This is a genomic window from Pseudodesulfovibrio sp. JC047, assembly GCF_010468615.1.
Lineage (GTDB): Bacteria > Desulfobacterota > Desulfovibrionia > Desulfovibrionales > Desulfovibrionaceae > Pseudodesulfovibrio.
In genome coordinates this window covers 1-57,671 of sequence record NZ_WUEH01000023.1, presented here as the reverse complement: position 1 = coordinate 57,671, position 57,671 = coordinate 1, and the positions used below count along the sequence as shown (strand labels likewise).

Here is a 57,671-nt window from a genome sequence, read left to right as displayed (position 1 = left end):
GATGGCAACGGCCTTCTGTTCATACCAGGACAGGACCAGGGACAGCGGCAGGTCATTGACGTCGCAGTCAAAGGCCTCGGCCAGGGCCATGGCGATTTTTACGGCGGAATAGGCGTCGTTGCACTGCCCCACATCGAGGAGACGGGGGATGCCACCGATATCGCCAAGCTGTTTGTCGAAGAAACGGAACTTGCCACACGCCAGGGTCAGGATAATGGTATCCTCAGGTGCTTTTTCAACAAACTCGGTGTAATAATTACGACCGGGCTTGGCTCCGTCACATCCACCGACCAGGAAGAAATGACGAATGTCACCAGCCTTGACCGCATCGATCACGGTTCCGGCCACAGACATCACTGCATTGCGGGCAAATCCGACCATGACGGTGCCCTTGTCCGTATCTTCCGGGAAACCGGGCATTGCCAAAGCTTTTTCAATCACTGGAGTGAAGTCGTCATTGGAAACATGCACGGCACCAGGCCATCCGACCAGGCCGGTGGTGAAAATGGCGTCAATGTAATTCTTGGGGTCCTGAATGCAGTTGGTGGTCATCAGGATGGACCCGGGGAAGGCCGCGAATTCTTTTTTCTGATTCTGCCAGGCAGTACCGTAGTGGCCTGCGAAATGGGGATACTTTTTCAATCCCGGGTACCCGTGACAGGGCAACATTTCACCGTGGGTGTATATATTGATGCCCATGCCTTCGGTTTGTTTGAGCAGGGTATCCAGATCTTTCAAATCATGACCAGAAACCAGAATAGCCTTGCCGGCGGTGGCTCCGAGTTTGACTTCGGTGGGTTCGGGATGCCCATAGGTCGAAGTATTGGCAGCGTCCAAAATTTCCATGGCGCGAATGTTGATTCGACCACAATCAAGAGCGGCTTCAACACATTCTTCCAGAGTCAGGTCCGTGGACAGGGTGACGACCAGCAGTTCCTGAATTCTTGCGTACAAGGCATTGTCTTCATGACCAAGGATAGCCGCGTGATCCGCATAGGCCGCGACACCTTTCAAACCATAGATCAAGGTTTGTTTGAGGGACTTGAGGTCCGCATTGGGTTCAGGGTCTTTTTCCACCCCATGTTCCTTGCCCTGCGCAACCATGCCGGCAATATCAACGGCAGGAGTGAACACCGCAGGACCGTCAAAAACAACGCCCGGAACCTTGGTTTTCAATGCTTCACGGAGGGAAACACACTGATTGATAAGTTTCACAAACCGTTCGTCGTCAAAGTTGACATTGGTCAGGGTGGAAAAAACAGCTTCCACCGTAAAGCGGTTCACAGCCGCGTCTTCAATACCGGCTTCGCGAGCAGCGACAGCGACCTGCGAAAGGCCTTTGGTCAGATACATCAAGAGGTCCTGAAGGGATGCCGTATTGTCGGTCTTGCCACACACGCCGATTCTGGTACATCCACCCTTGGCAGTTTGTTCGCACTGATAACAAAACATGATTTCACTCCTTGTTGTGATGAATTTCCGTTTGGAGATTCTAGATGTATGCGAAACCTGATGACAAAAGTATGACTTGAGTCAAAAACGGGACAAAAAAACGACATATGACACCAAAATGGACGGTCCTGTCTTCAGATTGGACACGACATATATAAAGAAGGCTTCGCCAACCATCATCCTCCATACCATGTCCTGCATTCTGTTGCGTATTATTTTGTCAGAAAAAGATATGCCCTTTTCGGTTCGATTTATCCTGAAAAAAAGGAGCAACACCGGCCCAGCACATGGAGACTTCCTCCAAAATTTGTGTTTCACTTTATTAATTCTCACCCTTTTGGTATTCAGTGAGTCCGAAAAGCCAACCCCGGGAAGATCATGTCACGTCGTCTCCATTTTCATTCAACTCGCCTTGTGCTGCTCGCAGCCCTTGTCACGCTGTGCGTGGTGCTTTCTTCTCCGGCATGGTCCGGCAGTAAAAAGCAAATTCTTTTGCTCAACTCGTATCATCATAATTTCCAGTGGAGTGAAGATATCCTGCGTGGACTGACCGATGTGCTTCGCCCTCGTGAAACCGGGATGCTACTGCATATTGAAAATATGGACACCAAACGGGTGGAATTCAATACTCATTATGCACAGCAACTCCTGGAAGTTTTCAGGCACAAATATCAGGATATTGATCTGGATCTCATTTTTGCGACAGATGATAACGCCTTTCTTTTTCTAAAAAAATATCATGAAATTTTATTCCCTGATATCCCAGTGGTTTTTTGTGGAGTCAATTCGTTTTCTGCTGAATCCATGCTTGATTTTCCCTCCTTCACAGGCGTTTCGGAATCCATCAACGCCAAAGACACCCTCTGGTGGGCGCTCAAGCTGCACCCACACACCAAGTCCATTTACATCATCAACGACGATACCCCTTCGGGTCGATCCATCACCCAGGCCATCAAAAGCCAACTGAAAACATTTTCGCCACATATCAAAATAACCTACGCCGAAAATCAAAATTTTTCTGAAATTCTGGCCAACGTCCAATCCATGCCCCGAAATGGGCTTATCCTTCAGGGGATTTTTAACCGAGATCGGGACGGACAATTTTATGATCTGTCCGAGACCACTGAAATCCTGTCAGAAAAATCTAATGTTCCCGTCTATGGCCTGTTTGATTTTGACCTTGGACACGGCATTGTCGGTGGCCTGCTCACCAGAGGCTATGACCAAGGACAGGCCATGGCGCAGATGGCCCTGCATGTCCTCGCCGGACGCAATCCACAAAACATTCCCGTGCTCCATCATACGGCGTACAATCCCATGTTCGACTACACGCAGATGAAACGATTCGGGGTGAATCTGGAAGAATTGCCTGATGGAAGTGATGTCATCAACCGACCGTCTTCTTTTTACTCGGCCCACGCCGACTTCATTTGGCTCGGCAGCGGACTGGCGATTGCCCAGAGCGTCATCATCCTTCTCCTCATCGTAAATATCAGCAGGCGCAGACGAGCAGAAAAGGATTTGCGCCAGATTCAGCGTTCACTCGAAGAACGTGTCCGGCAAAGGACCACCACCATGATGAATTCGGAAAAGGCTCTACGAACGGTCTTCGATTCCGCTCAGGATGCCATTTTTATCCATGACAAGGGCGGACGAATCATCGAGGCCAATAACCGGACACTGGAAATGTACGGATTCAAGGGCCAAGACCCTCAAAATATCTCCATTGCCAGGGACATGTCGAGCCGAGACAATCCTATTTATCGACTCTCTTCCATCTGGAAAAATGCCCTGAGTGGTCAGCCGCAAAACTTCGAATGGCGGGCAAAACGGATCAGTGATGAGCACGAATTTGATGTGGAAGTCTCACTCAATCATATCCTTTTCCGGGATCAAGATGCCATTTTGGCCAATGTTCGGGATATTTCAATCCGCAAAGAATCGGAAAATAGCATCCGGCAGTCTCTGTTCAAATTCGAAGCGATTTTTGAGAATTCTCTTGTCGGCATATCCATGTCCAGCAAAGAGGCTCTTGCGGCCATCAACCAACGGGGAGCGGAAATATTCGGGTACACTCAGGGTGAAATCCTGACGATGGATCTCGTTTGTCTGTTCGAAAATCAGGAAGAAAAGGACGCATTTTTGGTTCAGGCAAAGGAGGCCCTGCACCACAACGGCGTTTTCAATACCGAACGGGCCTTTATCAACAAGTCGGGAGTGCCGGTATGGTGCCGCATGTATGCCAAGGCCGTTGATCCGCACCAATTGGACAAGGGGATCATCTGGGCATGGGATGACATCACCCTGAATAGAAGCACACGAGAAGATCTCATGCGCGCCCGTGAAGATGCTGAGGCCGCAAACCGGGCCAAATCGGAATTCCTTGCGGCCATGAGCCATGAGATACGAACGCCCATGAATGCCATCGTGGGCATGACAGACATTACACTCCAGACCGACCTGAACGAGGAACAACGAGATTATCTCAAAACGGTTCAGGATTCGGCTCAGCATCTGCTGTCCATCATCAACGATATTCTGGATCTGTCGAAAATTGAAGCGCAGAAACTGGAACTTGATCATGTGGATTTTGATCTCATTTTCCACGTGCGCACCACCATCAAGGGGCTGGAAATTCAGGCCCGGCAAAAAGGGCTGGACCTCATTCTTCAAGTGGACGAATCCGTTCGTACCTGCGTCAAAGGCGATCCGTTGTCGCTCAGGCAGGTGCTGGTTAACCTGGTCGGCAACGCCATCAAGTTTACCCATCGAGGCGCTATCACCATTCGGGTACTGCCTGCCAAAACGCCCCCGGCACAAGACAGCCCGGACCTGACGGAAGGTATCGCCTTTGAAGTGGAAGACACCGGCATCGGCATTCCCCAGGAATTCATGGATTCGGTTTTTCAGAGTTTTTCACAGACCACCAGAGCCTTTGGCGGCACCGGGCTGGGGTTGGCCATCTGCAACCGGCTCATTTCGCTCATGGGCGGAGAAATTCACGTTCAATCGACTGTGGGGCAAGGCAGTATCTTTTCTTTCACGGTCTGGTTCGAACAAGGCGAGTCCTGTTCAATTCCCCCAGTCAACAAGCGTTCAGTGCCAGAAGCACCACAACGCCCCATTCGAATACTGGTGGCAGAAGACAATGACGTCAACGTCATGGTCACCACGCTCAAATTGGAAGATCTCGGGTATTCATATCAAGTCGCCGGGACCGGACTGGCGGTTCTCGATCTGCTCAAACGGGAGCCGTTCGACCTGATTCTGATGGACATCGAAATGCCCGTACTCGATGGTATTTCAACGACAAAGACCATTCGGTCCGCTGTGCCCGGTGGTCCCATTCCAAATCCCGACATCCCCATCATCGGCGTCACGGCACACGCTCTCAAGGAATTCAGAGACAAGAGCCTGGACGCGGGCATGAACGATTACATTTCAAAACCCGTTGATTTTCTTGAACTTGCAACCATCATTAATAGACTGATCGGAACGGCTCCGCCTGTTCCGCCCCAAAAAACCGAAAAAATTGAAAAAACGATCAGTCCCCGGCCAAATACTCCGGGCGAAACGTGGACGCCAGACGCAGCAATGGACTATCTCGGTGTGGACAAGGCCACATTTGAGGATTTCCTGTTTGCCGCGCGGACCGAATTGAACACCAGAACGGAAGAATTGAAGCAGACATTGGATGCACAGGACCCGAGCAATGCCCACGCCCTGGCGCACACCATCAAGTCAATATGCATGTCCATCGGTGCGGACGCAGCGGCACAGGCTGCGGCCAGCCTTGAGACGGCCTGTCGGGAAAAAACGAACACGCCGGAGCAACTGATCGCCTTCCAGAAAGAGATGACCTTGCTCGTTCAGATCATGGACACCCATTTGTAGTTCGTTGTTAGACCGATACATTTAAAATCGGAAAAGATACCGTTTGGCAATCGCGTTATAGGTTCCATCTTCCCGCATCTGCGCCAAAACGTGTTCAAAGGTATTGATAAGAGCGTCCTTGTCTTCAAGCTCCGAAGCCCGGGAAAGGACCAGATACGACGGTTTGTCCTCGATAATCTTTTTGGGCAGATACACGATGGAACTGGTCATCCCCATGGGTTTCAACAGTGCGTAGGTGACATCCATATTCCCGATGAACCCATCGATTTCTCCTTCGAGAAGCCCTCGCACGGACGCGACGATATCGGGATATTCCCTGACTTCAACACGACCATCAGCCCGAGCCGCAGCAAATTCCTCTCCCAAGGAAACTCCGGCGACCTTGCCGAGAATCTTGCCGCGCAGGTCGTCATAGGTCCGAAAGGAGAATTTGGTCCCCACCTTGGTGAAGATGACATAATCACTCACATGAACAGGTGCCGCATCCATGAAAATGGCAAACTGCTCGCGTTCAGGATTTTTGAACAAGGAGGTCGCACCAACACACTCGCCGCTTTTGATCATGGACACGACCGTTTCCCACGGTTTGCATTCTATCTTGATCGGGACGTCCGCCCGACGGGCGATTTCTGTCAACACATCCACATCAATACCGGCGGGATGGCCTTCGACCATCATCGAATAGGGGGCAAAATCCCGGTCAGCCACAAACAATACACTCTCCGAAGCCCTGACCGGAACAACCAGCAGGGTTACAAGACAAACGATCATCATGAAAATACGGTGCATCAATTTTCTCCTGAAACTTTTGGATTTTCATATGGTAGCGTGTTCCCGGCTTCGGCACAAGGGACCATGGACAGAGCGACGAGAGGCGTGGTACCTCTTTTGGCCTTTCCATACTCAGCCAAAGGACCGCCGTGTGAACTTGCCCAGCATACTCATCATCGACGCCTTCCCTGCCGATAGGGCGTCACTGGTCAATCGTCTCGACGCATCTGGCTACACGCTCGCGACAACGTCAAACATCTGTTTCGCGCAAAAAATTCTTGCCGATACCCACCCGGATATTGTGCTTCTCGACGCGGATCTGCCGGGCATGTCCGCGCTGGAAGCCCTTGATTTTCTGGCCTGCTCCGCACCATTGCCGCCGGTTATCGTGTTGTCCCAAAGCAGCACGCCTCGGGACATCGTCGCCGCCATTCGGCACGGGGCATACGACTATGTGGTCAAGGACCACACCATGCCGGACGAACTCGACCGAATCCTTTCGCTATTTTTCACTGTCCCGGTCTCTTCGACACCATCAGAAGTGGACACGGCCTTTTCTCCTGGGCAACCATCCTTGCAAGCCATTATTGACGCTGTGCCGAATCAGATTTTCTACAAAGATCTTCAAGGTCGGTATATCGGCTGTAATCAGGCGTTCATCGACTATATAGGACTGCCAAGAGAGACCCTTATCGGCAAACGGATCGAAGACATTCAGCCTGAAAACGAAGCCGCATTTTTTACAGAAAGAGATCAAAAGGTTTTTACCCATGGGCCGTTTCAGGAATACGAAAAAACCCTGCTCATCAAAGGAGAAAAGCGGCATATTCTGATGCGCAAGGCCCTGTTTCATGATCAGAATGATACCCCCGCTGGGTTGGTCGGAGTGACCACAGACATTACTCGCCAGTTACAGACAAAAAAAGCCAAGGAAAAAAGCGACCAACGATATCGACAGGTCTTCGAGGCCACCGGAACCGCCACAGTCATCGTGGAGGAAAATACGATTATCTCCAAGGCAAACAAGCAGTTTGCTACACTTTCTGGCAGGAAACTTGATGAAATTGAAGGAAAAATGTCGCTCATCGATTTTGTGGCCCCGGAAGATCAGGTATTGGTTCTGACACACCATGCCACACGCCGAGTCGCCACCCATACGACTCCCACGTCTTATGAATTCCGATTCGTCAACACGGCAGGAGCCATTCGCTACATCCATATTCAGATCGACATGTTGGGTGAAGGTTCCCAATCCATTGCCTCCATGATTGATATCACCGATTTGAAACAATCGGAAAACAGACTCAAACTTGCCTTGGGAGAAATGCAGGTCATCCAGCAAAACTCCTTGGTCGGCATGGGCATGTTTCGCCACGGAACCATCCAACGAATCAATGAACGGGCGGAAGATATCTTTGGCGTTCAACGAAACGACCTGTTGCACACGGACGGCTCACACCTCTTTCGATCCAGGCGACATTACGAAAGTTTCCGACGACGCGTGCAAATAGCCTTGATCGAAGAGGGGGAGTACCTGGCCGAACATCAATTCGTTCGCCCGGACGACATCATGTTGCGGGCCACAATATTCTTCAAGGCAGTAGACAGGGACAACCTCGACCAGGGAATCAGTTGGACCGTGGTGGACATCACCAAACGACGCTATACCGAAGCCGTGACACACCTTCTCTATCGCATTTCCAACACGGTGAGCACCACCTCTGATCTCGACGAACTGTATCACCGCATCCACGCCATTCTCAGCGGGCACATCGCGGCCAGAAATTTTTTCATCGGCTTGCTGGATGCGCAACGCAAGCACCTGAAATTCACGTACTATGCCGATGAAAAAGACGATTTCATGGGTAAAGTATTCAACATCCACACGCACCACAAAACCAGCCTGAGTGTCGAAATCATCAAAAGCGGCAAGCCCATGCTCATCAGCACCAAAGGCCCGTCCGAACACAACAGAACGACCTGTGACGCGTTTCATGTGGCCCGTTCAGACTATTTTCGCGAAAAAGGCATCAACGAAGAGGCCATGATTGGCAGCCAGGCTCAGGCATGGCTCGGTGCTCCCCTTAAAATCAAAGGGGAGGTTGTCGGTGTGATGGCTGTCCAATCATACACGAATCCGTACCAGTTCTCTCGCCGCGATGTGGACATGCTGACCTCGGTTTCCGAACAGATCGCCCTAGCCATTGAACGCAAGGGATTTGAACAGGATCTTCGGCTGACCAAAGAACAGGCAGAAGCGGCAAACCAGTCCAAAAGTGAATTTCTGGCCAATATGAGTCATGAAATCAGAACGCCTCTGAATGGGGTACTCGGCATGTTGCAACTGGCCCAGCGGACCAGCCTTACCGACGAGCAGACCGATTACATCGAAACGGCAATTGCTTCAGGGAAAAGTCTGCTTTCCATCATCAACGATATTTTGGATTTTTCAAAAATCGAAGCCGGAAAACTGGAAATACTCACTGAACCCTTTTCTCTCAAGGGACTGATTCAGGATGTTGTGTCGCCATTCAAACCGCAGGCCTCTGACAAGGGACTGGACCTGACAGTTCACATCAACAAAAATGTCCCGCCTTTGGTCATCGGAGGGAAAACCAGACTCAAACAGATTCTTTTCAATCTCATCGGAAACGGGATTAAATTTACCCCTAAGGGAAAAGTCGCTATCACCGTTCGCTGTCTTGAAAAAGACACGCAAGCCGGCACGGTTCGTCTGCTCTTCTCCGTCAAGGATACCGGCATCGGCATTCCGAACAACATGCTCGACAGCATATTTGAACCGTTCACCCAGGTCGATGGCTCATATATCCGTCAACATCAAGGAACAGGTCTCGGTCTCGGCATCGTCAAACGGCTTGTCCATCTCCTCCACGGCCAATTGGCCATCGACAGTACGCACACCAAGGGAACAACCATTCACCTGACCCTCGACATGCTTTTCGAACCATTTGCCCTCACTTCCAAAACCCCACACCGCCAGGCAACCAAATCCCTCAAGGAAGGGCTTTCCTTTCTTGTGGTGGAAGACAACCGGATCAATCGGCACATGGCAACGCAGATGCTCGGCAAGCTTGGCCACATGTCAGAGACGGCCTCCAATGGACAAGAGGCCCTGGACAAACTCAGAGAGCGTTCATTTGACGCCGTGTTCATGGACATCCAAATGCCCGATATGGATGGTGTGCAGGCCACGGAAATTATCCGAAATGCCTCCCCCGATTCCGCCCTGAACCCCTATATCCCCATCATTGCCATGACCGCCCACGCCATGCTTGGAGACCGCGAAATGTTTCTCAACAGCGGCATGACAGATTACATCGCCAAACCCATCGACTTCATCGAAATAGAATCGGTCCTCAAGCGTCTTTTTCAGGATTGAAAATTGGCACCTTGACCATGCTTCAACGCATTGTTCTATATGTTAATTGTTTAGACATTTTCTCGATTTTCACTAGCATTTCAAAGCTGCTTATTATATGAAATTCGAACATGGGTACAAAATTAAGAGCCGCTCGGCCGGTATCCTACTTTCCCGTACCTCCGGTCATGATGTTTCCGGAAGCGTTGGGGGAATTTTCTATCTACCTTTGGCGGGGTGGAGACTTTGTCCTTTACACCGCCTCCGGCCAGAAATTCACCATTCGCCATAGTCAGGTTCTTCACAAGAACGGTATCAAGGAAATCTACATTCAGGGGACTGACAAACCGCTGTATGAAAAGTATATTGAGCAAAACCTGGGTACAATCATTCAGGACGAGACGCTCTCTATTTCTGTCCGTACCAAAATTCTTTACGAAGCCGCCAACGTGGTCATGCAGAACGTTTTTGAACGCAAGCTGCCAAGTGCACTTCGCGCCAGGCACTTCGACCGCATTTCCGCCGTGGTCAAAAATTCCATCAAGTTCCTCGCTGCCGACAACTCACTTTCATCTGTCGCCCCGTTCATCTCACACGACTACAAGACATACACCCATTGTATGCAGGTGTTCATCTATTCGGTCGCCCTTTTTCAAACCTACGAAATGAGCGACCACGAAGTTTTCGAATTCGGATTGGGAGCACTTCTACACGATGTTGGCAAAGCCAAAATTCCCAAACGAATTCTCAACAAACGCGGTCCTCTGACTCAGGCAGAACGCGAAATCATCAAGGAACATCCCGTTCATGGTGTTTCCATGTGCGCACATCTGCCCATGACGCAAAATACCATCAACTGCATTCTTTTTCATCACGAAACTCTCGATGGCAAAGGATACCCCGCCGGAATCAGAGGCGACAACGTTCCCATGCCCGTCCGCATTATCACGCTTACCGATATTTACGACGCCCTCACGACAAACAGACCCTACGCCGAAGCCATGCAACCCTACGAAGCACTCTCTCTCATTCGAAATGAAATGAGGGCAAGTGTCGATATGCAAATCTTCAAACGATTCGTCGCCATACTCAGCGGCGCCGAAATTATCTAATAGTCCAAGGGGACGCCTTTGTATGCCTCCGGCGGCCAGAGGGGAACCTCTTGGAAGAGGTTCCCCTCTGGACTCCCTTCCAGAACTTTTTATCGCGCCTTCGGCGGGTTCTCACGACATTCGTTGAGTGGGATTGAAGAAACAAGAGAGATGAAAGAGGGGATGGGTAAAGAAAAGACATGTTTTAAGCCTTTTCAATAGAGTTTGTAAAAAATACCATTGTTTACAACGCTCTTTCAAGAGCCGCACGAAAAAATGCTGCCGACAGCCTCGAGCGAAGCGAGCGACAAAAAGTTTCGGAGAGTCCAGAGAACCCTTTTCAAAGGGTTCTCTGGTCCCGCTGAAAGCGACTGCCGGTAGGCTCCCGCTGAAAGCGATTATGCGCCGACGTGCATTTTGAAGGCTTCGAGTGTGTTGACCATCAGTTGTGCGATGGTCATTGGTCCCACGCCGCCGGGGACCGGTGTCATGGCGTGAACCTTGTCTTTGAGTCCTTCGAAATCGCAATCTCCGGCGAGTCCTTCGTCAGTTCGGTTGATGCCGACATCCACCACGACAGCGCCTTCCTTGACCATATCGGCGGTCACGAAATTGGGCCGTCCGATGGCTGCGAAGATGAAGTCCGCTTCCAGGCATTCTTCTTTGAGATTTTGTGTCCGGGAATGGCAGAGGGTCACGGTGGCGTTGGCGCAGGGACCGCTTTGGGACAGCATCATGGCAAGGGGTTTGCCCACGATGTTGGAGCGTCCGATAACCACGGCTTTTTTGCAGGCCGGGTCCAGATCGTAGCGTTTCAGCAGGTTGATGACACCGGCGGGAGTGCAGGGCTTGAAGCCCGGCAGGCCGAGGGACATCTTGCCCACGTTCACGGGATGGAATCCATCCACGTCCTTGTTCGGATCAATGAGATCCAGGATTTTTTGGGAATCCAATCCCTCGGGCAGGGGGAGCTGAACGAGAATGCCGTCGACGTTGACGTCGCGGTTCAGTTTCTGGATCAGTCCTTCGAGTTCGAGTTGTGTGGTTGTTTCAAGGCGGTGCGGCATGGATTCGATGCCACAATCGGTGCAGGCTCGTTCCTTGTTCCGCACATAGACCTGGCTGGCCGGGTCTTCACCTACCAACACTACTGCCAGACCGGGTTTGCGACCATATTTGGCTGCCAATCCGACAGTTTCCTCTTGTATTTCGGCTCGAATTTTCGCCGCTGTTCCCTTTCCGTCCAGAAGAATCATGTTGTGCCTCCACGGCTTTCAGGATCACGTAAATTTGCTGTGCAACAGAGCCAACCACCCCTGGCGACTTGTCACAGGCCTTGGCCGGTACCTAAAGAAAAAGACGCAACTATGCAACTCGCATATTTCTATCGGGTTCAAGGTACATGGGGGCCGAACGCGGTATACTTTGGGAATCCGCTATGGTAAATTACTGAAATTAAGCGGTTAATTTTGACAGCATGTCATCTTAGAACACAGCGTTGAACTGAGGGAATTCGTCTGTGGCAAACAGTGGCTGCTTTTTGGGAATTTTGGGTTCAGGAAAAGAGTATGGAACATTTTTATAGTAGAAAGTGGTCGTTTTTCGACTACCTCCGATTTGTCATGCCGTCTGTCTTCAGCATGTTTCTGATTTCGCTGTATCAGATTGTGGACGCCTTTTTCATTGCGCGATATGCCGGGCCGCTGGCCATGGCTGCGGTCAATATCATTTTGCCATTTTTCTGTTTCACCTTTGGCATGGGGGTGATGCTGGCAGCTGGATCGAGTGCGATCATCGGTATCGAACTGGGCAAGGGACAGCCCCGAAAGGCGCTGGCTCATTTTTCCCTGATGAGCGGAGTGCTGTGCCTGCTCATGGTTATGATCATTGGACTGACCGTGTGGTGGGGGACGGATACTCTTGCACGCCTGCTCGGTGCGACAGATGCCTTGCTGCCGTATTGTGTGGGGTATCTGAATACGTTTATCGTGGGCTTGGGCGGGTTGGTCCTGCAAGTGGCTGTGGAATATTTTATGCGGCTCGATGGGCGTCCCGGCGGGGCATTCCTGACCTCCTGCGGCGCGGGTCTGACCAATATCGTGCTCGATTATGTCTTCATCGTCCGGATGGGCATGGGGATTGAAGGTGCGGGGATTGCTTCTACCGCTGGCGTGCTCGTGGCCATTGGCATGGGCGTGGTGTATTTTCTGTTCAAGTCCAAACGACTTCGATTCGTCAAACCCCGTCTGGATGTTCGTTTTTTGCTGGGGGCCATGGTCAACGGGTCTTCGGAGATGGTGTCGGAGATGTCGGCCGGAGTGAAAACCCTGGTCTTCAATTACATGGTCCTGCGCTATGCCGGGGAATTTGGGGTGGCCGCGCTTTCGATCATGATGTTTATCTATTACTTGTTGTCTTCGGTGCATATCGGACTGAGCGTTGGCGTGGCTCCGGCCATCAGCTTCAATTACGGGAAACGGAATTTTCAGAAAATCCGGCAGTTGGTGCGAACATCCGGGATGACCATGGCGTTTGCCTCCATCGTGACCTTTGGTGTGGCTATCGTGTACGGTGGGGATATCATCGCGATTTTTGCCAAGGGCGAACAGGACGTGATCACCATTGGCGAAGGGGGGATGAACATCTTTGCCTTCAGCTTTCTGCTGGAAGGCGTGAGTATTCTTGCTTCCGGTTTTTTCACAGCGGTGAATAATGGCAAGATTTCCGCGCTGATTTCGTTTTTGAAGTCGTTTGTTTTCACTTTGGGATTCGTCATGCTTTTGCCGCCGTTTTTGGGATTGCAGGGAATCTGGCTGTCTGTGCCCATGTCGGAAGTCGCGGCTGTGGGCATGTCGGTTTTTTTCTACCTGCGCTATCGGCGACAGTATGTCTGCCCGGACAGCTCGAAAAACGGATAGGTACTTGCTTTCCAGTCAGTCCGATCTGTCGGAGGTTGTCCCTGTCTGCTCTGGATTTCCGCGAGTATTGTGGTGTGAGAAGCACCTTGTTTTTTGTGTGAAAAGAAGCGAAAGTTCTCTGCAAGGAGAATCGTATGGGCAAGATAGTGCTTTTTGATGCCGGAAATACCAACACCAAATTGTGTCTGGCCGATGACCAGGGACTGGGCGAAAGCTATACGCTGCCGACCCGTCCGGCCAATACTGACGATGATTGGGGACTCAAAGTGGAATCCATTCTGTCGCGGGAAGGCGTGGATTCAGCCGATATTGAGGCGTGTATCATTTCCAGCGTGGTCCCGCCCCTTGATCCGTTGATTTCCCGGATGGCCCGGCGATTTCTTGGATGTGAGGCCCTGTTTGCCGCCAGGGATTTGCCGATCGACATGGATAATGAATACGCCCGGCCCGAGCAGGTTGGAGCGGATATCCTGGTCGGCTGTTATTCGGCGCGTATGACCTATGACACCGGAAATCTCATTGTCATTGACTTCGGGACTGCCACCACGTTGGCGTGTGTGCAGGAAACCGCATTCAAGGGCGGGTTGATTTGTCCCGGGATTCTGTCCTCTGCCGGAGCCTTGGCTGGCGGCACGGCAAAACTGCCCAAGGTGGATTTGACCGTGACTGATGAAGCCCTGAAATGGGGGACCAGCACGGAAGAGTGTTTGAATCAGGGGCTTGTTTTCGGATTTGCGTCCATGGTGGACGGACTGGTCCAGAAATTGTCGGTTCAGCTGGATGATCCGTTTGTGGTTGCCACTGGCGGATTGGCCCGGACCATTGCCCAGGTTTCCGAAACCATTGACGAACTCCGCCCGGAACTGGTGCTGGAGGGATTGTGGATGGCGTATTATAATCGATAAGTCTGTGTCAGAGCGGTTTCAGGGATGGTGGTGCAAGATAATAACTGCGATCCCTGAACGGTGCATATATAGAATTGAGCATTGCGGGGAATTCATCTAGAATCCCGCACATCAAGACGTTTATTTTTTTCATCAATCATAGAAGGAGACTCCCATGAGTACCATCGTCGGCGTTTGGGCGCGTGAAATTCTTGATTCTCGCGGTAACCCTACCATCGAATGCGAAGTTTTGTTGGAATCCGGCGTCATTGGCCGGGCAGCCGTGCCTTCGGGCGCATCGACCGGAACCCGTGAAGCGCTTGAGTTGCGTGACAAGGAAGATCGATACAACGGCAAAGGCGTGCAGCAGGCCGTTGAAAACGTGCGTGGCGAAATCGCCGGGGCGATCATCGGCATGGACGCGGTCCGTCAGGTGACGCTTGACTATGCGCTGATCGACCTCGATGGCACGGACAACAAGGACCGCCTGGGTGCCAACGCCATGCTCGGCGTCTCCATGGCCGTCGCTCGTGCCGGTGCCCGTTTTCTGGGATTGCCCTTGTATCAGCACATTGGCGGCATGAACGCCAAGTTGTTGCCTGTCCCGATGATGAACATCATCAACGGTGGCGAACATGCTCCGAACAACCTGGATATCCAGGAATTCATGATCATGCCCGTGGGTGCGGAGACCTTTGCGGAATCCCTGCGCATGGGGGCCGAGGTTTTCCATTCCCTGAAGAGCATTTTGGCCAAGGACGGTCATGTGACCTCCGTGGGCGATGAAGGTGGATTCGCTCCGAACCTGAAATCCCACGCCGAAGCCTTCCAGTACATTACCCGCGCCTGTGAAGCCGCAGGGTATGAACCTGGTCGGCAGATCGGTTTTGCCATTGATGCCGCAGCGTCCGAATTTTACAAGGACGGCAAATATGTCTTGGCCGGAGAAGGCAAGACCTTCTCGTCCGCTGAACTGGTCGACTTTTATGATGACCTGACCTCCAAGTTCCCGCTTATTTCCATCGAAGATGGGTTTGCGGAATCAGATTGGGATGGATTTGAACTCCAGACGGAAAAGATGGGTGAGCGTGTGCAGCTTGTGGGTGACGATTTGTTTGTCACCAACGCCGACATCCTGGCCGAGGGTATTGATCGGGGCGTGTGCAACTCCATTCTCATCAAATTGAACCAGATCGGGACAGTGACCGAGACGCTGGACACCATTGAGCTTGCCAAATGCGCCAGCTATGCCAATGTCGTGTCCCATCGTTCCGGTGAGACCGGCGACCATTTTATCGCCGATCTGGCTGTTGGCGTGAACGCCGGACAGATCAAGACAGGCTCCTTGTGCCGTTCCGACCGGTTGGAGAAATACAACCAGTTGCTGCGGATTGAAGAGGAACTTGGCGACGACGGTATCTACTACGGTCCCGTTCTCGGTGGGAGCTTTTTTGACGAGTAGCCTGTGTTCAGGGACCGGGTGCCAAGCACGGTGACCGGTTCATCATTTTGAAAAAAACGGACCGCCTTGAAGCATACAGCTTCAAGGCGGTTTTTTTGTGGGTGAGGACAACGCGGACTGAAAAAAAATACATTTTGTCCATAAAGATATGGATTCAGTGTCCGATAAGAAATGTATGCAGATTCAAGCCGCGCATCTCAACCATGCCTTCATGCAAAAATTGCAGGCCAGACAAAACCAAGGGGAAAACCTTGGTGCTGCCGCTGCTTTGCTTGAGACGCAGCCTTCGATGCGGCTCGGCCAGATGGCGCATATCAATACTGCAACCGTGGGCGTGCAATTGGTCCGGAAGCCTTCTGCCATGGCGCAGGGGCAGACTGGCGGCATCTCCGGCGGTTCGGATTCGCTTGGATCAGTCTTTGCCAACGAGGTCATTCGTCGCATGGGCGAAGTTGACGGTGAAGACGGGCAGCCCAAGGATTCGTCGGAATTCCGGGATTCACTTGCTTCCGCCATGGACTGGATTCGCGAACGGTTTGGTGATGAAACCGCTGCTGCTGCATCAGGCATGGTGCTTCAAGCCACGTCTTCAGAGGTGTCTGAAGAGACCGTGGGCACGGGGTTGCTGAATACCTTGCAGTTTATTGACCGAAATTTTGGGTATGCTGCCGGTGACGCGGCCATTTCGCGGTTCAACAGCGGAATCAATGACGCGGCCAATACATTTTTCGACAACGGCAAGAATGAAGTCTTTTTCGTGGCAGACGCTCCGCCGCAGGATGGACCGAGTACCACACAGGATCAGACACAACGGCTTGTGGTGCAGGGATTACCGCCGATTTCGGCGACCAGTGAGGCCGATGCGTCGCTCACCGCCGTGCTTGATGAACTCAAGGGCGAGTTGGATCAGATTGCTGAACTTCAGGATTTATCCAGCACGCTCGAATCGAAATTCAATCCCACCGCAGCCAATCGCGAGTCCGCCGTGGCCGCGTATCAGGCCCAGCCGTCATTTGCTGAACCGCAGTTTACCAGCCAGATGGTCTAGCCAGCCTGTCCAGCTGATTTTCTTTATTTTTCAATTTGTCCCGCCCGGAAAAGGGGTGGGTTTTTTTTGGGGCAACGGTGTCTCTATATGTCTAATCTTCTTGACATGATTGCCGAAATGCCTACTCTCCGCCCCATGAACTTCTTGACTCCGGGTATGCGGTACATGCTCATTGGTACCTTCCTTTTTTCTCTGGGTTCGTTGTCCGTCAAATTGGCGGGAATACGGGTGCCAACCTCAGAGATCCTTTTCGTGCGGGGTATCATTGGTGTGGTGCTGTGCTGGTACATCCTGCGCAAGGCCGGGATCGGCGTGTTCGGCACGCGAAAGTTCGTGTTGCTCATGCGAGGATTCCTCGGTTTCGCATCCATGCTCGCCGAGTTTTATACCATCGTGCATTTGCCGTTGGCCGATGCATTGGTGCTGTTATTTTCCCATCCGATCGTGGTGGCCCTGCTGGGCTGGTTGGTTTTGCGAGAGCGTGTCTCCAAGGGCGGGATGGTCGCCGTCCTGATTTCGCTGGCTGGAGTGGCGGTGGTGTGTCGTCCGGGATTCCTGTTTGGAACCGGTTCGGCCATGGACCCCTTTCTGCTCGGTGTGGCGTTGCTCGCCGTGTTGCTGACATCGTTGGCTATCCTGACGGTGCGGAGTCTGGCAAAAACCGAACACCCTGCGGTTGTCATGTTTTATCCCCCACTTTTTATTGCCATGCTCGCCCCGCTTTTTTCGAGCGATTGGGTTATGCCATCCTTGACGGAGTGGTGCATGATTCTGGGGGTGGCCGTGTTCATGAACGCCGGGCAATATTACATGACCCGGGGGTACGCCATTGAATCCGCCGCCAAGATTTGTGGCATTTCGTGTCTGGAGATCGTGTTTGCGGTTGTCTGGGGATTCATGTTTCTGGGTGAAATTCCAGATGTGTGGACCGTGCTCGGCGGTTCCCTCATTGTCTTTGGCACGTTGATTTTGGGTAAAAGCGGACAGACTCGTCCGGCTCCGGCTCAGAAGGACTGACCTTCGAATTATTTCTCTTCAAAAATTTGCAGGAGTTCGTCGTCGATCTCGTCTGGTTGTTCCGCATTGAGCGTGACCAATCGATGGAGAAAGGTGAAACTCAGGTCATCCATTTCCGTGAAACGCATGGCGGATTCGGTGGTGCCTTGTCGGACTATTTCACCATCGATCACGATGCGAACACCGGGGGATAGGGGAAGATGAAGTTCGCACCGGGTTCCGGGATTGCAGTCTTCGCATCCTGTGAGCAGTGCGCCCTTGAGGCTGATATTTCGTGTGGCGACCGGGATGACCACGTCATCGATGGAGACATAGGCTTCGAAATCGGCTGAAACTCGGGTGCTGCGGCGTTTGTTGTGCGACATGGCACTTTCCCTCCTGCCTATACGAATAGCATACAATTCCCGATCACTCAAAATCATGGCATGAAAAAGCCCGGAACGCAGTGTGCGTTCCGGGCTTGAAAGGCAGTGTTTCGTGTGGACTAGTCGTATTCCACGGAACTGATTTGCATGAGCGTTTCCCAATTGTGAATCGCTTCAACGTAGCGGATCGTGCCGGTCTTGCCGCGCATGACCAGTGAAGAGGTCTCGGCACCGTGACCGTGATAGGTCACGCCTTTGAGGAAGGTGCCGCCGGAAATACCGGTGGCTGCGAAGAACAGGTCTTCGGATTTGACCAGATCGGACACAGTGAGCACGCGGCGAACATCCATGCCGAATTCGGCCAGGGCGTTCTTTTCCGTTTGTTTCTGCGGGTCGAGCTTGGCGAACATCTCTCCACCCATGATACGGATGGCAATGGCCGAAAGCACGCCTTCGGGGGTGCCGCCGGTTCCCATCATGACATCGACTTCGCAGCGCGGGTCAATGGCCATGAGCGAACCCGTGATATCGCCGTCAGTGTGCAACTGAATGCGTGCACCAGCTTCGCGGATGTCGGAAATCAGTTTTTTGTGACGGGGTTTGTCCAGCACGAAGACCACCAGATCGTCCACATCCTTGTCCAACGCGCGAGCGATGAGCTTCAGGTTGTGGCCGGTCGGGGCTTCGATATCCACGACATCTTTTGCCTGTGAGGGCACAACGAGTTTCTGCATGTAGTAACTCGGGCCTGGATCGAACATGGCTCCGGCTGGGGCGACACCGACAACGGCAATGGCGTTGGGACGGCCATTGGCGAGCAGGTTGGTGCCTTCCAACGGGTCAACGGCGATATCGACTTTGGGACCATGGCCCAGGCCGAGTTTTTCACCGGCATAGAGCATGGGCGCATCGTCTTTTTCGCCTTCGCCGATCATCACACGGCCTTCGATTTCCAATGTATTGAAACAAAGGCGCATGGCATCGACAGCCGCTTGGTCAGCAGCGATCTTGTCACCTTTACCAAGCCAGCGGGCACAGGACAGTGCTGCGGCCTCGGTGACACGGACCAGGTCCAATGCGAGGTTTTTTTGTGGGGCTTCCATCTGATACTCCTAGTATTTCTCTCGAATCATTCGGGCAAAGTTTTCCGGGGTGAACCCGTATTTGTCAGACAGGACTTTGCCGGGGGCACTGGCACCGAAATGGTCCAGGCCGAGGACGACGCCGTTTAAACCGACGTATTTGTGCCACAAGGGGGTGCGACCGGCTTCTGCCGCGGCTCGGGCCGTGACATCTGCGGGCAGCACTGCATTTTTATACGATTCGGGCTGATCGTCAAATAGTTTGGTCGAAGGCATGGATACCACGCGGACGTTGCGCTTGAGCAACTTGGCTGTTTCCAGACACAGAGCGACTTCCGAACCCGATCCGATCAGGATGAGGTCGGGAGTGCCTTCGCAATCCTTGAGCACATAGCCACCCTTGCGGGGACCATCGACGACCGCTGGATACTCGGCGGGGTCGAGCACCGGAAGTCCCTGACGGGTCAGGAAGATCGTGGATGGGTGCTTTTCCTGCTTGAGCGCGATGTCGAGACAGACGGCTGTTTCCATGGCATCGGCGGGCCGCAGGTCAATCAGGTCCGGGATCAGGCGCAGGGAGCTGACGTGCTCGATGGGCTGATGGGTCGGACCGTCTTCGCCCACCCAGAAGGAATCGTGGGTGAACACATACAGCACCGGCAGTTCCTGAAGAGCGGACATGCGGATGGCATTGCGGCAATAGTCGGCAAAAGTCAGGAATGTGGCACCGAAGGGCATCAGGCCGCCGTGCAGTTGCAAACCGTTCATGATGGCGGCCATGGGAAATTCCCGGACACCAAAGGCGAGGTTGCGTGCTTCGTAGCCATCCACCGCGAAATCACCATAGGTGTCGCGGAAATGCTGTGTCTGGTTGGACGGATCAAGGTCGGCGGACCCACCGACCAGGGTCGGCAGGGAGTCCATGACCGCATTCAGGCAGGAACCCCAGGCCTTGCGAGTGGCCATGGTTTCGCCGGGAGTGAATTCCGGCCAGTCGATGACGCGTTCGGAACGCGGCATGGTGACCTCTTTCCACAGGGCGGCGAAATCAGCGTCAGCCAGTTTCGCATCGACCGTGTTCTGCCAGTCGGCAGCGGTTGCGCGCAGATCGTCAAACCGGGACTGGAAATTGGCGACCACGTCTTCGGGGACGTAAAAGTCGTCGGCGGGCAGGCCGAGTTTGTCCTTGGTGGCCAGAATTTCTTCTGCGGACAGCGGCGAACCGTGGGTCTTGTGACTCCCTTCCATGGTGGCGCAGCCCTTGGCCATGGTGGTGTGTCCGATAATGATGGTCGGCTTGTTTGTTTCGAGCTGACCTTCCTTGATGGCGGCGCGGATTTCGTCCTGATTGTGTCCGTCCACTTCCAGCACCTGCCAGCACATGCCTTCAAAGACCTTGCGATGGTCCATGCAGTCCACCTGGCTACAGGGGCCGGCGAGCTGGATCTTGTTGGAGTCATAGTACACGATGAGTTTGCCCAGTCCCCACAGACCGGCCAGGGAAGCGGCTCCGAGAGCCACCGGCTCCTGAATGTCGCCGTCGCAGGACAGGGCGTAGGTGTAGTGGTCCATGACATCGCTGCCGAGTTTGGCGCGCAGGTGCGCTTCGGCTGCGGCGAATCCGACGGAAACGGCGAATCCTTGTCCCAGCGGGCCGGATGTGGCCTCGACACCGGGGGTCATGTTGACTTCCGGGTGGCCGGGAGTGATCGAGCCGAGCTGGCGGAATTCCTTGAGATCATCAATGGAGAGCAGGCCGTTCAAGTGCAGCAGGCTGTAGAGCAGCATGGATTCGTGCCCAGCGGCCAAAATGAACCGGTCCCGGTTGAACCAGGTGGTATCATCCGGGTTGGTGTTCAGGAATTCGGAGAACAGGATCGTGGCATAGTCTGAGGAGGACATTGCGCCGCCCGGGTGGCCTGAGTTGGCCTTGGCAACGCCGTCCATGATCAATCCCTTGACCACGGCGATGGTCTTGTCCGTCATCTGTGTCATCGTGATATACCCTTTCTAAAAGTTGTTATTGGGAGACGGTGTCGATGAGATCGATGCGCCGCTGGTGCCGATCACCGCCAAATTCCGTGTCCAGAAAAGCCTTGAGAATGCCCAGGGCCAATCCCTGGCCGGTGACGCGTTCTCCGAGACAGAGAATCCGTGCATCGTTGTGCTCGCGGGCCATGCGAGCGAGAAATTCGTTGGTGCAGAGTGCGGCCCGGACGCCCATGCGGTTGGCGGTCATGGTCATGCCTTGACCCGTGCCGCAGATGAGAACGCCGAGTTTGGTGTCGTCGGCCTTGATTTTTTCGCAGACCTTGGCCGCAAAGAGCGGGTAATCGCAGGAGTCCAGACAGTCCGGCCCCTCATCTTCCACCTGATAGCCCCATTCCTTGAGGGTTTTGACGATCAGGGCTTTCAAATTGAAGCCGCCATGATCCGAGCCGATGACTATGGTTTTACTCACAACAGGTTCCTTTTAACGGTTGGTGTCATGCAGGTCTTTCATGCGTTTTTCCCGGTCGCCTGCCAGTTCGCTTTTCAGCGTTTCGATTTCTTCCTTGAGAAAGGCGATCTGTTTGAGACAGAGTTCCTTCTCGGCCATTTTACCTCTGGGCTGTTCAGCAATCCGCCCGAGCATCCCATATTCCCGATCCAATTCTTTTTCAAGCCTTCTCACTTCAAAGCTGCCGAGCCGGGAGCGAACCAGCCATTTCACTTCCGCAACCCAGGTCTTCAGCCCGAGCAAAAAAATGTCCGTGACGCTTTGATCTTTGGTGTTTGTGTCCATCATCTGTCCTCGTGTGTCACGGGGATGTCCCCGGTTTGTTGGTCATGATTTCCTGCGTCCAGCCGAATGGGAACAATGCCCTCCGGCAGCGGCAATGCGAGCGATTTCGCAGGCCATGCCGTCAGTATAAACTCGCGGGACTTTATGTGCAAGACGCCCTTCTCCCCGGTGTTCAACGTCAGAGTGATCCTGCCTGGCAGGGGGGCCGAGTCAGGGGACACGGTGTCAAATCGATCGATTTCGAGAACCCATCGAGGTGCGTGATCGGACGGGTGTGCTCGTGGTCCCGTGATGCGGACTGGACGGCCTTCCCTGTCGAGTGAAATGGATGATACCACTGGATCGGTCATCATGAAGCGGAAGCCTCCGTCCGGTGTGGAACGTTGTTCGACCGATTTGTATTGTGCGGGCACCAGATCGGAGAACTGGCCGGTCAGGACTCTGCCCAGTTCAGCCACGGAAAAGGGAAACGGCATTCCGAGCCGGGTGACGCCAAGGACCGGGTCGGCATGGGTGTACGCCTCCTTGTCCGAGGGGTAGAAGACCAGCAGGCCGCTGTCGTCCTCGCGAATATGGGCCAACGATGTGCCGATGGACGCGGCCAGATCAAGCCGCATGGTACCGTTGGTGTCGCCCCACAGGGTCATGAGTGTCCGGTTGGTCCGTTTGCGTGGAGCGACGCGGGTGAAATAGAGACTCGCAGTGACCTTGATGGCCGTCGTGTCCTGAGTGACACAGTACTGTTGCCTGAACGCGGTCCAGACCATGTCCGGAGAGGACATGCCCATATCGGACGGTGTTTTGGTCGTACAACCGACAGCCAGCATCAGGAGCAGGGCGACCGCTGATGTCGCCAGGGGCTTCAACAGGGCCTTGTGATTCATAGAGTATTCAGCTTCTTTTTGATGGCGGAGGGATTTGAGTGCCCCAGTTTCAGGGCGTTGGAATATCCCGTGCGCGCTTTTTTGACATGCCCGGCGGCTGCCGCGATGTCCCCGTAATGTTCCCAGATGGTGGGGTCGCTGTCCACGACGTCCACGGCGTAGCGGATGTATTTCCAGGCCGTGTCGAATTCTTCACGTTTGAAATGGACCCAGGCCACGGAATCGAGGATGTACCCGTTTTCCGGGTCAAGGGACGACGCTTTGGTGACCAGTACCAAGGCCCGATCCAGTTCGCGGTTCTCTTCGGCCAGGGTGTAGCCGACATAATTCAGGGCGTCCGAATGGTCGGGGTGAGCTCGGATCACGGTTTCCATCAGGGCGAGTCCCTGTTCACGTTTCCCGGTCGATTCATAGATCATGGCCAGCTTGTAGGTCAGTTCCGGGTCGTTTTTCAGCCGGGCAAGTCCTTCCGTCAGGGCCTGTTCCGCGCCATCGAGATCGTTGTTTTGCCGATGCAGCGTGGATTCGAGTACATAGAAGATCGGGGCATCCGGGTAGAGAGCCTTTCCCTTGAGAGCCAGTTCGAGGGCTTGTTCCTGCTTGCCCTGGATGCTGAATAACTGTGCCTTGAATTGCAGGGCGTGGGGATACAGTCGGTCTGTTTCCTTGACCTTGTCGAGGTATTCCAACGCCTTGTCGGGGTCGTTTTCCCCTTCTCCGGCAATGACCGCTTTGTAGAAATAATATTCTGCCGGGATGGTGCCGCCCGAGATCAATCGATCGAGTGCCGTGGACCCCTGGGCGATGAATCCGTTATTGATGAACATGAGCACCGCGTCCAGAATGAAACTTTTGGACGGCGGTCCTTCCAGCGTCAATTGAAGAGCCTTGGCCGGATTGTTCAATTTGAGATTCAGATTGACGAGTCGGAGCCGGGCTTCGGGAAAAGGCCCATTTTGTTCCAGAATGGAGGTGTAGATTTTTTCGGCGGACACATAGTCTTTGGTCAGTTCATATTGATAGGCCAGCTCGACCAGAGCCTCGGTGAATTTCGGGTCCATGGCGATGGCTTTTTTCAGGGAGGCGATGGCCGCTTTTCGCATACCAAGATTGCCCTGTACTCGGCCCATGATGGACAGGGTGTTTGCTGTGCGATTCTTTTCGGGAATCTGTTTCAGCATATCCAACGCTTTGGCGTCTTGCCCGGCGTCCATGTACATCTGGCCCAATCGTTCTCGGGCCTGAATGTCGTCGGGCTTTACGGCCAGATATTCATGCATCACGTTGATGGCGTCTTCCTGTCGACCATCGGCAATGTAGGAATTGGCCAGATAGATGGTCAGCATCCGATCATTGGGGAAATGGGTCAGGCCTTCCTTGAGTGTGGCGCGGGAACGACTCGTGCCTTCCGGGTGATTCCAGAACAGACCGGCTTTTTCCAGATAGAGTTCCGGGGACGGCTCGACCGCCAGAATCCGGTCAAGTGACTCGACCGCAGTCCTGTGGAGCTGGTTCGCTTCTTCGGCCGTCAGAGTGCTCCGTTTGCCTTCGGAAATGTGCCGTTGCAACCGCTGCATCTGGTCTCGATAGACGAGATAGTCGTAGTTCAGTTGTGCGGACTGACTCAGTGGCAGGTCCACGGGAGTCGGGGCCTTGTGGGGAGCGCACCCCGAGAGGCCGACCAGTGCGACCAGCGCAAAGGCTGCCATTGTTGCGAGTACAGTTGTCCGGTGCGTGTATTTCATCCGTGTATCCCGGTTGGAGCGATCTGGCAGGATTAATCCTGTTCGACCACCCAGTCCTTGGAAAATCCCTTGATCTTGTCCGTCATGTGTTCGCGGATCTTGACCAGTAATCTGGCTTCGATCTGGCGCACGCGTTCTCTGGTGACGCCGAAATGCTCACCGATTTCCCGCAAGGTTACGGGGTCTTCGGATAAGAGCCTGTCATCGAGAATCGTGATTTCCTTTTCATTGAGCGTGGGGCGAATGGCCTTGATGTTGTCCAGCAGGAGATCCACGATCTGGTTGTTGGCGATGGATTCTTCGACGCCTGGTCCCAACGATGGCAGAAAGTCCATCTTGGTGGTGTCGGAATCATCTCCCAACGGGGTGTTCAACGACATGTCGTTTTTGGACAACCGTTGATCCATTTCCACGATTTCGTGTTCGGAGACGCCCAGCCGTTCGCTTAGGACTTCGGTCGTGGGGTCGAACCCCATGGTCTGAAGCCGTTGCCGTTCCTTGTTCAGGTTGTAAAACAATTTTCGCTGGGTCTGGGTGGTCCCGATCTTGACCATCCGCCAGTTGTCCATGATGTATTTCAGGATGTAGGCCTTGACCCAGAACGCGGCATAGTAGGAAAACTTGATGCCTTTTTCCGGGTCGAACTTGGTCACGGCCTTGAGCAGACCAACATTGCCTTCCTGAATCAGATCCAGGCTGTTTTGCATCCACCGTCGTTGGAAGTCCATGGCGATCTTGACGACCAGCCGGAGGTGGGAGGACACTAGCTTGAAGGCCGCGTCCTGGTCGTTTTCTTCCTGCACTCGTTTGGCCAATGCGTATTCTTCTTCCGGCTCCAACATGGGGAATCGGGCGATTTCCTTGAGGTACAGCTGAAGTGGGTCTCGGACCCGGACCTCTTTGGACGTGGTCGGCGGGACAAAGACAGGGAGTTTGGACTCCAGCCCTTCGGCCTTGGCCGGGGCATTGATGGGGACGGCGTTCGGCTCCGGTGTCTTGATGTCCTTTTCGTCAAAGTCCACAATTTCCGGTTCGACCACGGTCGGTGTTTTTTGTGATGTCATTGTCTATTTCGTGCGGGTCTTTTGTTGGACCCTGTTCAATACTTAATATAAAGAGCAAAAAAGGGACACTATAGATTTTATTCTTCCTTATCAATGTTTTTCGGGAGAGCCGAACATGTGCAAATCCTTGCCTTTCCCCGGATTGCTGCGGTTTCTTCCAGAGAAAAAATGCTTGATTTTTCGCGTTTTCATCGCTAAATCGAGATATCTTGATATAAGAATACAATGTCTGTCCCGGTCGATATGTCGATTCAGGGGGAGGCTATACGGAGGATGTTGTGCCCGATTTCAGGTCTATACTTGATGATGACAGAATTTATTTCTTTGACGGCGGTTATGGCACGTTACTGCAAAGCAGGGGCCTTCCGGCCGGGCTTTCGCCCGAGCTGTGGGGGCTGGAACGGCCTGACGTCATCCGGGGCGTGCATCAGGATTATCTGGATGCCGGTGCCAATGTCCTGACCACGAATACCTTTGGCGGTTCCCGGTGCAAGCTGGACGGGGAAGTGGACCCGTATGCCCTGAACAAGACCATGACCGAAATCGCTCGTGACGTGGCCGGGGACACCGCGTTTGTGGCCGCGTCCATCGGACCGACCGGGCATTTTGTGCAGCCGCTCGGAGACATGACGTTTCGCGAGTTGGTAGATATCTACAAGGAACAGATCAAGGGCTGTGTCGATGGCGGCGCGGACCTGATTCTGGGTGAAACGCATTTCGATTTGGCCGAAGCCCGGGCTGTGGTCATTGCCGCGCGGTTGGTCTGTGATCTGCCGGTGGCCCTGTCCATGACCTTTGAAGGGCCGGCGTCGCTCACGGGGACCTCGCCGCTGACCTTTGTGGACACCATGCAGAATATGGGCGTGGAATTGATTGGGACCAACTGTTCCGCTGGTCCCGAGCAGATGCACGACACCTTGCGAGCATGGCAATCCCGGCTGGAAACGCCAACCTTTGCCGAAGCCAATGCCGGATTGCCTGAACTGGATGACGACGGCAACACGTCGTTCCGGTTGCCGCCCGAACCGTTTGCCGAACAGGCCGCCGGATTCGTGGAGCTTGGCGCAAAATTTATTGGCGGGTGTTGCGGCACGACACCTGATCATATCCGCGCCGTTCGGGCCAAGATCGGTGATGCGCAGTGGAAACGGCCCCAGAAAACCGATACCGCCCAGATGGTCCTGACCTCTCGGGCCGTGTCCGTGCCCATCGGGTTCGATCATGCCGGGGTGATTATCGGCGAACGGATCAATCCCACAGGCAAGAAGCAGCTCATTGCCGAGTTGCAGGAAGGCCTTTTCACGGAAGCGCATCGGTTTGCCACAGAACAGATCGAGCTGGGTGCACCTGTGCTTGATGTCAATGTGGGCGCGCCCATGGTCAATGAAGTCGAGTTGTTACCTGAACTGGTCACGTCGTTGATCGGTCGGTTTACCACGCCGTTGTCCATTGACTCGAATGATCCCAAGGCGGTCGAAGCCGGGCTGTGGAATTATCCGGGATCGCCGTTGGTCAATTCCATTTCCGGCGAACCCGGCAAGATGGAAACGCTCGGCCCGCTGTGCAAATTGTTCGGCGCACCGTTCATTTTGTTGCCCATTGTGGGCAAGAAGTTGCCGGTCACTGCCAAGGAACGTCTGGAGGTGATCGCTGATCTTTTGGCCAAGGCCGAAAAGCTTGGCATACCAAAGCGTTTGATTATGGTTGATGCCCTTGCTCTGACCGTTTCATCCAAGCCGGAAGCCGCCCGACATTCCATGGATGTCATGCGGCATTGCCGAGATGAATGGGGGTTGCCGACCACCATCGGGCTGTCCAATATTTCCTTTGGCCTGCCCGCTCGGGAATTGCTGAATTCCACCTTCCTGAGTGTGTCCATGGTCTCGGGATTGTGTTCCTTCATTGCCAATCCCAATTCCGCACGGATTCAGGAAGCGTTGCACGCCACCGAAGTTTTGCTCAACCGGGACGCTCAGGCCGAAAAATATATCGAGAAATATTCCGATTGGACCGGGGGGGACGGGGCCGCACAATCCGGTTCGACTCCGGCAAAGAAAAATAGTGATACCGGGGATATGTCGCCGGTCCAGGCCGCCGTGGTCAAAGGCAACAAGGACGGTATTCTCGCTCTTGTCGAAATCGAACTTGAGGCCGGGATATCCGCGATGAAGGTCGTCAACGACATGTTGATACCCGGTATCTTGGTTGTGGGCGACAAGTACGAGAGCAAGGAATATTTTCTGCCGCAACTGTTGCAGTCTGCCGAGACCATGCAGGAAGCTTTCAAGCGACTGCAACCGTTACTTGAAGAGGATGGTGGGGCCGGGGACAAGCCGGTGGTCATCATGGCGACCGTCGAAGGGGATATCCATGATATCGGTAAGAACATCGTCTGCCTGATGCTGAAGAATTACGGATTCGACGTCATTGATCTTGGCAAGGATGTTCCCGCTGAAACCATTGTGGCCGCAGCCGAAGCAAATAATGCGGCCTTGATCGGGCTGTCCGCGCTCATGACAACCACCATGGTGCGGATGGAAGATACCGTCAAACTGGTCGAAGAACGTGGTCTTGAAACCAAAGTCATTATCGGCGGGGCGGTGGTTACGGAGAAATTCTGTACCGCCATTGGTGCGGCTGGATGGTCCACCGATGCCGTGGCCGCGGTCAAATTGGCGCAACGGTTGACGCAATAAGCGGGTTTTCACGCGTATAGGGGGAGGGGCGCGGTGTGCGTCCCTCCCTTTTTTTGTGCCTTTATGTCAATTGGTGGCGTGGTATGAGTCCAATACGCCGTCGGGTTCTCTATAGATTTTCCCTTTTGAATATTCAGCATTATCGGTCAGGTATCGATAGGAACGGCGGGGCTTTGCGTTCTGTGTCGGCAAGTGCTAGGACATTTGCGGCTCATGGGCGTTCCCGTGAGCCGAAACACTGAGGGCATTCGCCCCGGAGTACTCATTATGCACACTGACGAGACCCAGGAATTTTTGGCTTCACTCCCCGAATTGGAAGAGGGCAAGACCTATCATTTCAAGTGTTATCCGGGCATTGAATGTTTCAACGCCTGCTGTAGTGACTTGGACATGGTTTTGACCCCGTATGACATCATGCGGATGCGTGCGGCCTTGAAAATGTCCAGTATTGATTTTCTCCGTGTCTACACGGTTGGCCATCGGGCGTCTGACACGAATTTCCCGATATTCAAGTTTCGCATGACCGACGATGCGGCCCGGACCTGCGCCTTTGTGACTGACAAGGGCTGTCGTATTTATAACGATCGTCCGGGCGCGTGTCGCATGTATCCTTTGGGTCGTGCCACCAAGCCGGACGGCAAGGGTGGGGTTGCCGAACAATTTTTCGTTGTGAAGGAACCGCATTGCAGGGGCTTTTTGGAAAAGGATGAGTGGACCGGGGCGTCCTGGAAAAATGATCAGGGATTTCAGGAATACACCGCGAGCAATGACCGCTATATGTACATCTTGTCCAAGATCAAGCAGGAAGGCCGTCCTGTTTCCGATAAAATGAGCCATATGGCTACGCTGGCCATGTACAAGATCGATGAATTTCAGCGGTTCATTACGAAAATGCGGCTTTTCGACCGTGTCGAGGTAGACGAAAAGCGGCAAAAGGCGATATTGGACAATGAGCAAGTCGCCTTGGCCTTTGCCATGGACTGGTTTGAACTGATGCTGTTTCATGACACCTCCAAATTGAAAACAAAGGGAGTGACGCCTCGTGGGCCTGCCTGTAAATCCTAAATTGATGTCCATTCGGACCTTCCTGAAACGGAAGGCCGCATTCATGCCCGGCCACAAGCTGGTTTTTACCAACGGGTGTTTCGATGTCCTGCATTCCGGTCATGTGGACCTTTTGACGAGGGCGCGTGCATTGGGCGATTCGCTTATCGTGGGGCTGAACTCGGACGAGTCTGTCAAGATGCTTGGCAAAGGGGACGATCGTCCCGTGAATCCGCAGGATGACCGGGCGTTTGTGTTGGCTGGATTGTCCTGTGTGGACGCTGTCGTGATTTTTCATGAATCCACGCCGCTCGAATTGATAAAGGCCTGCCGTCCGCAGGTGTTGGTCAAGGGTGGCGATTGGCCGGTAGACACGATTGTGGGTGCCGATGTGGTGACAAAAGCGGGTGGCGAGGTTGTGAGTCTGCCCCTGCTTGAAGGATATTCAACAACGGATTTTTTGACGAAAGTCCGCAACAATTAATTGGATCATATGCAGAAATTCAAATTGGTCAGCATGGTCAAAGCCGCTGGTTGAGCGGCCAAGATCGCTCCAGGGGACCTGGAGATAGCACTTTCCGGACTTGAGGTTCGACCCGATACCCGCACGCTTGCCGGAGGCCCTGGCGATAATGAGGACGCTGCCATTGTGGCGTTTCCCGCTGGCAAGGCTCTGGTGCAGACCGTGGATTTCTTTACCCCTGTGGTTAATGATCCCTATCAGTTCGGCCGTATCGCTGCGGTCAATGCCCTGTCCGATGTGTACGCCATGGGTGGCGAGCCGTGGACAGCCATGAACATCGTCTGTTTTCCGCCAAAGAAACTGCCACTTGAGGTGCTGACCGCGATTCTCAAGGGTGGACAGAGTGCGGTGGATGAGGCTGGAGCCGTATCCGCTGGCGGGCATAGTGTGGAAGATGACGAAATCAAGTTCGGTCTGGCTGTTTCCGGTGTGGTTGACCCGGAGCGGTTCGCGTCCAATCGCGGCGTGGAACCGGGGGATGAACTGATTTTGACCAAGCCTATCGGAACCGGCGTGCTGACCACGGCGGTCAAGGGCGAAATGCCCGGCTATGAACCGATGGAATCCGTGTTGTATGAGACCTGTGGCCGACTGAACAAGGCCGGTGGCGAGGTCATTCGTGAATTGGGCGTTCGAGGTGCGACGGATATTACCGGATTCGGACTGGGTGGACATATGTTGGAGCTGGCCAAGGCCAGCGGGGTCCGTCTGGAACTACGCATGAAGAATGTTCCCTTATTGCCGGGGGCGTTGGAAATGGCCTCCATGGGAATGTTGCCTGCCGGGTCGATTTGCAACCGTAATTATTATCTGCCACAGGTGGATGTCGCTGACGGCTTGGACCCCATTCATTTCGATCTCATGTTCGATGCCCAGACCTCGGGTGGGTTGTTGTTGGCGGTCAAACCGGATCAATTGACCCGGGCCATGGACATGCTCATTCATGCCGGAGATGTTGCCGCCCATGTGGGCAAGGCCTTCGAGCATGAACCCGGTGCCGCTTCTCTGTCGATTCTTTAATCAGTGAGAATGGTGGCTTCGGCCATGACCCGCTTGATCTCCTTTCGCAATTTTTCCATGTCAAACGGCTTGGCAATGTAGCCATTCATCCCGGCTTCCATGAAGCGGCGTTTATCGCCTTTCATGGCATGGGCTGTCAGGGCGATGATCGGGATGGATATGTCCATTTCCTCGCGGATGACCCGGGTGGTTTCCACCCCGTCCAGTCCGGGCATTTGTATGTCGGTGAGAAAGAGGTCGAATTGTTCTTTTCGAAGTGCTTCGATGGCCTTTTCTCCGCTGTCCACACAGAAAGGCGTGTGCCCGAATTTCTTGAGAAGCCGCTCGACTACCACCCGATTGACGTGCTCATCTTCTGCGACCAGAACGGACAGCCTTTGCTGCGGTATCGTCTTTAATGCCATTGCCGCGGAATGTATCGGTTTGGCCAGCGGACAGGCCCGGATGGTGAAAAGAATGGTGGTGCCTTCATTGAGTCGGCTTGAGACGTGCAAGGTGCCGTTCATGAGCGAAACCAGTCGGTGAACGATTCCCAGTCCGAGACCCGTGCCTTGATATTTGCGGGTGGTGGACCCGTCCGCCTGGGTGAACGGATCGAAGACGTCCTTTATCTTGTGGGGAGGGATGCCGATGCCGGTGTCAGTGACTTCGAAGAAGATGCTGAGAGTGTCTTCGGTCAGGGTGTTCATGAGTGGGTAGGCTTCGACACGGATGGACCCGTGATCGGTAAATTTGGCGGCGTTGCCCACCAGATTGAACAGGATTTGGCGTAATCGGCCCTTGTCTGCCATGAAGTGTCGGGGCAGATCCGGGTCGATGATCCAGTCCATATCCAACCCGCGTTCTTCCACATCGAGCCGAAAGGTGCCGATGACTGAATCAAGCATTTCCCCTAATTCGAAAGCACTTTCCTCCAATTCCAGTTTGCCGGATTCGACTTTGGACAAATCCAGAATGTCGTTGAGAATCTGTAAGAGATTGCGGCCGGAAGTGAGTGCGGTATCGAGATATTCTCTTTGGGTCGGTTCCAGATCGGAGAGCTGGAGGAGCTGCATCATGCCGAGAACCCCGTTGAGCGGGGTTCTGATCTCGTGGCTCATGTTTGCCAGAAATTCGTTTTTTGCCAGACTGGCTGCTCGGGCATCGACCATGGCGTGTCCCAGTTCGACGGCCATGGTCTTGAGTTCCGTGATGTCCGTCCCCATGTGCATGTGCACCAATTTTCCCTGAATCCATTCGATAGCCCTGTCGTAGTTGAGTGACCATTCCTTGTAGGCGTCTTTGTACCGTTCGGTAATGACGGGACCTTGTGGTTCCCCTTTTTCATTGAGAATTCTGGGCTTGGCGCAGTCGTCACACACCGTGTCACGTCCGCAGATGTGCTTGTGACAAGGGGTATTTTTGTCATACGGACCAAAACGGTTTTTCATGTGGGCGTTCATGAAGAGAATTTCATTGGTTTCCAAGTCCGAGACATAGATGTTGGCGCTGATACCGTCGAGAATGGTCAAGAGTCTTTGGTGGGCCTGTTTGACTTCTGTGATGTCTGCCACCATGGCAAATGCCCCGAGGTGTTCGGCTTTTTCCGAGCTTAAGGGAGAGGCGGACACCAGCCCCCAGACAATGGAGCCATCCTTGCGAATGAATCGGCGTTCATATCGATCCCGTTTCCCATGCATAACTTCTTTTGCGTGGGTGCCGAAGGCTTCCAGTTCTTCGGACAACAGGAAATGGGTGTATCGTTGGCCAATGATGTCAATGGCGTCGTATCCAAGGAAGTTGGCCATGATGTCGTTGACATACGTGATCCGCCAATCCGTATCCAGTCCGACGACTCCCTCATTTGCTGTTTCCACAATCAGTCGGTATTGCTCCTGAATTTTTTTTCGAGCCGCTTCGGCGTATCGGGTGTTGGTCACGTCTCGGGCATAAACGGCAATGGTGGTGATATCATTGTCATCCACCACGGGATAGATCACGCTTTCGAGCATTCGGTTTCCCCAGACCGTGTCTTTGGCGATGGGACGTTGTGCGGTTTTGGCTTTGGCAAAGCCCGCCTGAACTTCCTTTGCCAGCATTTCCGGCATGAAATCAAAGACATTGCACCCGATAACGTTTTTCTTGGATCGCCCGAGAATTTCGGCCAGTGTCTGGTTGGCGGCAAGAATTGTTCCTTCCAATTCAAACAATCCTACGGGTTCCGTAATGGCATCCAATAGGGCGCGGACGGCATCCTGACTCTTTTTGAGTCGTCCCTCCATTTCCCGACGGTCAGTAATATCTCGTGACGATCCCACTGATCCCAACCATGTACCGGAGGAGGCCCAGAGTGTCTTGATGACAGACTCTACCCAGACCGTGGACCCGTCTTTGCACAAAATTTCCAATTCCAGGCGGCTGAAGGTGAAATCATTGCCTGACAGGGCCTCTCGGCGTGCTGTTTCATAGGCATCCATGAGCGTGGCTTTTGAGGCGGGAGTCATGGATTCCGTGCAGGTGGTGCCGATGAGTTCTCGAGGGGCGAATCCGCGAAGGCGTTCCACGGACGGGCTGACATAGGAATACACGAGATCCGGATTTAACATCCAGATGACGTCATCGGTGTTTTCCGCCATGAAGCGGTATCGTTCAAAGGACTGATCCGCTTCGAGTTCCGCTTTTTTCTGGGCCGAAATATCCCGGATGGTGCGCCAGGTGCCACCAAGCCGATGGGCATTATTTTCGCAATCCCAGAAGGAAACTTTGACTTGAACACGGTGCCCGTCTGCATGGATACATTCTGTTTCAAGTTCTTTTCTTTTTTGATTTTTTTGGATCATATGGCGAACGAGTTGCTGTTCGCTTTCACGTTTTTCCGGCGGGGTGAAGTGCTGTGGCGTCTTGCCGATCAGTGCTTTGGCCGAATAGCCGATTATGTCACAAAAGGCCGGGTTGACTTTGAGTATGACATCTTCGGCGTTTGTGTACACGAGACCATCTCTGCTTGATTCGAACAGGGCCTTGAAGCAGCCATCGTCGATTTCGAAATCCAAGCCTTTGTCACGGCAATGTCCCGGCGTGGCTGGTTGTATGCTTTTGTGTGTCTTTTTGGACATATCCGTCGTTTTTCCCTCTGGTCGAATGTCGTTATTCCCCTGCTTTGAGGTACACGGTTTTAAGAATAAATACCAACGCTATTCTTCCTGGCTTGCTGCAATGGTCAATGAGGGGTAGTCTGAAAGTATCTCTGAAAATTTCGGGAGGAGCCATGCGATCTGAGCAATATGTCCTACTTGAAGAAGAATTTGGAGCGCACAATTACAAACCACTCGATGTGGTGCTTGAACGGGGAAAAGGTGTTTGGGTCTGGGATGTGGACGGCAAAAAATACATGGATTGCCTGTCCGCGTATTCTGCGGTGAATCAGGGGCATTGCAATCCGAGTATCCTGCGGGCCATGGTTGAACAGGCCAGGAAACTGACCCTGACGTCTCGGGCCTTTCGTAACGACCAGCTTGGCCTGTTGTACAAGGAGTTGTGCGAGCTGACCCATTCTCACACGGTCTTGCCCATGAATTCCGGGGCCGAAGCCGTGGAAACCGCGCTCAAGGCGGTTCGGAAATGGGGATACATGGTCAAGGGGGTTCCCGAGGACGAAGCGGAAATCATCGTGTGCCGGAACAATTTTCATGGCCGGACCATTTCCATTATCTCGTTTTCCACGGACCCGGTTTCGACCACCGGATTCGGCCCGTTCACCCCGGGATTCAAGGTGGTGGATTTTGGTGACGCGACAGCCTTTGAAGCCGCGATTACCGAGCGAACCGTGGCCTTTCTCGTGGAACCAATCCAGGGTGAAGCCGGGGTCATCATCCCGCCTGAAGGATATCTCAGGGATATTCGTCGAATGTGCGACGAGCACGGGCTGGTGTTGATTCTCGATGAAATTCAGACCGGGCTGGGGCGGACCGGGACCATGTTGGCCGAAGAACATGAAGGTATCGAAGCGGACCTGACTCTGATCGGCAAGGCGTTGTCCGGTGGGTTCTATCCCGTGTCAGCCGTGCTTTCCAATGCCGAAGTGCTCGGGGTGTTCAAACCTGGCGAACATGGGTCCACTTTTGGTGGCAATCCGCTGGCCTGTGCCGTGGCTCGGGCCGCACTCAAGGTGCTTGTGGAAGACAACCTTCTCGCAAACGCTCGGGAAATGGGTGCGCTTTTCATCAAGGGACTTCGGTCTATCGACAATCCGAAGATCAAGGATGTTCGCGGTCGCGGATTGTTGCTGGCCGTGGAGTTTCACACGGACGCTGGGGGCGCACGGCAGTATTGCAAGCGACTCAAGGACGCGGGGCTTTTGTGCAAGGAGACCCATGAAACCATTATCCGATTTGCGCCGCCACTGGTCATCACCCGGGAAGAGGTGGAGTGGGCACTTGAACGGATTGTGCCTGTGCTCAGTGAATGACCGTGATTGTTGGCCGAAATCCGGTCTGGTCGCGTGTTCCGGTTTCTTGCCGTCTGTGGGTGAAGTGTATAGGATTGCGTCATGAGTCGCATTGCCATCATGTCGGATATCCATGCCAATTTCGAGGCGTTGCAGGCGGTTTTTGCCGACCTGGACCGGTTCACGGTGGACGGGGTGTATTCCCTTGGCGATCAGATCGGGTACGGGCCACAGCCACAGGAGTGTGTGGACCTGCTTCGTGAACGCGATGTGCAGTGTCTCATGGGCAACCACGAACAAGGACTCATCAATATTTATTACCTCCGGAGATTCAATCAGCCTGCGGCAGACGCCTTGCGTGCGACCCGTGAAATGCTGTCCGAAGATGCGTATCAATGGCTCGTGTCCCGGCCCAAGACCCGAGTGGTCCTCGGATGTCGGTTGGTCCACGGAACCCCGCCGGACAGTGTGGGCGACTATCTGTGGTCCCACGAAAAAGACATGAATGCGGTTTTTTCCCGGTATGCGGAAGACGTCTGCTTCGTCGGGCACACGCACGATCTGGTCCGCTACGTCCATCAGGGCAGTTCGTCGGAACAATATTCTTTGCCGCAGGGTGACATTCTTCTCGAACCGGCGATGCGGCATCTGGTGAATATCGGGTCCGTGGGACAACCACGGGACGGAGACAACCGCGCCAAGTACGGCCTCTTCGATCTCGATTCCCGTGTCCTGACCATGCGTTTTGTCCCGTATGATATCCAGAAAACTGTGGATCGTATTCGCCGACACGGCTTTCATCGTGCCTTTGGTGACCGCCTCTGGTAGTCGTCCTCTTTTCTCTTTTTTCATAAATCGTTTCATTTCCTGATCACCCGGGAGCACCGCACGGTTGTGTTGTGGTGCCCTTTTTTTTGCGACTTCTGGTTGACACCTATACCCCGTATAGGTATACGACGATAGAAAGTATACCTAAAAAGCAGGGAATACTGTTCATGAATGCGACCGTATGATACGGCGGAAAAATGGCATCCCTGTCGTGTTGAACCAACATGTTTTCTGGAGGAATTATGCATCGTACTTTTACTGTGACTGTGGCGTCTGTTCTGATGACTGTCTTTGTCGTGTCCATGGCCTTTGCCATGGGGGATGGAAATGCCCGCAAGGGGAAATTCCTGTACCGCAAAAACTGTCGAACCTGTCACAATGGCACCCAGGCTCCTGACTTGAGTCCGGCTGATCGGACTCAGGCCGAGTGGACGGATACATTCAAGAATGAGACTTCGATTCCGTGTGCCGGAGAGTGGGGAGTTTCAGACAAGGATGTGAACGATATCTTCACCTATCTGCACGATTATGCAAAAGACTCGCCGTCTCCGGCCAAGTGCAGCTAATGCGGTGTCCGGTGGCATGGCGGCCCTGAGTCGCGATACGCCGGGCGCGTGTGACATCAGCAATGGTCCCGGCATCACGCGCCCGAGGGAAGGCGGGATGCCGGGGAATCTGAGATACCCACGGTCCATAGGTGGATACCCGGAGGTTTGACGTGTCGAATTCTGAACAGAAAATGTCTCGTCGCGATTTTTTCAAGGCGTCTGGTCTGGTCGCGGCCGGGGCGGTTGGCGGTCCGGCTGTGTTGGGAGGCCTGAAAAAAGCGCAGGCAGCATCGAGCGCAGTTCCGGCCTGGGATGCCCGATTCTCGGCCTGTGATATGTGTTTCAATAAATGCGGCGTGATTGCCCGAGTGGAAGACGGGGTCATTCGAAAACTCGATCCCAATCCGCAATTCCTCAAATCTCGCGGCATGTTGTGCGCACGCGGCAACGCGGGCATCGATCAGGTCTATGATCCGGATCGGTTGAAGCACCCACTGTTGCGCGTGGGGGAGCGGGGCGAAGGTAAATGGCAGCGTATTCCATGGGATGAAGCCCTGGACATGGCCGCCCAAAAGATGGAGGCGGTCCGCGCCAAATATACCCCCTGCGGCCATCTGTTCTCTGCCGGGACCGATCTGCATTCCCAGTTTGTCAGCCGGTTTGCCGAGGTTTACGGTTCCTTCAATGTCACGTCGCACGAATCCTTGTGTCTGGTGTCCGGCAATCGGGCATTTCTCGACACTTACGGAGAAGTCCCTTTTGCGGACGTCTTGAATTCCAAATACATCATCATGGCCGGTGCCAATCGATTCGAGGCATTGGTCACTCCGGATTCCATTGATCTGATGACAGCCATTCGCGAGAAAGGGTGTACGCTGGTGACGCTCGATCCCCGGTATACCAAGACCGCGGCCCTGTCGGATGCGTGGTATCCCATCAGGCCGGGAACGGACATGGCCTTCATGCTCGCACTGGCTCACGTCATCATCGGCGAACAGCTCTATGATGCCACATGGGTCGCGGAAAAGACCTATGGGCTTGAGCAGCTCGCTGAACACGTCAAACAGTACACGCCCGGTTTTGCGGCGGAGCAGTGCGGGATTCCGGCGGAAGACATCACGCGCATGGCCCGGGAACTGGCTGCTGCGGCTCCGGCGGCCATGGTGTATCCCGGACGGCGGACTTCGGACTATGAGGATTCTACCCAGATTCGTCGCAGTTTCGCCATCGTCAACGGATTGCTTGGCAACTGGGACCGTCCCGGTGGGCTATTGGCGGCCAGACAGGTGGGGCTCAAGGGCGTGCCCTATGACGCGCCGTGGTATGACGAGAATCAGGAAGACCGGATCGACGCCCACACGGTGCCCATGATGTTCGAGCATGAAGGGTCGTTTCTCGTGACCCGGGACGCGGTGTTGGCCGAGGATCCGTATCCCGTCAAAGGGTGGTTCGTGTACAAGACCAACCCCATGGGCACGGCTCCGAATCGGCAGAAGACCATCGAGATGATGCAGTCCATGGATTTCGTGACCGTGGTGGATATCGCCATGTCCGATACGGCCTGGTATGCGGATCTGGTCCTGCCGTCACAGAGTTATCTGGAACGTACCGACCCGTGCGCCGGATTGCAGGGGTCCGTTGCCTGCGCCTGTGTGGTCAAACGTGATCCCGTGATCGAGCCGCTCTACGAATCCCGACCGTTGTTTGACATTATGAAGGGCATTGCCGGGCGGCTGGACCTGGGCGAATATTTTGATTTCACCATCGATGAATTTCGCGTCAAACAGACCCGCGAGATTCCCGAGGCCCTAGAGGTCATGGACCGGGACGGGGTCTATTACAACCCGTCCAAGGTCTATGGCATCTATGATGGCCGTATCTACAAGACCCTGTCCAAGAAAGTGGAGCTGTACAACCAGCGGTATGCCCAGATGGGGCTTGATCCCATGCCGGTGTATACCCCACCGACCATTGTCCCGGAGAACCGGTTTCGTCTGGTGCTGGGGCGGGATGCGTCGGTGACGCAGACATCCACGATCAACAACAGGGTGCTCAACGAACTGAATCCCACCAATACCCTGTGGCTCAATACCGAGGCCGCCCGGAAACTCGGTATCGCGAACGGCGATCTGGTCGAAGTTTCCAGTGCCGTGGGCAGACAGGAATTGGTGGCGGAAGTCACTGACAGGATCAGGAAGGATACGGTGTACATGCTTTCAGGATACAATACCCTGTCCACTATGCAGACCCTGTCCCATGGCAATGGCGCGTCCATCAATGCGCTGTTGGAGGACGACTATGATGCAATTACCGGTAATGCTTCGATGCACACGACGTTTGTCTCTGTAACAAGGAAGGTGGCGTGATGGCGCAACAGCTCGCAATGGTTATTGACGCGGCTCAGTGCATCGATTGCAAGGCGTGCGTGGTTGCCTGCAAGGTCGCCAACGAGGTCCCGGAAGGGCAGTGGCGCAACTGGATCAAACCGCTCAGTGAGACACCTGTGCCTGGTGCCAAGAGTCAGACCGCCCGGTTTCAACCCGGAGCGTGTATGCACTGTGATGTCCCCACCTGTGTGGAGGCGTGTCCCACGGGAGCCACATACAAGGATATGGCCACTGGCGAAGTGGTTATCGACGAAGGGTTGTGCATCGGGTGTGGCAACTGTGTTCCGGCCTGTCCGTATGACGCGCGGTTTCGCAATGCGGTCAAGCGCAAGGCGGACAAGTGCAACTATTGCCCCGAGCGCAGGGCCGCAGGGTTGCCTCCGGCGTGTGTGGATACCTGTCCCACCAAGGCTCGGGTTTTTGGTGACATCAACGACCCCGAAAGCGAAGCCGGTCGGCTGTATCGCAAGAATGCGGATCGACTGACCCGCGTGGCGGCCACCACAGATACCAAACCGAATATGTTCTATCTCGGCAACCCCGGTCCGGCTGACTGGGGACGGGAAGCCGTTATTCCCGCGTCCATGGTCGCCATGAAGCAGGCTGCGCCGCTGGTCAAGGGGATTGTTGCCCTGTCCGGTCTGGGGGTGCTTGCCATGCTGGGCCGTCAGTTGTTTGCCGGGACCGACGATGCGTCCACTTCGGGACACAAGGAGGACTCCGATGCCTGATCGTACCTACAAGCGGCATGACCGATCCGATATATTCATCCACTGGTTCAACGCGGTGTGTTGGCTGCTTCTGCTGCTGACCGGCGTGGGACTGATTCAGCACCCGGCCATCGATCCTTTCGGGTCCGGGTACCCGGAGGCCCTGCGGGCCATGGTCGGGGGCGGGGCAAATCTGCTGGCCATCCATGAAGGGCTGGGCCTGTTGTGGCTGATCGGATTTGTGGTCTATCTCGTGGTCAATTTTGCTGGAGCACGGTTTTTTCTGGCCGAGGTCTTTGCGGTCAGTCCGGTCCGTGACATGGCGTGGATAGTCAAGAAAATGGTGCTCATGACCGTTGGTCCCAAGCCGTTGGCATGGATTGGCCTCAGCCCGGAACTGCCGGATCAGGGATATTACAACATGGGCCAGAAGGCCTTTGCCCAGGCCAGTGTGGTGGGCGGTGTGCTCATTGCCGTGACCGGCGTGATCCTCTTCCTGTCCGATCGGACGTTCGGGGCCGCAGCCACAGGGCTGGTCGGGTGGGCTATCACCTTGCATTTCATTGCCGTGGGCGTGGTTTTTGCCGGATTGTTGGTCCATGTGTACATGGCGGCCATTTCGCCGGAGGAGCGGCCCGGATTCAAATCCATGTTCACCGGCGAGGTGCCCGGAACATACGCCAAGCACCATCACCGTCTGTGGTGGGAAAAGATCAGGACCGACCGTCAGGAAATTTCGGAAAGAAATGTGTCCGGAGAATGATGTCCCATTGGGACAAAATAGCTATGAACAGCAAGGAAGGGAGTGTGTCATGTTCAGGAAATTAGTGAGTATTGCCGTAATACTGGCCTGTGCCGTTGTGGCCATGGCCGGGGTCGGTCTGGCTGAGGAGACCAAAAAGCCCGTATTTAAGGAATTTCATTCCATTGTGGAATATGACGTTGTGGCCAAATACGCCGTCATGCCCAAACCGAAAGGTGTCATGATCGTGGATTCCCGGCCCTACAAACCCAAATATGTGGATGGATACATCCCGACGGCGGTCTCCATCCCCACCAGTCAATTCGACAAGTTGGTGGACAGGTTGCCCGCCGACAAGAATGACATGGTGATTTTCTACTGTGGCGGATTCCACTGCGGGCTTTCTCATAAGGCCGCCTGGAAGGCAGAGAAACTTGGCTATACCAATGTCCATGTCTACGCCGCCGGTTTCCCGGACTACAAGAAGCGCGCCCTGTATTATTCCATCGGGCTGGAAAATCTTCATGCCCGGATGACCAAGGGTGAAAAGTACATGCTGGTCGATGCCCGTCCATATCAGAAGTTCCTGGCCGGTGCGATTCCGTCCGCCATTGGCATCCCGGAAAGGGAATTTGCCGACAAGCGAAGCATGTTGCCGATCGGCAAAGGGGATGTCCCGCTGATCTATTATTGTGGCGGACACGCCTGTGCCCTGTCCCACAAGTCCGCCATCAAGGCCCGGTACCTCGGGTACACGAAGGTCATGGTCGCCGAAGCCGGGTATCCCGGCTGGAAGGAGATGTTTGGCGGGGCAGACACTGCGGTCAAGGCCGGTGCGGCTGAAGGTGCAGTGGATACCGAGTGGTTCCTCGCCACGATTAAAGACAATCCGGATTCCATTCTGCTGATCGATGTCCGGGACCCCGAGGAATTCGCTGCCGGGCATTTCCCGACCGCCATCAACATGCCGGTCGATATGGTTGAAAAGAAGGCGTCGGATATCCCCACGGACAAGCCGATCGTCTTTTCCTGCGCAACCGGTGCCCGAGCTGGCGAGGCGTATTATCTGTATATGGATATGATTCCCGATGCGAAAAATGTGTTTTATCTGGAAGCCACCAACGAGTTCGGTGCGGAGAATACCTACGAAGTCCACCCGAACAAATAACGTCCTCTTGAAAGTGGCCGAATGAATCGGCCACACGTCACACCGCAAGGCGGGGAGCATTTATGTGGATACAGCCATCAACCATCTTCTTCATGCTCCTCGCCGCGTGCGTGGTGTGGAGTGTTCCGGTTCATGCGGATGACAATGCGGTCTGGTGGGCCGATGCACAGGCCGAAGCCGAACAGGAAGGATACGCGCTTCTCGCCACCGAGGAACTGAAGGCCCTGCTGGAATCCGGGGCAAACCCGCTGGTCATCGATGCCCGGGCCGATTATGAATTCGCCGCTGGACACATTCCGGGGGCGGTGAACATGGCTTTTGATCTCGGCGATCGTCTTGAGCTGTCTCAGGCCCGCCGAATGGAATTCGAGGCCGTGGTCGGTCCGATCCGGGACCGGCTGGTGGTGGTGTATTGCCGCAGCTTCAGGTGACTGCGCAGTGGCATTGCGGCGCGCTGGGCAGCGCGTCTCGGATATACCAACGTGTATCGGTACGCGGCGGGTTTTCATGCCTGGAAAGCCGCGTACCCTCGGCAGGTGGAGGGAGTGGAGGACGAACCGCACATTCTGGCCGTGGGTGATGCCTTCCCGACCTGCCGGGTGGCGGTGCTGAACGGCGACGCTGATCGGGACTATCTGGGATTGCCCAAAGGAACCCGTTGGCTGCAATTATCCGAATTGTCCGCCCGGTTCGTGTTGATTCAATTGTACAATACCCTGTGTAACGATTGTGTGAAGGAAACCCGTCTTCTGTCGGCGTTTTTCAAGGATGTGGAAAGCGATCCCGTGCTGGCCGGGCAGCTCAAGATCATCGGGCTTGGGGTGTATGATTCCAATCAGGCCGTGGTGCGCTTCAAGAAGAAGCACGGTGTGGCCTATCCGTTGTTTTCCGATAAGAGCGGGCAGATTTTCGACTGTCTGGGACAGGCCGAATTGCCATTGGCCTATCTGGTTCGGGCGGAAGGGGATGGCTCGTGGACCATTGAGCTGATTCGGCGTGGATATTTTGAACCGGATGCCGATTTCCTGGATGTGCTCAGGTCGGCCGTGCGTCAGGATGATGCGCGACAGTGACCGTCGGCCACGATTTCGAGCACGGCCACCAGCAGGTTGCCCGCGTGTTCGAAGACCGGATGCGGGTGTGCCGAAAGCAGGGCCGTGCGGAATGTGCGGACCCACGGGAGCATGGTGGCCCTGGCAAAATCCTTGCTGTCCCGGATGTCTTGCGGAGAAGCGGACCATCCCTGTGCCAGCAGGGTATAGAGGTATTCAAGTTCGATGGTGAGGTGGTCTGCCGGTTCATTGGATGCCATAGCGATTTCAAGTCCGGCCTGGTGCAGTCGAGCCTGCATATCCACAGCGCTTTGCCCCATGGTGCGCGGCGTGGTATCGAGGTGGCAGGACGCATAGAGCGGAGCGGGTACGCCGTTCGGACTGGTGATGAATAACCGGACGTACTCGGTTTCAAGTTCGGCGGTGTCGGCTTTTTTTGGGGATATCAGTGTATTTCCCAGCTCCTGAATAGGCAATTTAAGGCTTTCGGGGTTTTGCTGGACATGGCGGAGGAGTTCAGGCACTCCTGCGTGGGCCAGTTGGGTCCAGCCGGTCGAGTTCGGGCCGCGAAAGATGGTAACACACAGTTCCAACAGGTTGAGAATATATATTTGTGACGGCGATATGGACATGTTTACATCCTTTTGTGAGCAACGGTTTATACCATACGATCGTATGGTAAACAGTCGTGACAGGCAACGGGAACCTGATCCAAATCGAGGAGAAAGACATGGAAACAGCATCAATGAGTGAAGAGCAGCAGATCAAGAAGAATGTGTTGTCCCGCATGAAGCGGATCGAAGGTCAGGTTCGGGGAATTCAGGGCATGATCGAGGCTGGAAAGGAATGCGAAGATATTCTGGTACAGGTCCGTGCGGTACGGTCCGCCTTGCAGTCGGCCAACAAGTTGATTTTGAAACGCTATATGCTCAGGTGTTATGCTGAAGCCTTGGATAATGAAGTTGAAGAAAAAGAGGCCCTGGATAAGCTCATTAAGGTCTTGACCGGATTTATCGAGGGGTAGCTCGTGCGGTTTAAAGGCGTTGTGAAAAAAGTATTCGGTGTGGTTTTTCTGTTGCTCTTGGCAGGCCAACCCTGCGTGGCCAGTCCCAATTATGATGTGTGTTTCAATGCCTTGGACGTGGACGTGAATGGGACCATGACCAAAGGGGAATTCCTGGTGGCTTTTCCCAATGGTGAATTGGGACTTTTTGACGAGATCGATACCAATGCGGATCGTGCGGTGGATCGTGAAGAGTGGATGACCTACATCGTTGAACACGGGAAAAAGTCCGCTGACTAATTCGTCTTCAACGCAATTCTTTGAGGTCGTTGCATCCGAATGGACGCAGCGGCCTTTTACGTGGCGAATAGGGCTTCAAGAATTGTTTTGAGCCGGTCGATGCTCACGGGTTTGGCCAGATAGTCATCCATGCCCACGGTGAGGAATTTTTCCCGGTCTCCACTCATTGCGTGGGCGGTGAGAGCGATGATCGGTACTTCTCTCACTCTTTTTTCCGATGAAGAGCGGATCCGGCGAGTCGTTTCAATGCCATTCATGATGGGCATTTGGATATCCATGAGAATCAGGTCGAAATGGGTGTCCATCAGCATGTGCATAGCCATTTTCCCGTTCGTCGCCAGGTCGGTGGTGTGTCCCAATCGTTCCACCAGTTTGCTGATGGCGATCTGATTCACCCGTTCGTCTTCCACGATCAGGATGTGCCGGGGCTGGATGTCCTGCCCGGATGGTGTGTCCGGTTTCGGAGAATCTGTGCGTCCCTGTTCGTCCAATTCAAACGTGGCGGAAAAGGTGATGGTCGTTCCGTGTCCTTCCGTGCTGGTGATAGCAATGTCGCCATCCATGAGCGTGACGAGTTGTTTGACGATATGCAGCCCCAGTCCTGTTCCCTGAAACGCCTTTGCGGTCCCGGAAACCTGGGTGAACGCGCCGAAAATTTCCTGTTGCATGGCTTCGGGGATACCGATGCCCGTGTCGCTGACCGAAAAAATGAGTCGGGTCGTTTTCACGGTCTGTGAAGGGTGCTGGGTGACCTCAATCGACACCGTGCCCTGTTCCGTGAACTTGATGGCGTTGCCGACCAGATTGATGAGCACCTGTCGCAGTCGGGCCGGGTCGCCGATCACGCATTCCGGCACATCGTCATCAAGCGTCAGGGAAAGCGTCAGTTCTTTTTCCCGGGCCAGTTGGACGACACTATCCCGCACGGATTCCAATAAATGTTTTGGGTTGAATGGAATAAGCGCGAGTTCCATCTTGCCCGCCTCGACTTTGGAGAGGTCCAGAATGTCGCCGATTAGGCGAGCCAGGTTTTTGCAGGATTGGAGTGCGGTCTCCACATATTCCGTGTGGGTCGGTTCAAGTTTTTCCAGCGTCATGAGCTGGAGCATCCCCATGATACCGTTGAGGGGTGTGCGCAATTCATGACTCATGGTGGCCAGGAATTCGCTTTTGCTGGTGCTGGCCGCTTCAGCATGTTCCTTGGCCGTGATGAGCTGGGCTTCCCGGGCCTGTAATTGGGTCTGGGTTTCCACCAGTTCATCCATGGATTGTTGCAGCTGGGTGTTCAATCTGGAGACTGAAATCCATCGCCAGAATGAGAAACCGATGACCGTGAGAATGAGGATAATCAGTCCGGCTGACGCGACACGATGCGCTGTCCAGTATGGAGTGGGGCCGCCACGCCATTTGAGATAGGTTTTGTTGAAATCCGATGAAATCATGTAAGCATGCAATGCCGTGTCCAGCCGGTCTCGAAGGGCGGTCCGGTCTTTGGGCAGGATGTAGCCGCGCTTGACTTCCAGAAATGGTTTTTCCAAGGCCCGTACCTTGTGTTCAATGCCAATTTCGCGCGCCCTTTGCTGGACAAATGCTTCGGCAAAGAACAGGGCGTCCGACTTGCCGGACAACAGGCTGAACAAGGCTTCATCAACATCGGAGAATGAGAGCAGAGTGACGCCGGGGACAGTGCCGAGCCGTGCCTGCGGCAGGGTTTTGTCAATGACGGCAATCCGATGTCCAGGCAGGTCTTCGATGCGTGAAATTTCCGTGGAATCCGTGCGGACAAAGCAGGAGATGGATACGGTTTCGAAAACATCCGTGTACAGGAAGTGTTTCTTGCGGGGGGCAGTCAGGCCAATGCCGGGGATGAAGTCGGCCTTGCCCGAGACGATGGCGTCAATGGCCTCGACCCAATTGTTGACGACGAGCAGCTCGTACTCGAAGTCGGCCTGTTTGCTCACGGCCTTGAGAACGTCCAGAGCAAAACCGTCCGGCTGCCCTTCTCGTGTGGTTATGTACAGAGGGGGGAAATTTGCGAGAATGACGGCGGTGAAGTGGTCAGGGGGTTGCTGGGCCACGGCTGGCCGGGATGAGAAAAGACCGCACCAGACCATTGCGAGCAAGAGTATTCCTGCCAGCGGTCGAACGCGATGAACCGGAACTGCAAACATGACCACCTCGTTGTTAGAAGGACCATGGTGTTGTCTTTTCTGTTCCCCTCAGTCTCCCGGAGTCGGGACCGGCCTATTCTCCAAGCCCCATGGCCCGAAGGAATCCAGGATCTTCTGTCCAGCCTTCGCGGACCTTGACCCACAATTCAAGGTGGACTTTTGATCCGGTCAGGTCACTGATGTCTTTGCGGGCGTCAGTGCCGATTCGTTTCAGATTGGCGCCCTGTTTGCCGATAATCATGCCTTTGTGGCTTTTGCGTGACGTGTAGATGACCGCATTGATGATAATCAGATCCTCGCGGGACTCTTCATCCCATTGTTCAATCTCGACAGCAGTTGAGTACGGGAGTTCCTGCCTGAGCGAATAGAACAGTTTTTCGCGGATGATTTCCGAGGCCATGAATCGCATGGGCGCGGTGGAAACCTGATCTTCCGGGAACATGGGCGGTCCCTCGGGGAGCAGCGACAGAATACGGTCCATGAGCTGGTCCGTGCCCTTGCCTCGCAGTGCTGAAACCGGGATGTATTCCGCTTTGGGCCACATCTCGGCCACACGGGCCATGAGCGGGAGCAATTTGTCCTTTTCCTTGATCCGATCGATTTTGTTGATGGCAATGAGGACCGGCCTGCCGGATTCGTCGATGGGTTTGACCAGCGGGACGATTTCCTTGTCCAACAAGTGGGGCTTGGCGCAGTAGAGCGCGGCGTCGATCAGGACCACGACTGCATCCGCTGAAGACAGTGCGCTCCAGGCGGATTCCAGCAGGAATCGATTCATTTTGCCACGCAACTGGTGGATGCCTGGGGTATCCAGAAAGACGATCTGGGCCTCTTCCTCAGTCAGGATGCCGCTGATGCGATTGCGCGTGGTCTGCGGCTTGGGCGACACAATGGCGACCTTTTGTCCGAGGTAGGTGTTCATCAGGGTGGATTTCCCTGCATTGGGTGGGCCGATCAATGCGACCATTCCGAATTTATGCATGATGTTCTCGTTGTTTTTTATGGGTGGTGTCGAATCGTTCTTCTGCGATCCGTACTTTTTCGACGATGCGTCGATAATATTCGTCCGATGTATCCAGGATGATGGGACGGCCGCGCCGTTCATTCATTTTCAGTATCATGACGTTCAACTTTTGTATCTGTCGATACCGTTCCTGTTCATCTTTCATGGTTGCCAGCAGATCAATGGTGCGCGTTATTTCTTTTTCTTCAGCAATTTCAGCGGGGACATAGCCGGAATTTTTCAACACGCGGTATGCCATGCGGAGTTCGGGCGGCAGGTTTTCCGTGTCATCCTTGGGCAAGGGTTTTCCCTGTCCGGCAAGGTGTTCGAACGCACCGTCCTTGATTGCCCGTTTGATATGTTCTTCGGACATGATCTGCGAGAAGTTGAACATGGGGCAATTTCCCATACAAAAGACATTGAGTCAAAGTCTGGTTTGACGTCAGCCGTCCGGTTGGAATTGCCCACGATGTATCAGGGGGTGAGGATTTTTCCTGTTCCGGCACCTTTATCATGTTATTTGGTGCAGGGGACACCATGGGATTTGTATATTTCTCCCAGCGTGCGGATGAGCTGCTTGTTGTTGAAAAGCGTGTGGACCTGTGTGTTGGCGGCTGGAATGATGTGTGCTCGCAGTTCGTCGTCTGTCAGAGCGCGGCGAATGATTGTTGCCAGTGCATCCACGTCGTTGGAGGGACACAGCAGGCCGGTTTCTTCGTGGACGACCAGTTCCGGAACGCCGGAAACCTCGGTGGCCGTGACCGGCACACCTGTTGCCATGGCCTCGGCCACCACGTTGGGGATGCCGTCCCGGTCGCCGTCTTTGGCTTCGCGACAGCCCAGAGTGAAACAGTCGGATGATCCGAGAAGTTGGATGACATCTTCGTGCGTGATGGTGCCGGTCAGGGTTGTGATGTCGTCCAGCCCGAGATCGTGGACGAGTTGTTTGATTTTCCGGTTGAACTCCGCTTTGCCTTCACCCACCAATGTGTAGCGGAAATCCAGCCCTTCACTTCGCAGTTTGGCAAGCGCCATGAGTACGGTATCCAATCCTTTTTTCTCCACGAATCGGGCGACCGTGAGGATGTGATACGGGGTTTTGGCCGAGGTGCTTCGTCCATTGGGTGAGAATAGGTCGAGATTGATACCGTGATACACGCAGTGAATGGGTTTCGAGCCGCCCATGGTTTTTTCGAGATGGCGGGCATTGTATTTGGTGCAGGTCACCACGAATTTTGCCCGATCCACCTTGTCCTGAATGCGTCGAGGGTCCTGCGTGTAAATGTCCTTGGCATGGGCCGTGAAAGAAAAGGGAATCCCGGCGAGAAAGGCGGCGTACATGGTCACCGTGGTCGGCGTGTGGGCGAAATGGCCGTGCAGATGGCCGAGGTCCACCCCGTCGTCGATTACGGATTTCTGGACGATATACCCGGCCTGGAGCAGGTGCTTGATCCAAGTGTGTTTCTTGGGAGCTAATGCAAAACGGGACTTCATGAGCTTGATGCAGTCCATGTACCGTTTGGGCATTTTGCAAAACAATCTGATATTATACCATAAAAAGGCCGGAAGTCCCCAGATCATGGACGAAGGAAGATACGTCACCTTGGCCTTGATTTCCTTGATCGATTTGTGGGCAAAGTTTTCACGGGGGGCGCGCATGGAATAGATGTGGATTTTGAATCCCATCTCTTCAAGCAACTTGATTTCATTGGAAATGAATGTCTCGGAAATACGGGGATACCCTTTGAGTACCATGCCCAGTGTGGTCTTTTTTGTGTGTGTGGTCATCGGGAGGCGTCTCTTTCGTTGGTTGTGGGAGACGACTGTTCAAAAAGAGGCGAGTCTTTGGGGGCGGCAGCCGGAGGATTGCTGTGATTCGGTTGCGGGCGTGATCGTGCCCGCCCCTTTGGATTCGTGCCTTTTTCAACAGTCATCAGGAACAGTTTTTTCGGTAGTATTCGAGTCGATCACGCATGACCGTGAGCCCAGTCATGGCAAATGTTTCGAGTTGTGTGGTGTACGGCGTTGGATCATCCAGCAGGGCGTTGATTTTTTCCCGCATGGTTTCGGGGGAAACATCGTCCCATTTGATGAAATCACACAGGCCTTGTTTTTTGAAGACCGTGGCGCGGATAAGCTGCTCTAGACGCGGCGTGTCGCGTGGAATGATCAGGGCGGGTTTTTTCAGCGAGAGAATTTCGCACATGGTATTGTAGCCGCCCATGGAAACGACCAGGTCGGCCTTGGCTATGCGTTTTTCCATGTTGCGGACAAATGGCTTGATTTGTACCTTGATGGCGCGTGCCCGGTCGGCCAGTTCGTCGAGTCGTTCGGGAGAAAGGAACGGGCCGGTAATCATGAGTGTCTTGAAGTCCACTGTCCCATTTGTCTCAAGCATTCTCAGATAGGTGTCCAGCACGTTGTATCCGTCACCGCCACCGCCGATGGTGACCACGACCTGTTTGTGCTTGCGTTTGACCTTGCGGGTCCGGGGGGCCTTGCGGGGAATATAGCCCGTGAAAATCGTTTTTTTCGCGATATCGTCAGGAAAGGCGTATTCGGTGATGGGATCGTACATGGTCTTGGACCCGTAGACCCATATTTCGGAATAGAGGTCTCGCAGGACTTCGGGAAATCGTTTGCGTTTCCAATCCGTACGAGTGGATTCTGCATCGTCGAGAATGTCCCGCAATCCAAGCACCACCCGGGTGCATGGCAAGTTTTTCTTGATCCATTTCAACGTCGGCAGCACTTCGCCCTTGAGTCCGGTCGGCACCTTGTCCACGATGAAGAGGTCCGGCTTGAACGTCTTGGCCGTGGCGGAAATGATGTTTTTTCGGATGGAAATGGCGATTTTGGGATCGACCTTGATGGAGTGCGGAACATAGATGGCGTTGGTTTTTTTTATCATGCCGGGCATACGGACAAAATCAATGCCCTTGGGCATGGTGTATCGTCCGACAATGGGAGATCCGGTAACAATGAGGATGTTGACATCCGGGGCGACCAGATTTCGGGCAATGGCCATGGTGCGTCGTATATGTCCCAATCCATACGTGTCATGGGAGTACATCAGGATATTGTATGCTTTTGATTCCATAGCGTGTGTTTGTGGCCTTGAAAATCAGTGATATCGTCCGGTTTCAATTGCGGCGAGATACTATCGTCTTGTGTCTATTTTGTCCAGAAAGGACCCCTCATGAACCTGTACCCGACATCCGGGTCGGGTGCTACCTCTACTTTGTCACATCAGAATTTACATCGAGGCATATTTGTGGATCAAAATCCGCGTCGGCAATCTGTGCGCCGTCGCGATTCGCTCGGTACAACGCATTGTCCGGCCTCTGTGTGAGGGCGACTTCGAAATGAGAACGGGCCTGGGAATGATCGTCGCGACGCCAGGCAAGGACGCCGAGGTTGTTCTCGACGCACGGATTGCCCGGGAGCAGGTCGGCAGCCTGGGTGAAGGCTGTCCGGGAACGCTCGTTGTCGGCGACCACCGCAAATTGAATGCCGTCCACCATGTGGGCCTCAAAGTCGGTCAGTTGGACATGGTCCAACCCCCGACAGGGACACCGTTTCTTGATGCACGGTTCATTTCCCTTGTAGAGACGGACCTCATCCATGACGTTGCCGAGCACGGTCTTGTCGCCCGGACAGCGAAAAATGGTGCCATCAGGTTCCATGCGAAGGAGCGTTCGTCCGGCCGAGCAGGGAACTCCCTGAAAATTGAATGCCACCTTCTTGCCCTGTTCGGGATGGTCGCCGAAAATGATCTGTGCCCGGTCACCATAGGCTTCGGGGTATCGACGTCCTTCATATTCGCCTTTAAATGGCCGGGGAGTGATGGTGATGCCATGCTTCGCGTAGAATGTCCGGTCGGTTTGGAATCGATCTTCCAGGGTCGGATGGACCACATAATTGACGATGATTTCAAACCCCGCGTCCATGAGGCATTGTGCATTTCGAATAAAGGCGTTCACGCCCTTGACTCGTTCTCGTTCTTCGATGTGCAGGGCCACATACAGATTGTGGACTCGTTTGGGATCAATGCGTTCGGCGAATTCTTTGACTTTGGACGAGATGGACAGGTTGGTGTCCACGCCGATGATGTGCGATGCCGTGAGCGTTTCGCAGATATCAACGAAATTCGGATAGATAAAAGGTTCGCCGCCGGTCAGTCCGACTTTCCACGTGTCGCCGGTGCTGTCAAGAAATGCGGTGATTCGCTCGGCGGGCAACGTTTCGGTCACCGGGGTATTATCGTGTGGGAAATAGCAATATTCGCACCGGAAATTACACTTTCGTGTCATGTTCCAGATGATGTTATTGTGGGGTGGTTTCATAGTGCTCCCTTCTTCGGAATATGTCCTGCCATGGATCGCGCGAAAACGCCAGCGGTGCGGTGGCTTTTGTGAGGAACCTTTGCTACAAAAGGAGGATATGAATCACGACACTTTGAACATATTGGTACAGGAACTCGATGCCTACGAAAAAGCCGGACTGCCGGTTGAACTGTGGTGGCGAGATGATGACGCGGCTGAACCGACTGTGGAGCTGGATCGATTGATCCGTCTCAGCGATCAGTATGACGTCCCGTGCGGATTGGCGACCATTCCGGCCCGGGCCGGAGAGTCTCTCAGGAAAACCGTCTCCGGGGCAGCGCATCTCTGGATTTTGCAACATGGATATGCCCATGTGAATCACGCTCCGTCCGGTTCGGGCATGGGGGCATGGGAGCTGGGGCTACATCGGCCCAAGTCCGTGGTGCTTGATGAGTTACGTGACGGGATGCTCAAACTCAGCCAACTTTTCAAAAGCCGCTTTGTTCCGGCTCTGGTTCCGCCGTGGAATCGCATCGATCCGCAATTGTTGTTTTACCTGCCTGTCTTGGGATTTCGAGGGCTGTCCGCCAGCTACAAGAAAGATCGTCCCACACCGCCCGTTGGCTTGCGTGTGGCTGACGCGCATTGTGATGTCCTGACGTGGAAAAAGAAGGAAGCACGGTTTGCCGGATTGGAGCGTTGTCTCCAATCTTTGGTCCAGCATCTCAAGGAAAAACGGCTTGGTACCGTTGATCGAAGCGAACCGACATGTCTGTTGACCCATCATCTTGAAATGGATCAGGATGCGTGGCAATTCGTCGAAGACATCTTCGCCTTGACCACTTTTCATACTGGCGTTACATGGCTTGTTCCGGCCGCTATCTGGCCGCAACCAAAATAGGAAGTTTAATGACTGCCATACTGCGTCGAGCCACACCGAATGATTTTGACGCCATCTGTGAACTGCTGCATACATATATGAATCCAGCTTTTTCAATACAGCGATGGCGTGCTCTTTTCACTCATGGTTGGTGTTCCGGAAAACCGGATTTCGGTATTGTTGCTGATGACAACGGAGCGGTTGTCGGTTTTCATGGGCATATCTGTTCCCATCGCATCATTGATGGATATTGGGAACGATTCACCAACTTCACATCCTGGTATATTCGCAAGGAATATCGGAAAAACGGGTTGGGAAGCAAAATGCTCGAAATGGCCACTGCCGATCCCGAAACCACGTACACGGTTTTTTCCCTTTCTCCGAAACGAATTGAATTTTTCAAATCCCTTGGCATGAACGTTCTTGATGAGGAACGCTTGCTGTGGCGCAAACAGGGAAAGCTGTATGACAACTTGGAGCTGATCGTTGATCCGGTCAAGATCCGTGCTCAATCGGCTCCGTATGATCTGCCGTTTTTTGACGATCACATCCCTCTTCGGGTGATGCCGGTGCTGGTCGCGACCCGCTGCGCACAATGTCTGTTGCTTCTTGCGCGAGCCGTGAAAAACGATCGGGTCTATTATGACGTTTTGTATCGGAGCAATCCCGCCCTTTTCACCCAACGGGTGCAGGATATTGCGGAAGCATTGTTGCCGGACAGCGAGTGTGTGTTGGCGGCCGATCGACGGTTCGTGGATGACGATGGTCCCGGAGCCGAGGTCGAGGTCATCAAGTCCCCTCGTTTCTACAAGTCGTCCCGTGTCGAACCGCGCGATATCGATTTGACCTATTCTGAATTGTCACTGCTTGGATTGAAGCTGGATTAGTCGGCTTGCCGAAAGTGCATGGGCAGGATATCTCTTGCCCATGACACATAAATCCACTGATGTTCCCGTGGCTATGGACGCACCGGAGGGTGCGGTTACTCCCTTGAGTTTGACCATGGTCGGCGATCTGCTGGCCCGGTCCAGGGACAGTGCGCGCAAACGGATGCTGCAAAAGTTGCATTCGTCTCATGATGCGCTGTCTCATCGCATGTTCAACGCCATGCAGCCCGGGACATATATCATGCCCCATCGCCATCTTGATCCGCCAAAGGATGAAACGGTGCTGGTCATGGCTGGCTCAGTGCTTTTCATCCAGTTTTCGGATGCAGGAGATATCGAGAAAACCCTGCTGCTTCAGCCCGGGACGGAAAATTTCGGCATTGACGTGGCTCCCCATGTCTATCACACGTATATTCCCCTCAAGCAGGATACCCTGATTTTCGAGACCAAGACCGGACCCTATACGCAGGAGCACGACAAGAATGTCCCTGACTGGGCACCTCGTGAAGGGTCGCCCGAAGCCGAACCCTATTTGCTGAACATGATCAAGTCGCTGGCCGAACAGGCCAATGCCGCGGTGGACCAGGTGGCGGCCAAAGAGGAAGATTCCGCATAATACCAAGCCTTTCGTCCTTGCCGACGGTCTTTGAATGCAGTACATACGCTGATCGTTTCAAAGGAGATCAACGCGTGAATTCCCGAACCCTTCGTGCAGACATTCTGCTTTTCATCACCGCCGTCATCTGGGGGTTGGCCTTTGTGGCCCAACGCGTGGGCATGGACCACGTCGGACCGTTGACATTTAACGGTATCCGTTTCGCTCTCGGTGCTGTGGCGCTGATTCCTCTGGTTGTGCACATGCAGAAAAATCGACCGACAACGAGTGTCGGTGCGAGTGGTCGAAAGATGCTTGTCGGTGGAGGGCTGCTCGGTATCGCCTTGTTTGTCGGCGCGTCCCTGCAACAGATGGGACTGGCCGGACCAGTGCTCACCCAATTCGGTTTCGAGGCCACCACAGCTGGAAAAGCCGGATTTATCACCGGACTTTACGTTGTTTTTGTGCCGATTTTCGGATTGCTTCTGGCCCAGAAGCCCGGATGGGGCACCTGGATTGGAGCCGGTTTGGCTGTTGTCGGTATGTATTTCCTTTCCGTAACGTCGGATCTGACCATTTCCTTTGGCGATCTATTGGTGTTGGTCAGCGCGGTTTTCTGGGCTGGGCATGTGTTGCTTGTCGGAAAACTTTCACCGGGACTGGATGCTGTGGACGCGCTCAAATTGTCCCTGATACAGTTCATTGCCTGTGCCTTTTTGAGCATGGTCGGCGCGTTCGCCACGGAAGAAATTACCCTCACCGGATTGATCGGTGCAGCCCCGTCAATCGCCTATGGAGGACTCATGTCCGTGGGCGTGGCCTACACCCTTCAGGTTGTGGCCCAACGGGATGCCCAACCCGCGCACGCCGCGATCATCCTCAGTCTTGAATCCGTGTTCGGCGTCATTGGCGGCTGTCTCATGCTCGGCGAAGTTCTGACCATGCGTGCCCTGATCGGCTGTGGACTCATGCTTGTCGGGATGGTTTTGAGTCAGCTTAGACCCTGATGCCTTTTACCCGTTGTCTCGTCCGTCTTTTCTCTTTGGGACGGCGGTTTCCTGGTGAACCGCAGTCTTCCCAAAGAGCAAAAAAAAGGCTCCGTATTGTTGTACGGAGCCTTTTTTTTGCGAGTGAATTATTAGCCGACAAGGTCCTTGTTGCCTTCGACCAGATCGGTGACCACACCGGGATCGGCCAGAGTCGAGGTATCGCCGAAGTCGTTGGAGCCTTCGACAATCTTTCGTAGGACCCGGCGCATGATTTTCCCTGAACGGGTCTTGGGCAGGCCGTCCGCGAACTGGATGAATTCCGGGGTGGCAATGGGACCAATCTCCTTACGCACCCAGGTTTTCAATTCCTTTATCATGTCATCGTCCGGTTCAAGATCGGATTTGAGAGTGACATAGGCATAGATGGTTTCACCTTTGATATCGTGTGGCATTCCCACGACTGCGGCTTCAGTGACATCCTTGTGTGCCACCAATGCGGATTCGATTTCCGCTGTACCCATGCGGTGGCCGGACACGTTGATGACGTCATCCAGGCGGCCCATGATCCAGAAATACCCGTCTTCATCGACCCGGGCGCCATCCCCGGCTTCATATGCTTCGGAAAAGCCTGCGAAGTAGGTGGATTTATACCGATCCGGGTCACCCCAGACATTGCGGAGCATCCCCGGCCATGGTTTGTCGATAATGAGGTGGCCGCCTTCATTGGCATCGGCCTCTGATCCGTCCCGGCGCACGATTTTGGCGGAAATACCGGGCAGGGCTTTGGTGGCGGACCCGGGTTTGAGCGGGGTGGCATATGGCATGGCGGAAATCATGATGCCCCCGGTTTCGGTCTGCCACCAGGTATCCACGATCGGCAGTTTGCCGCCGCCGATATTGTTGTGGAACCAGAGCCATGCCTCGGGATTGATAGGTTCTCCCACGGACCCGAGCAGCCGCAACGAGGACAGATCATACTTTTTGGTCCATTCCTCGCCTTCTCTCATGAGCGCACGGATGACCGTGGGGGCGGTGTAAAAGATATTGACCTTGAACTTGTCCACGATCTGCCAGAATCTATCTGGTTTGGGGTAACTCGGCACGCCCTCGAACATGACAGATGTGGCACCCAGTGCCAGCGGGCCATAGACGATATAGGAATGTCCGGTGATCCAGCCGATATCCGCCGTGCACCAATAGACATCATCGTCTTTCATATCAAAAACGCATTGTGTGGTGTGGGCCGCATAGGTCAGGTAGCCGCCCGTGGTGTGCAGCACGCCTTTGGGTTTGCCCGTGGAGCCGGATGTGTACAGAATGAACAGCGGGTCTTCCGCATCCATCTTTTCAAAATCACATTCGGACGTGATATCTTCAGCATTGATTTCATCATGCCACCAGGAATCCCGGCCTTCCACCATGGAAATTTCATTGCCGCCCCGTTGCACCACGATGCACTGTTCCATAGACGGGCAGTCCTTGAGTGCTTCATCTGCATTGGGTTTGAGCGGAATGGTCTTGCCCGCACGCAGTACGGCATCCGCTGTCACCAGCACTTTGGCCTGACAATCCTCGATACGCGATTGCAGGGCAATGGAGGAAAATCCCGCAAACACGATTGAATGTAATGCGCCGAGTCTGGTGCAGGCGAGCATGGCAATGGCCAACTCAGGAATCATGGGCATATACAGTGCCACCCGATCGCCCCGTTTCACGCCTTTCTTTTTCAAGACATTGGCGAATCGGCAGACTTCGGTATGCAGCATCTGATAGGTATATACCCGGGTGTCTTCTTCCGGTTCTCCCTGCCAGATAAGTGCGGCCTTGTTCCGTCGGCCATCTGTCAGGTGTCGATCCAGGCAGTTATATGAAACATTGGTCGTGCCGCCCGAAAACCATTTGAATTCGGGTTTCTCATAGTCCGCTTCCAACACTGAATCGAAATCGGAAAACCAGGTCAGTAATTCCTTGGCCCGATCGCCCCAATACCCTTCAGGATCAGTGAGTGCCCGTTCATTGGCCGCGTCATAGGCGTCCATGTTCTGAATCCACGCCTCGGCCTGCATGGATGTATCGGGTTCGAATATCTGCCCCTCTCTTTGCAGCGTCTCGATCTTTTTCTCTTCACTCATCGTCTGTTCTCCTGATCTATGGTTGTGTCTGCAAGGTCCGTCTCAAATTCGGACCGCAACCTTCTGAAATGCGTTTCCCGTCATGGAAAGGCTCGCGTTGAATAAATATCATGTATTCAAAGAACTGCGCAACCGCGCTCTTTTTTAGGTGAACGGTCCGATTTTACCCGGTGAACGGCAGATCGAGGGAAGAATGCCTCCGGCGGCTGGGGGAAAGGGAGAGACAAACCCTTTGAAAAGGGCTTTTCTTATGCGGCACCATGTCAAGAACTCCCTTTCTTCGTTGTTTTCTCTTTAATAAGGCCAGGCTTCACCCTCGCCTTATGGCGTATTAGTAATGTATTCCTTTTCTTATTCGTGCTCTGCGGCACCAAGTACCGATTCGGTACACTATCAATTGA

General features: G+C 54.0%; 46 protein-coding genes (1 of these 46 running past the window's edge). 26 read left to right on the top strand and 20 right to left on the bottom strand.

Going from position 1 to position 57,671, the window contains the following annotated elements; genetic code table 11:
- Window positions 1-1,452 carry the 5' portion of a hydroxylamine reductase gene (gene hcp / locus GO013_RS13900; RefSeq protein WP_163812119.1) on the bottom strand. It extends 156 nt beyond the left edge of the window, so only the first 1,452 of its 1,608 coding nucleotides appear in the window; it begins with the start codon at window positions 1,450-1,452; the stop codon falls past the left edge of the window.
- A 378-nt stretch (window positions 1,453-1,830) separates the two neighbouring features.
- On the opposite strand from hcp, the gene GO013_RS13895 reads away from it, so the two are divergent.
- The gene (locus GO013_RS13895; protein ID WP_163812117.1) at window positions 1,831-5,346 is read left to right on the top strand and encodes an ABC transporter substrate binding protein; all 3,516 of its coding nucleotides are present in this window, start codon (window positions 1,831-1,833) and stop codon (window positions 5,344-5,346) included.
- 21 nt (window positions 5,347-5,367) lie between these two features.
- Here the strand turns inward: GO013_RS13895 and GO013_RS13890 are convergent, their stop codons facing one another.
- Window positions 5,368-6,135, bottom strand: a complete 768-nt coding sequence (locus GO013_RS13890) for a transporter substrate-binding domain-containing protein (RefSeq protein ID WP_239057877.1) — start codon at window positions 6,133-6,135, stop codon at window positions 5,368-5,370.
- Window positions 6,136-6,268: 133 nt separating this feature from the next.
- On the opposite strand from GO013_RS13890, the gene GO013_RS13885 reads away from it, so the two are divergent.
- Window positions 6,269-9,517: a response regulator gene (locus tag GO013_RS13885; protein WP_163812115.1), complete on the top strand. Its 3,249-nt coding sequence runs from the start codon at window positions 6,269-6,271 to the stop codon at window positions 9,515-9,517.
- A 110-nt stretch (window positions 9,518-9,627) separates the two neighbouring features.
- The gene (locus GO013_RS13880) at window positions 9,628-10,608 is read left to right on the top strand and encodes an HD domain-containing phosphohydrolase (protein WP_163812113.1); all 981 of its coding nucleotides are present in this window, start codon (window positions 9,628-9,630) and stop codon (window positions 10,606-10,608) included.
- Window positions 10,609-10,985: 377 nt separating this feature from the next.
- Here the strand turns inward: GO013_RS13880 and folD are convergent, their stop codons facing one another.
- Entirely contained in the window at window positions 10,986-11,843 is an 858-nt protein-coding gene (folD, locus tag GO013_RS13875) for a bifunctional methylenetetrahydrofolate dehydrogenase/methenyltetrahydrofolate cyclohydrolase FolD (RefSeq protein ID WP_163812111.1), read from the bottom strand.
- A 312-nt stretch (window positions 11,844-12,155) separates the two neighbouring features.
- Here folD and GO013_RS13870 point away from each other — a divergent pair, with 312 nt between their 5' ends.
- The 5 genes from GO013_RS13870 (at window position 12,156) to GO013_RS13850 (ending at window position 17,916) form a co-directional block, all read left to right on the top strand.
- Entirely contained in the window at window positions 12,156-13,505 is a 1,350-nt protein-coding gene (locus GO013_RS13870; protein ID WP_163812109.1) for an MATE family efflux transporter, read from the top strand.
- 134 nt (window positions 13,506-13,639) lie between these two features.
- The gene (locus tag GO013_RS13865; protein ID WP_163812107.1) at window positions 13,640-14,410 is read left to right on the top strand and encodes a type III pantothenate kinase; all 771 of its coding nucleotides are present in this window, start codon (window positions 13,640-13,642) and stop codon (window positions 14,408-14,410) included.
- Window positions 14,411-14,564: 154 nt separating this feature from the next.
- A complete protein-coding gene (eno, locus tag GO013_RS13860; protein WP_163812106.1) occupies window positions 14,565-15,851 on the top strand; it encodes a phosphopyruvate hydratase in 1,287 nt (428 codons plus the stop codon).
- 157 nt (window positions 15,852-16,008) lie between these two features.
- Window positions 16,009-16,899 (top strand): hypothetical protein, encoded by an 891-nt coding sequence (locus tag GO013_RS13855; RefSeq protein WP_163812104.1) that lies wholly within the window; start codon window positions 16,009-16,011, stop codon window positions 16,897-16,899.
- 87 nt (window positions 16,900-16,986) lie between these two features.
- Entirely contained in the window at window positions 16,987-17,916 is a 930-nt protein-coding gene (locus GO013_RS13850) for a DMT family transporter (protein WP_239057876.1), read from the top strand.
- Window positions 17,917-17,924: 8 nt separating this feature from the next.
- On the opposite strand, the gene GO013_RS13845 is transcribed toward GO013_RS13850, so the two are convergent.
- The 8 genes from GO013_RS13845 to GO013_RS13810 form a co-directional block, all read right to left on the bottom strand.
- The gene (locus GO013_RS13845; protein ID WP_163812102.1) at window positions 17,925-18,281 is read right to left on the bottom strand and encodes a PilZ domain-containing protein; all 357 of its coding nucleotides are present in this window, start codon (window positions 18,279-18,281) and stop codon (window positions 17,925-17,927) included.
- A gap of 119 nt (window positions 18,282-18,400) precedes the next feature.
- Window positions 18,401-19,384: a class II fructose-bisphosphatase gene (gene glpX, locus GO013_RS13840; protein WP_163812100.1), complete on the bottom strand. Its 984-nt coding sequence runs from the start codon at window positions 19,382-19,384 to the stop codon at window positions 18,401-18,403.
- A gap of 9 nt (window positions 19,385-19,393) precedes the next feature.
- The gene (gene tkt, locus GO013_RS13835) at window positions 19,394-21,358 is read right to left on the bottom strand and encodes a transketolase (RefSeq protein WP_163812098.1); all 1,965 of its coding nucleotides are present in this window, start codon (window positions 21,356-21,358) and stop codon (window positions 19,394-19,396) included.
- Between the two features lie 25 nt (window positions 21,359-21,383).
- Complete coding sequence (rpiB, locus tag GO013_RS13830) at window positions 21,384-21,824, bottom strand: ribose 5-phosphate isomerase B (RefSeq protein ID WP_163812097.1); 441 nt, start codon at window positions 21,822-21,824, stop codon at window positions 21,384-21,386.
- Between the two features lie 12 nt (window positions 21,825-21,836).
- A complete protein-coding gene (locus GO013_RS13825; protein WP_239057875.1) occupies window positions 21,837-22,151 on the bottom strand; it encodes a hypothetical protein in 315 nt (104 codons plus the stop codon).
- Window positions 22,148-23,032, bottom strand: coding sequence for a hypothetical protein (locus GO013_RS13820; protein WP_163812095.1), 885 nt, complete (start codon window positions 23,030-23,032; stop codon window positions 22,148-22,150). Before GO013_RS13820 ends, GO013_RS13825 begins: the two co-directional genes overlap by 4 nt.
- A complete protein-coding gene (locus tag GO013_RS13815; RefSeq protein WP_163812093.1) occupies window positions 23,029-24,777 on the bottom strand; it encodes a tetratricopeptide repeat protein in 1,749 nt (582 codons plus the stop codon). The genes GO013_RS13820 and GO013_RS13815 overlap by 4 nt, the downstream gene beginning before the upstream one ends.
- 32 nt (window positions 24,778-24,809) lie before the next feature.
- A complete protein-coding gene (locus GO013_RS13810) occupies window positions 24,810-25,841 on the bottom strand; it encodes an RNA polymerase factor sigma-32 (RefSeq protein ID WP_163812091.1) in 1,032 nt (343 codons plus the stop codon).
- A gap of 278 nt (window positions 25,842-26,119) precedes the next feature.
- Here GO013_RS13810 and GO013_RS13805 point away from each other — a divergent pair, with 278 nt between their 5' ends.
- From GO013_RS13805 to selD, 4 genes are all read left to right on the top strand, one after another.
- Complete coding sequence (locus GO013_RS13805) at window positions 26,120-28,537, top strand: homocysteine S-methyltransferase family protein (RefSeq protein ID WP_163812089.1); 2,418 nt, start codon at window positions 26,120-26,122, stop codon at window positions 28,535-28,537.
- A gap of 267 nt (window positions 28,538-28,804) precedes the next feature.
- Window positions 28,805-29,602 (top strand): YkgJ family cysteine cluster protein, encoded by a 798-nt coding sequence (locus tag GO013_RS13800; RefSeq protein WP_163812087.1) that lies wholly within the window; start codon window positions 28,805-28,807, stop codon window positions 29,600-29,602.
- Window positions 29,580-30,065, top strand: a complete 486-nt coding sequence (gene rfaE2, locus GO013_RS13795; RefSeq protein ID WP_343219573.1) for a D-glycero-beta-D-manno-heptose 1-phosphate adenylyltransferase — start codon at window positions 29,580-29,582, stop codon at window positions 30,063-30,065. The genes GO013_RS13800 and rfaE2 overlap by 23 nt, the downstream gene beginning before the upstream one ends.
- 9 nt (window positions 30,066-30,074) lie before the next feature.
- The gene (selD, locus tag GO013_RS13790) at window positions 30,075-31,124 is read left to right on the top strand and encodes a selenide, water dikinase SelD (RefSeq protein WP_163812086.1); all 1,050 of its coding nucleotides are present in this window, start codon (window positions 30,075-30,077) and stop codon (window positions 31,122-31,124) included.
- On the opposite strand, the gene GO013_RS13785 is transcribed toward selD, so the two are convergent.
- Window positions 31,121-34,219, bottom strand: coding sequence for a PAS domain S-box protein (locus tag GO013_RS13785; RefSeq protein ID WP_163812084.1), 3,099 nt, complete (start codon window positions 34,217-34,219; stop codon window positions 31,121-31,123). The two genes, selD and GO013_RS13785, sit on opposite strands and share 4 nt — an antisense overlap.
- A 152-nt stretch (window positions 34,220-34,371) precedes the next feature.
- On the opposite strand from GO013_RS13785, the gene rocD reads away from it, so the two are divergent.
- From rocD to GO013_RS17440, 8 genes are all read left to right on the top strand, one after another.
- Window positions 34,372-35,571, top strand: a complete 1,200-nt coding sequence (gene rocD, locus GO013_RS13780) for an ornithine--oxo-acid transaminase (protein ID WP_163812082.1) — start codon at window positions 34,372-34,374, stop codon at window positions 35,569-35,571.
- An 81-nt stretch (window positions 35,572-35,652) separates the two neighbouring features.
- On the top strand, window positions 35,653-36,378 hold the full coding sequence (locus tag GO013_RS13775) for a metallophosphoesterase (RefSeq protein WP_163812080.1): 726 nt from the start codon (window positions 35,653-35,655) through the stop codon (window positions 36,376-36,378).
- 242 nt (window positions 36,379-36,620) lie between these two features.
- The gene (locus tag GO013_RS13770; protein ID WP_163812078.1) at window positions 36,621-36,944 is read left to right on the top strand and encodes a cytochrome c; all 324 of its coding nucleotides are present in this window, start codon (window positions 36,621-36,623) and stop codon (window positions 36,942-36,944) included.
- Window positions 36,945-37,117: 173 nt separating this feature from the next.
- A complete protein-coding gene (locus GO013_RS13765) occupies window positions 37,118-39,292 on the top strand; it encodes a molybdopterin-dependent oxidoreductase (RefSeq protein WP_163812132.1) in 2,175 nt (724 codons plus the stop codon).
- Window positions 39,292-40,044 carry a 4Fe-4S dicluster domain-containing protein gene (locus GO013_RS13760; protein ID WP_203529619.1) on the top strand — a complete coding sequence of 251 codons (753 nt, stop codon included), beginning with the start codon at window positions 39,292-39,294 and terminating at the stop codon, window positions 40,042-40,044. The genes GO013_RS13765 and GO013_RS13760 overlap by 1 nt, the downstream gene beginning before the upstream one ends.
- Entirely contained in the window at window positions 40,037-40,786 is a 750-nt protein-coding gene (locus GO013_RS13755) for a cytochrome b/b6 domain-containing protein (RefSeq protein WP_163812074.1), read from the top strand. The genes GO013_RS13760 and GO013_RS13755 overlap by 8 nt, the downstream gene beginning before the upstream one ends.
- A 49-nt stretch (window positions 40,787-40,835) precedes the next feature.
- Window positions 40,836-41,933, top strand: coding sequence for a rhodanese-like domain-containing protein (locus GO013_RS13750; RefSeq protein WP_163812073.1), 1,098 nt, complete (start codon window positions 40,836-40,838; stop codon window positions 41,931-41,933).
- A 62-nt stretch (window positions 41,934-41,995) separates the two neighbouring features.
- Entirely contained in the window at window positions 41,996-43,006 is a 1,011-nt protein-coding gene (locus GO013_RS17440) for a rhodanese-like domain-containing protein (RefSeq protein ID WP_271121196.1), read from the top strand.
- On the opposite strand, the gene GO013_RS13735 is transcribed toward GO013_RS17440, so the two are convergent.
- Entirely contained in the window at window positions 42,985-43,617 is a 633-nt protein-coding gene (locus GO013_RS13735; RefSeq protein ID WP_163812067.1) for a molecular chaperone TorD family protein, read from the bottom strand. The two genes, GO013_RS17440 and GO013_RS13735, sit on opposite strands and share 22 nt — an antisense overlap.
- A gap of 98 nt (window positions 43,618-43,715) precedes the next feature.
- Between GO013_RS13735 and GO013_RS13730 the strand changes: the two genes are divergently transcribed.
- A complete protein-coding gene (locus tag GO013_RS13730; protein WP_163812065.1) occupies window positions 43,716-44,009 on the top strand; it encodes a metal-sensitive transcriptional regulator in 294 nt (97 codons plus the stop codon).
- Window positions 44,010-44,012: 3 nt separating this feature from the next.
- Window positions 44,013-44,288, top strand: a complete 276-nt coding sequence (locus GO013_RS13725) for an EF-hand domain-containing protein (RefSeq protein WP_163812063.1) — start codon at window positions 44,013-44,015, stop codon at window positions 44,286-44,288.
- A 56-nt stretch (window positions 44,289-44,344) separates the two neighbouring features.
- On the opposite strand, the gene GO013_RS13720 is transcribed toward GO013_RS13725, so the two are convergent.
- From GO013_RS13720 to GO013_RS13695, 6 genes are all read right to left on the bottom strand, one after another.
- Window positions 44,345-46,459, bottom strand: a complete 2,115-nt coding sequence (locus GO013_RS13720) for a transporter substrate-binding domain-containing protein (RefSeq protein WP_163812062.1) — start codon at window positions 46,457-46,459, stop codon at window positions 44,345-44,347.
- A gap of 73 nt (window positions 46,460-46,532) precedes the next feature.
- On the bottom strand, window positions 46,533-47,441 hold the full coding sequence (gene era, locus GO013_RS13715) for a GTPase Era (RefSeq protein ID WP_163812060.1): 909 nt from the start codon (window positions 47,439-47,441) through the stop codon (window positions 46,533-46,535).
- Entirely contained in the window at window positions 47,434-47,856 is a 423-nt protein-coding gene (locus tag GO013_RS13710) for a DnaJ family domain-containing protein (RefSeq protein WP_163812058.1), read from the bottom strand. The genes era and GO013_RS13710 overlap by 8 nt, the downstream gene beginning before the upstream one ends.
- 122 nt (window positions 47,857-47,978) lie before the next feature.
- Window positions 47,979-49,250, bottom strand: coding sequence for a glycosyltransferase (locus tag GO013_RS13705; RefSeq protein ID WP_163812056.1), 1,272 nt, complete (start codon window positions 49,248-49,250; stop codon window positions 47,979-47,981).
- Window positions 49,251-49,395: 145 nt separating this feature from the next.
- On the bottom strand, window positions 49,396-50,562 hold the full coding sequence (locus GO013_RS13700) for a glycosyltransferase (RefSeq protein ID WP_163812054.1): 1,167 nt from the start codon (window positions 50,560-50,562) through the stop codon (window positions 49,396-49,398).
- 136 nt (window positions 50,563-50,698) lie between these two features.
- Window positions 50,699-51,808 carry a radical SAM protein gene (locus tag GO013_RS13695; protein ID WP_163812052.1) on the bottom strand — a complete coding sequence of 370 codons (1,110 nt, stop codon included), beginning with the start codon at window positions 51,806-51,808 and terminating at the stop codon, window positions 50,699-50,701.
- A gap of 97 nt (window positions 51,809-51,905) precedes the next feature.
- Here GO013_RS13695 and GO013_RS13690 point away from each other — a divergent pair, with 97 nt between their 5' ends.
- The 4 genes from GO013_RS13690 to GO013_RS13675 all read left to right on the top strand — a co-directional run bounded on the left by GO013_RS13690 (window position 51,906) and on the right by GO013_RS13675 (window position 55,156).
- Window positions 51,906-52,688, top strand: coding sequence for a polysaccharide deacetylase family protein (locus tag GO013_RS13690; protein ID WP_239057874.1), 783 nt, complete (start codon window positions 51,906-51,908; stop codon window positions 52,686-52,688).
- A gap of 8 nt (window positions 52,689-52,696) precedes the next feature.
- Window positions 52,697-53,554 carry a GNAT family N-acetyltransferase gene (locus GO013_RS13685; protein WP_163812051.1) on the top strand — a complete coding sequence of 286 codons (858 nt, stop codon included), beginning with the start codon at window positions 52,697-52,699 and terminating at the stop codon, window positions 53,552-53,554.
- Between the two features lie 40 nt (window positions 53,555-53,594).
- Window positions 53,595-54,170, top strand: a complete 576-nt coding sequence (locus GO013_RS13680; protein ID WP_163812049.1) for a WbuC family cupin fold metalloprotein — start codon at window positions 53,595-53,597, stop codon at window positions 54,168-54,170.
- 74 nt (window positions 54,171-54,244) lie between these two features.
- Entirely contained in the window at window positions 54,245-55,156 is a 912-nt protein-coding gene (locus GO013_RS13675) for a DMT family transporter (RefSeq protein ID WP_163812047.1), read from the top strand.
- A 131-nt stretch (window positions 55,157-55,287) separates the two neighbouring features.
- Here GO013_RS13675 and acs read toward each other — a convergent pair whose 3' ends face one another.
- Window positions 55,288-57,270, bottom strand: a complete 1,983-nt coding sequence (gene acs / locus GO013_RS13670) for an acetate--CoA ligase (protein ID WP_163812045.1) — start codon at window positions 57,268-57,270, stop codon at window positions 55,288-55,290.
- Window positions 57,271-57,671 lie beyond the last annotated feature (401 nt).

Coding starts and splice junctions, on each gene's coding strand:
- GO013_RS13895 (WP_163812117.1), top strand. CDS start 1,831: ATGTCACGTCGTCTCCATTTTCATTCAACTCGCCTTGTGCTGCTCGCA.
- GO013_RS13890 (WP_239057877.1), bottom strand. CDS start 6,135: ATGCACCGTATTTTCATGATGATCGTTTGTCTTGTAACCCTGCTGGTT.
- GO013_RS13880 (WP_163812113.1), top strand. CDS start 9,628: ATGGGTACAAAATTAAGAGCCGCTCGGCCGGTATCCTACTTTCCCGTA.
- folD (WP_163812111.1), bottom strand. CDS start 11,843: ATGATTCTTCTGGACGGAAAGGGAACAGCGGCGAAAATTCGAGCCGAA.
- GO013_RS13870 (WP_163812109.1), top strand. CDS start 12,156: ATGGAACATTTTTATAGTAGAAAGTGGTCGTTTTTCGACTACCTCCGA.
- GO013_RS13865 (WP_163812107.1), top strand. CDS start 13,640: ATGGGCAAGATAGTGCTTTTTGATGCCGGAAATACCAACACCAAATTG.
- eno (WP_163812106.1), top strand. CDS start 14,565: ATGAGTACCATCGTCGGCGTTTGGGCGCGTGAAATTCTTGATTCTCGC.
- GO013_RS13850 (WP_239057876.1), top strand. CDS start 16,987: ATGTCTAATCTTCTTGACATGATTGCCGAAATGCCTACTCTCCGCCCC.
- GO013_RS13845 (WP_163812102.1), bottom strand. CDS start 18,281: ATGTCGCACAACAAACGCCGCAGCACCCGAGTTTCAGCCGATTTCGAA.
- glpX (WP_163812100.1), bottom strand. CDS start 19,384: ATGGAAGCCCCACAAAAAAACCTCGCATTGGACCTGGTCCGTGTCACC.
- tkt (WP_163812098.1), bottom strand. CDS start 21,358: ATGACACAGATGACGGACAAGACCATCGCCGTGGTCAAGGGATTGATC.
- GO013_RS13825 (WP_239057875.1), bottom strand. CDS start 22,151: ATGATGGACACAAACACCAAAGATCAAAGCGTCACGGACATTTTTTTG.
- GO013_RS13820 (WP_163812095.1), bottom strand. CDS start 23,032: ATGAATCACAAGGCCCTGTTGAAGCCCCTGGCGACATCAGCGGTCGCC.
- GO013_RS13815 (WP_163812093.1), bottom strand. CDS start 24,777: ATGAAATACACGCACCGGACAACTGTACTCGCAACAATGGCAGCCTTT.
- GO013_RS13810 (WP_163812091.1), bottom strand. CDS start 25,841: ATGACATCACAAAAAACACCGACCGTGGTCGAACCGGAAATTGTGGAC.
- GO013_RS13800 (WP_163812087.1), top strand. CDS start 28,805: ATGCACACTGACGAGACCCAGGAATTTTTGGCTTCACTCCCCGAATTG.
- GO013_RS13785 (WP_163812084.1), bottom strand. CDS start 34,219: ATGTCCAAAAAGACACACAAAAGCATACAACCAGCCACGCCGGGACAT.
- rocD (WP_163812082.1), top strand. CDS start 34,372: ATGCGATCTGAGCAATATGTCCTACTTGAAGAAGAATTTGGAGCGCAC.
- GO013_RS13775 (WP_163812080.1), top strand. CDS start 35,653: ATGAGTCGCATTGCCATCATGTCGGATATCCATGCCAATTTCGAGGCG.
- GO013_RS13770 (WP_163812078.1), top strand. CDS start 36,621: ATGCATCGTACTTTTACTGTGACTGTGGCGTCTGTTCTGATGACTGTC.
- GO013_RS13765 (WP_163812132.1), top strand. CDS start 37,118: ATGTCTCGTCGCGATTTTTTCAAGGCGTCTGGTCTGGTCGCGGCCGGG.
- GO013_RS13760 (WP_203529619.1), top strand. CDS start 39,292: ATGGCGCAACAGCTCGCAATGGTTATTGACGCGGCTCAGTGCATCGAT.
- GO013_RS13755 (WP_163812074.1), top strand. CDS start 40,037: ATGCCTGATCGTACCTACAAGCGGCATGACCGATCCGATATATTCATC.
- GO013_RS13750 (WP_163812073.1), top strand. CDS start 40,836: ATGTTCAGGAAATTAGTGAGTATTGCCGTAATACTGGCCTGTGCCGTT.
- GO013_RS13735 (WP_163812067.1), bottom strand. CDS start 43,617: ATGTCCATATCGCCGTCACAAATATATATTCTCAACCTGTTGGAACTG.
- GO013_RS13730 (WP_163812065.1), top strand. CDS start 43,716: ATGGAAACAGCATCAATGAGTGAAGAGCAGCAGATCAAGAAGAATGTG.
- GO013_RS13720 (WP_163812062.1), bottom strand. CDS start 46,459: ATGTTTGCAGTTCCGGTTCATCGCGTTCGACCGCTGGCAGGAATACTC.
- era (WP_163812060.1), bottom strand. CDS start 47,441: ATGCATAAATTCGGAATGGTCGCATTGATCGGCCCACCCAATGCAGGG.
- GO013_RS13710 (WP_163812058.1), bottom strand. CDS start 47,856: ATGTTCAACTTCTCGCAGATCATGTCCGAAGAACATATCAAACGGGCA.
- GO013_RS13705 (WP_163812056.1), bottom strand. CDS start 49,250: ATGACCACACACACAAAAAAGACCACACTGGGCATGGTACTCAAAGGG.
- GO013_RS13700 (WP_163812054.1), bottom strand. CDS start 50,562: ATGGAATCAAAAGCATACAATATCCTGATGTACTCCCATGACACGTAT.
- GO013_RS13695 (WP_163812052.1), bottom strand. CDS start 51,808: ATGAAACCACCCCACAATAACATCATCTGGAACATGACACGAAAGTGT.
- GO013_RS13690 (WP_239057874.1), top strand. CDS start 51,906: ATGAATCACGACACTTTGAACATATTGGTACAGGAACTCGATGCCTAC.
- GO013_RS13685 (WP_163812051.1), top strand. CDS start 52,697: ATGACTGCCATACTGCGTCGAGCCACACCGAATGATTTTGACGCCATC.
- GO013_RS13680 (WP_163812049.1), top strand. CDS start 53,595: ATGACACATAAATCCACTGATGTTCCCGTGGCTATGGACGCACCGGAG.
- acs (WP_163812045.1), bottom strand. CDS start 57,270: ATGAGTGAAGAGAAAAAGATCGAGACGCTGCAAAGAGAGGGGCAGATA.